This window comes from Pseudoalteromonas sp. Angola-30 (assembly GCF_028599215.1).
In the GTDB taxonomy this organism is placed as follows: Bacteria; Pseudomonadota; Gammaproteobacteria; order Enterobacterales; family Alteromonadaceae; genus Pseudoalteromonas; species Pseudoalteromonas atlantica.
The window spans coordinates 57,672-115,342 of the sequence record NZ_JAQREI010000003.1; the positions used below are offsets into that span (position 1 = coordinate 57,672).

The 57,671-nt window shown below is 41.8% G+C and carries 47 protein-coding genes and 2 pseudogenes (2 of these 49 cut by a window edge); 31 read left to right on the forward strand and 18 right to left on the reverse strand.

Annotation, left to right across the window (positions count from 1 at the left end):
- Positions 1 to 751, forward strand: the 3' portion of a protein-coding gene (gene cyoE, locus PSH54_RS05585; RefSeq protein ID WP_273605663.1) for a heme o synthase. Its footprint begins 134 nt before the window's first position; the window shows 751 of its 885 coding nt (coding positions 135-885); its start codon lies off the left edge, out of view; it ends in the stop codon at positions 749 to 751.
- Between the two features lie 66 nt (positions 752 to 817).
- On the opposite strand, the gene PSH54_RS05590 is transcribed toward cyoE, so the two are convergent.
- The 4 genes from PSH54_RS05590 to PSH54_RS05605 form a co-directional block, all read right to left on the reverse strand.
- Positions 818 to 1,483: a hypothetical protein gene (locus PSH54_RS05590; RefSeq protein WP_273605664.1), complete on the reverse strand. Its 666-nt coding sequence runs from the start codon at positions 1,481 to 1,483 to the stop codon at positions 818 to 820.
- Between the two features lie 133 nt (positions 1,484 to 1,616).
- Positions 1,617 to 3,575, reverse strand: coding sequence for a phytase (locus tag PSH54_RS05595; RefSeq protein ID WP_273605665.1), 1,959 nt, complete (start codon positions 3,573 to 3,575; stop codon positions 1,617 to 1,619).
- Between the two features lie 11 nt (positions 3,576 to 3,586).
- Entirely contained in the window at positions 3,587 to 4,561 is a 975-nt protein-coding gene (locus tag PSH54_RS05600; RefSeq protein ID WP_273605666.1) for a metallophosphoesterase, read from the reverse strand.
- Positions 4,562 to 4,625: 64 nt separating this feature from the next.
- Positions 4,626 to 6,920: a TonB-dependent receptor plug domain-containing protein gene (locus tag PSH54_RS05605; protein ID WP_273605667.1), complete on the reverse strand. Its 2,295-nt coding sequence runs from the start codon at positions 6,918 to 6,920 to the stop codon at positions 4,626 to 4,628.
- Positions 6,921 to 7,259: 339 nt separating this feature from the next.
- Here PSH54_RS05605 and PSH54_RS05610 point away from each other — a divergent pair, with 339 nt between their 5' ends.
- Entirely contained in the window at positions 7,260 to 8,123 is an 864-nt protein-coding gene (locus tag PSH54_RS05610) for a GGDEF domain-containing protein (protein ID WP_273605668.1), read from the forward strand.
- Positions 8,107 to 9,105: a helix-turn-helix domain-containing protein gene (locus PSH54_RS05615; RefSeq protein ID WP_273605669.1), complete on the forward strand. Its 999-nt coding sequence runs from the start codon at positions 8,107 to 8,109 to the stop codon at positions 9,103 to 9,105. Before PSH54_RS05610 ends, PSH54_RS05615 begins: the two co-directional genes overlap by 17 nt.
- 22 nt (positions 9,106 to 9,127) lie before the next feature.
- Here the strand turns inward: PSH54_RS05615 and PSH54_RS05620 are convergent, their stop codons facing one another.
- The 3 genes from PSH54_RS05620 to ettA all read right to left on the reverse strand — a co-directional run bounded on the left by PSH54_RS05620 (position 9,128) and on the right by ettA (position 12,246).
- Positions 9,128 to 10,036: a histone deacetylase family protein gene (locus PSH54_RS05620; protein ID WP_273605670.1), complete on the reverse strand. Its 909-nt coding sequence runs from the start codon at positions 10,034 to 10,036 to the stop codon at positions 9,128 to 9,130.
- Positions 10,037 to 10,098: 62 nt separating this feature from the next.
- Entirely contained in the window at positions 10,099 to 10,455 is a 357-nt protein-coding gene (locus tag PSH54_RS05625) for a PilZ domain-containing protein (RefSeq protein WP_029773844.1), read from the reverse strand.
- 117 nt (positions 10,456 to 10,572) lie between these two features.
- The gene (gene ettA / locus PSH54_RS05630; protein WP_029773845.1) at positions 10,573 to 12,246 is read right to left on the reverse strand and encodes an energy-dependent translational throttle protein EttA; all 1,674 of its coding nucleotides are present in this window, start codon (positions 12,244 to 12,246) and stop codon (positions 10,573 to 10,575) included.
- A gap of 231 nt (positions 12,247 to 12,477) precedes the next feature.
- Between ettA and metA the strand changes: the two genes are divergently transcribed.
- From metA to PSH54_RS05665, 7 genes are all read left to right on the forward strand, one after another.
- Entirely contained in the window at positions 12,478 to 13,425 is a 948-nt protein-coding gene (gene metA, locus PSH54_RS05635) for a homoserine O-acetyltransferase MetA (protein ID WP_004587433.1), read from the forward strand.
- Positions 13,415 to 14,488 carry a homocysteine S-methyltransferase family protein gene (locus tag PSH54_RS05640; protein ID WP_273605671.1) on the forward strand — a complete coding sequence of 358 codons (1,074 nt, stop codon included), beginning with the start codon at positions 13,415 to 13,417 and terminating at the stop codon, positions 14,486 to 14,488. Before metA ends, PSH54_RS05640 begins: the two co-directional genes overlap by 11 nt.
- An 8-nt stretch (positions 14,489 to 14,496) precedes the next feature.
- A complete protein-coding gene (gene metH / locus PSH54_RS05645) occupies positions 14,497 to 17,127 on the forward strand; it encodes a methionine synthase (protein WP_273605672.1) in 2,631 nt (876 codons plus the stop codon).
- A 208-nt stretch (positions 17,128 to 17,335) separates the two neighbouring features.
- The gene (locus PSH54_RS05650) at positions 17,336 to 17,962 is read left to right on the forward strand and encodes a DUF2971 domain-containing protein (RefSeq protein WP_273605673.1); all 627 of its coding nucleotides are present in this window, start codon (positions 17,336 to 17,338) and stop codon (positions 17,960 to 17,962) included.
- 10 nt (positions 17,963 to 17,972) lie between these two features.
- Positions 17,973 to 18,728 (forward strand): hypothetical protein, encoded by a 756-nt coding sequence (locus PSH54_RS05655; RefSeq protein ID WP_273605674.1) that lies wholly within the window; start codon positions 17,973 to 17,975, stop codon positions 18,726 to 18,728.
- A gap of 185 nt (positions 18,729 to 18,913) precedes the next feature.
- On the forward strand, positions 18,914 to 19,411 hold the full coding sequence (locus PSH54_RS05660) for a (2Fe-2S)-binding protein (RefSeq protein ID WP_024034278.1): 498 nt from the start codon (positions 18,914 to 18,916) through the stop codon (positions 19,409 to 19,411).
- Positions 19,408 to 21,669, forward strand: a complete 2,262-nt coding sequence (locus PSH54_RS05665) for a xanthine dehydrogenase family protein molybdopterin-binding subunit (RefSeq protein WP_273605675.1) — start codon at positions 19,408 to 19,410, stop codon at positions 21,667 to 21,669. The genes PSH54_RS05660 and PSH54_RS05665 overlap by 4 nt, the downstream gene beginning before the upstream one ends.
- A 66-nt stretch (positions 21,670 to 21,735) precedes the next feature.
- On the opposite strand, the gene PSH54_RS05670 is transcribed toward PSH54_RS05665, so the two are convergent.
- A complete protein-coding gene (locus tag PSH54_RS05670; RefSeq protein WP_054983219.1) occupies positions 21,736 to 21,933 on the reverse strand; it encodes a CsbD family protein in 198 nt (65 codons plus the stop codon).
- Between the two features lie 274 nt (positions 21,934 to 22,207).
- Between PSH54_RS05670 and hrpB the strand changes: the two genes are divergently transcribed.
- The gene (gene hrpB, locus PSH54_RS05675) at positions 22,208 to 24,634 is read left to right on the forward strand and encodes an ATP-dependent helicase HrpB (protein WP_273605676.1); all 2,427 of its coding nucleotides are present in this window, start codon (positions 22,208 to 22,210) and stop codon (positions 24,632 to 24,634) included.
- Positions 24,635 to 24,727: 93 nt separating this feature from the next.
- A complete protein-coding gene (locus PSH54_RS05680) occupies positions 24,728 to 25,192 on the forward strand; it encodes a nuclear transport factor 2 family protein (protein WP_273605677.1) in 465 nt (154 codons plus the stop codon).
- 82 nt (positions 25,193 to 25,274) lie between these two features.
- Here the strand turns inward: PSH54_RS05680 and PSH54_RS05685 are convergent, their stop codons facing one another.
- On the reverse strand, positions 25,275 to 25,490 hold the full coding sequence (locus tag PSH54_RS05685; protein WP_004587424.1) for a hypothetical protein: 216 nt from the start codon (positions 25,488 to 25,490) through the stop codon (positions 25,275 to 25,277).
- A gap of 875 nt (positions 25,491 to 26,365) precedes the next feature.
- Between PSH54_RS05685 and PSH54_RS05690 the strand changes: the two genes are divergently transcribed.
- From PSH54_RS05690 to PSH54_RS05725, 8 genes are all read left to right on the forward strand, one after another.
- Positions 26,366 to 28,093 (forward strand): DUF4856 domain-containing protein, encoded by a 1,728-nt coding sequence (locus tag PSH54_RS05690; protein WP_273605678.1) that lies wholly within the window; start codon positions 26,366 to 26,368, stop codon positions 28,091 to 28,093.
- An 85-nt stretch (positions 28,094 to 28,178) separates the two neighbouring features.
- Positions 28,179 to 29,453, forward strand: a complete 1,275-nt coding sequence (locus PSH54_RS05695) for an imelysin family protein (protein ID WP_273605679.1) — start codon at positions 28,179 to 28,181, stop codon at positions 29,451 to 29,453.
- 8 nt (positions 29,454 to 29,461) lie between these two features.
- Entirely contained in the window at positions 29,462 to 31,696 is a 2,235-nt protein-coding gene (locus PSH54_RS05700; protein ID WP_273605680.1) for a TonB-dependent receptor family protein, read from the forward strand.
- Between the two features lie 10 nt (positions 31,697 to 31,706).
- Positions 31,707 to 32,747, forward strand: coding sequence for a sterol desaturase family protein (locus PSH54_RS05705; protein WP_096739979.1), 1,041 nt, complete (start codon positions 31,707 to 31,709; stop codon positions 32,745 to 32,747).
- Positions 32,748 to 32,857: 110 nt separating this feature from the next.
- On the forward strand, positions 32,858 to 34,765 hold the full coding sequence (locus tag PSH54_RS05710; RefSeq protein WP_273605681.1) for a DUF1800 domain-containing protein: 1,908 nt from the start codon (positions 32,858 to 32,860) through the stop codon (positions 34,763 to 34,765).
- A gap of 9 nt (positions 34,766 to 34,774) precedes the next feature.
- Complete coding sequence (locus PSH54_RS05715; protein WP_273605682.1) at positions 34,775 to 36,115, forward strand: DUF1501 domain-containing protein; 1,341 nt, start codon at positions 34,775 to 34,777, stop codon at positions 36,113 to 36,115.
- Positions 36,116 to 36,371: 256 nt separating this feature from the next.
- Entirely contained in the window at positions 36,372 to 37,085 is a 714-nt protein-coding gene (locus PSH54_RS05720; RefSeq protein ID WP_273605683.1) for a DUF1499 domain-containing protein, read from the forward strand.
- A gap of 203 nt (positions 37,086 to 37,288) precedes the next feature.
- Complete coding sequence (locus PSH54_RS05725) at positions 37,289 to 38,338, forward strand: NAD(P)-dependent alcohol dehydrogenase (protein ID WP_273605684.1); 1,050 nt, start codon at positions 37,289 to 37,291, stop codon at positions 38,336 to 38,338.
- 69 nt (positions 38,339 to 38,407) lie between these two features.
- On the opposite strand, the gene PSH54_RS05730 is transcribed toward PSH54_RS05725, so the two are convergent.
- Positions 38,408 to 39,610: an MFS transporter gene (locus PSH54_RS05730; protein ID WP_004587418.1), complete on the reverse strand. Its 1,203-nt coding sequence runs from the start codon at positions 39,608 to 39,610 to the stop codon at positions 38,408 to 38,410.
- Between the two features lie 370 nt (positions 39,611 to 39,980).
- On the opposite strand from PSH54_RS05730, the pseudogene PSH54_RS20820 reads away from it, so the two are divergent.
- From PSH54_RS20820 to PSH54_RS05740, 3 genes and pseudogenes are all read left to right on the forward strand, one after another.
- Positions 39,981 to 40,751 (forward strand): annotated as a pseudogene (locus tag PSH54_RS20820) (PAS domain-containing protein); the annotation flags it as partial.
- A 108-nt stretch (positions 40,752 to 40,859) separates the two neighbouring features.
- A pseudogene (locus PSH54_RS20825) lies at positions 40,860 to 41,282 on the forward strand (methyl-accepting chemotaxis protein); the annotation flags it as partial.
- 98 nt (positions 41,283 to 41,380) lie between these two features.
- Positions 41,381 to 43,516 (forward strand): TonB-dependent receptor, encoded by a 2,136-nt coding sequence (locus PSH54_RS05740; protein ID WP_273605686.1) that lies wholly within the window; start codon positions 41,381 to 41,383, stop codon positions 43,514 to 43,516.
- A gap of 42 nt (positions 43,517 to 43,558) precedes the next feature.
- Here the strand turns inward: PSH54_RS05740 and PSH54_RS05745 are convergent, their stop codons facing one another.
- Positions 43,559 to 43,732, reverse strand: coding sequence for a DUF2986 domain-containing protein (locus tag PSH54_RS05745; protein WP_004587415.1), 174 nt, complete (start codon positions 43,730 to 43,732; stop codon positions 43,559 to 43,561).
- A gap of 215 nt (positions 43,733 to 43,947) precedes the next feature.
- Between PSH54_RS05745 and PSH54_RS05750 the strand changes: the two genes are divergently transcribed.
- Positions 43,948 to 45,435, forward strand: coding sequence for a dipeptidase (locus PSH54_RS05750; protein ID WP_273605687.1), 1,488 nt, complete (start codon positions 43,948 to 43,950; stop codon positions 45,433 to 45,435).
- 74 nt (positions 45,436 to 45,509) lie between these two features.
- Here the strand turns inward: PSH54_RS05750 and PSH54_RS05755 are convergent, their stop codons facing one another.
- The gene (locus PSH54_RS05755) at positions 45,510 to 46,295 is read right to left on the reverse strand and encodes a putative porin (RefSeq protein WP_273605688.1); all 786 of its coding nucleotides are present in this window, start codon (positions 46,293 to 46,295) and stop codon (positions 45,510 to 45,512) included.
- A gap of 239 nt (positions 46,296 to 46,534) precedes the next feature.
- Between PSH54_RS05755 and PSH54_RS05760 the strand changes: the two genes are divergently transcribed.
- Positions 46,535 to 46,723 carry a 2TM domain-containing protein gene (locus tag PSH54_RS05760; RefSeq protein ID WP_004587412.1) on the forward strand — a complete coding sequence of 63 codons (189 nt, stop codon included), beginning with the start codon at positions 46,535 to 46,537 and terminating at the stop codon, positions 46,721 to 46,723.
- Between the two features lie 58 nt (positions 46,724 to 46,781).
- Here the strand turns inward: PSH54_RS05760 and PSH54_RS05765 are convergent, their stop codons facing one another.
- The 3 genes from PSH54_RS05765 to PSH54_RS05775 form a co-directional block, all read right to left on the reverse strand.
- The gene (locus PSH54_RS05765; RefSeq protein WP_273605794.1) at positions 46,782 to 47,219 is read right to left on the reverse strand and encodes an OsmC family protein; all 438 of its coding nucleotides are present in this window, start codon (positions 47,217 to 47,219) and stop codon (positions 46,782 to 46,784) included.
- 147 nt (positions 47,220 to 47,366) lie between these two features.
- Positions 47,367 to 47,504 (reverse strand): DUF2256 domain-containing protein, encoded by a 138-nt coding sequence (locus tag PSH54_RS05770; RefSeq protein ID WP_273605689.1) that lies wholly within the window; start codon positions 47,502 to 47,504, stop codon positions 47,367 to 47,369.
- Between the two features lies 1 nt (position 47,505).
- Entirely contained in the window at positions 47,506 to 49,008 is a 1,503-nt protein-coding gene (locus PSH54_RS05775; protein WP_273605690.1) for a cryptochrome/deoxyribodipyrimidine photo-lyase family protein, read from the reverse strand.
- An 84-nt stretch (positions 49,009 to 49,092) separates the two neighbouring features.
- On the opposite strand from PSH54_RS05775, the gene PSH54_RS05780 reads away from it, so the two are divergent.
- The 4 genes from PSH54_RS05780 to PSH54_RS05795 all read left to right on the forward strand — a co-directional run bounded on the left by PSH54_RS05780 (position 49,093) and on the right by PSH54_RS05795 (position 54,102).
- Positions 49,093 to 49,701: a flavin reductase family protein gene (locus PSH54_RS05780; RefSeq protein WP_273605691.1), complete on the forward strand. Its 609-nt coding sequence runs from the start codon at positions 49,093 to 49,095 to the stop codon at positions 49,699 to 49,701.
- 71 nt (positions 49,702 to 49,772) lie between these two features.
- Positions 49,773 to 51,701: a S9 family peptidase gene (locus PSH54_RS05785; RefSeq protein ID WP_273605692.1), complete on the forward strand. Its 1,929-nt coding sequence runs from the start codon at positions 49,773 to 49,775 to the stop codon at positions 51,699 to 51,701.
- A gap of 262 nt (positions 51,702 to 51,963) precedes the next feature.
- Complete coding sequence (locus PSH54_RS05790) at positions 51,964 to 53,418, forward strand: ATP-binding protein (protein ID WP_273605693.1); 1,455 nt, start codon at positions 51,964 to 51,966, stop codon at positions 53,416 to 53,418.
- A gap of 9 nt (positions 53,419 to 53,427) precedes the next feature.
- Positions 53,428 to 54,102 (forward strand): response regulator, encoded by a 675-nt coding sequence (locus PSH54_RS05795; RefSeq protein WP_121637146.1) that lies wholly within the window; start codon positions 53,428 to 53,430, stop codon positions 54,100 to 54,102.
- 18 nt (positions 54,103 to 54,120) lie between these two features.
- Here the strand turns inward: PSH54_RS05795 and PSH54_RS05800 are convergent, their stop codons facing one another.
- Entirely contained in the window at positions 54,121 to 54,975 is an 855-nt protein-coding gene (locus tag PSH54_RS05800) for a PA4780 family RIO1-like protein kinase (RefSeq protein ID WP_024034251.1), read from the reverse strand.
- 254 nt (positions 54,976 to 55,229) lie between these two features.
- Here PSH54_RS05800 and PSH54_RS05805 point away from each other — a divergent pair, with 254 nt between their 5' ends.
- Together PSH54_RS05805 and PSH54_RS05810 are read left to right on the forward strand one after the other, a co-directional pair.
- On the forward strand, positions 55,230 to 55,505 hold the full coding sequence (locus PSH54_RS05805) for an EF-hand domain-containing protein (RefSeq protein WP_004587403.1): 276 nt from the start codon (positions 55,230 to 55,232) through the stop codon (positions 55,503 to 55,505).
- 11 nt (positions 55,506 to 55,516) lie between these two features.
- Entirely contained in the window at positions 55,517 to 55,969 is a 453-nt protein-coding gene (locus PSH54_RS05810) for a hypothetical protein (protein ID WP_273605694.1), read from the forward strand.
- 128 nt (positions 55,970 to 56,097) lie between these two features.
- On the opposite strand, the gene PSH54_RS05815 is transcribed toward PSH54_RS05810, so the two are convergent.
- Positions 56,098 to 57,399, reverse strand: a complete 1,302-nt coding sequence (locus PSH54_RS05815; protein ID WP_096739964.1) for an MFS transporter — start codon at positions 57,397 to 57,399, stop codon at positions 56,098 to 56,100.
- 4 nt (positions 57,400 to 57,403) lie between these two features.
- Positions 57,404 to 57,671: the 3' portion of a putative bifunctional diguanylate cyclase/phosphodiesterase gene (locus tag PSH54_RS05820; RefSeq protein ID WP_273605695.1), read on the reverse strand. The gene runs 1,673 nt beyond the window's last position; the window shows 268 of its 1,941 coding nt (coding positions 1,674-1,941); the start codon falls outside the window, past its right edge — the gene reads right to left on this strand; the stop codon is at positions 57,404 to 57,406.

A 57,671-nucleotide genomic window follows, 5' to 3' on the forward strand; every position in this document is an offset into this window, starting at 1 on the left:
GTCACTTGTGGTTGCATCGGGCTGTGCTATCAACAATGTAATTGATAGAGACATAGATGTAGCCATGGCACGTACTCGTACGCGGGTTACAGTAACAGGCGAAATGTCGGCCTTTGCTGCACTGAATCACGGGCTTTTATTGGGGGTTGTAGGGTTTGGTTTACTCATTGCTTACACCACACAAGCCGCGGTATTTTTTGCAGCGTTTGGCTATGTCATTTATGTTGGGGTTTATAGCCTTTACATGAAGCGCAACTCAGTTTATGGCACGTTTGTAGGTAGCCTTTCTGGCGCAGTGCCCCCTGTTGTAGGTTACTGCGCTGTAACCGGGCAGTTCGATATAGGTGCATTAATACTATTAGTTATGTTTAGTCTGTGGCAAATGCCGCATTCATATGCCATTGCTATTTTTCGCTTTAAAGATTACCAAGCCGCAGGTATCCCCGTATTACCCGTAGCGCAAGGGATTGATAAAGCGAAGCGCCATATTGTACTTTATATTGCAGTGTACGCTTTAGTCGTCATGCTATTACCAATAAGTGGCTACACTGGCACCGCCTTTATGGCAGTGGCGTGTATTACCAGTTTTTGGTGGTTACTTATGGCCCTGCGTGGCTATCGCCGTAATGTTAATTTAACGAGCTGGGCACGCCAAGTGTTTGCTTTTTCTATTATAAATATTACAGCACTCAGTATAGCTATGGCCGTTGACTACCACAGCGCAGCGCCACAACTGCTTACACTGATATAATTTTTAAAACTTTATATTTCCAAAGTTAATCCAAAGGCTCGAAAGGGCCTTTTTTCATGTTTGAAACTATTTATTTAAACTTTCTGCTTCGTAAAATAAAGGTTTTAGGGTGCCGCAGTTTATAAATTTATACGTTAACTCATTCTGGCTAGGAAGGAGGGTTGAGGTTCTAAATTTTTGCATACAGGCATTTACTAAATCTACAAAAATTAAGTGGCTGAAACTAGGTGCTTGGCTAATTTTATGAATGTAAATTCGCTCTGTGCTACCCAGGTCTATCATGTCGTATTCTTGCCACTGGCTAGGTTTAGCTAAATCTTTTAATTGGCGAGCATATAGCTGTTTACTCATTTCTATTGTTCTGTTTGTGTAAATTAGGCTGCCTGCTTTTTTGTAATTGCCTTCGTACACATCTGCGGTAATGGTTATTTCTTCACCGCGCATTAAGCGTTGAATATTAAATGGTTTGGACTTTAGCGTTATAAGCTCTGCGTTGCGCACAATATCTAAAAAAGCCACATCGGGGTTTTTAATCCTATACACCACTTGTACATCGTGCGGTAATTTATAGCCGGGTAAGTTAAACGCATAAATTCCTGAACCTTTATTCACCAGTGCTATTGCATGCTCAGCATTGTATTTAGGGTTGAGTGGTGGCAATTCTGCTGCCTCTTCCTCAGCAAAAGCGTATCCGCTTATAGTAATGAGCAACAATGTAAGAAGTAAACGCATAATAATCTCAATTAATTTATGAGCTTAAAGTGTAGTATATAGCTTTAATAACTCTAAATTTACTAGGTTTATTTTAAATACACATAGTAAAAAGGCTCGTAAGAGCCTTATTACGTTTAAATATGGTAGGTTTTTACTTAATCGCTTTTTTTACTTCACGCCAGTCAATAATTTTAAAATTTTGTGGTTGTAGTGGCATACGGTTGTAGCCGTCTTGCACTATAAGCATGCCTTCAGGATAGCCTGGTAAAGCTTTAGCTGTAACGGTTAAGCCGTCTGTTTCACCTGCGCCGTCAATGCCTTTATCTAGGTTAGCAATCACATTAAATTTACCTGCAAAGCTTAGGCTAGGCTGTGTATTATCTGATATTTTATAAAGCACATAGCTATTATCGCCTTGGCTTGATACCACTAAATAACGAGCATCATCAGCGTGATAAATTTCCATGCCTTCAACATCTGCCACAAGTTGCTCATTTACACTTTGTAGCATGACCGCTTTGTTGCCAGAAGTTGGCTCTGCACCGATATACCAAATGCCTTGATCTTCTTCGCCGGCAAATAATTGGCCTAGTTTATCATCGGCACTACAGCCTTCTGGTTGGCTTGGTAGGGTAAACTCTCTAACCAGTTCACCGCTTAAGTTACCTTGCTCACCGGTGAGTTTATATTGTTGGAACAAACCTGATTTATCATTAACAAATACGTATTGACCAGATTCAGACGAATACATACACATACCGTAAATCTCGGCTAGGTTTGTGGCTACTTCTGTTACATGGTTTACTTTGTTCTCGCTATCGACAGTAAACACGCTAATACTGTTAAGCGTGCGGTTGCTGGCTGTGATCCAAGTCTGGGTTTCGTTGTTTATATCCTGATGCTGGCGTACATCAACATTATTTAAACGCCCAACATTAAGCGATTGCACTTTGTTGCCAGCAAGATCATAAACCATCAAGCCGCGGCGTTTATCTGTGCCTAAAATTAAGCTGCTTTTAGCGTCTTGTTCATTTATCCAAATTGCCGGATCATCTGCAGCATCACCAAATGCTGCAACTGGCGTTGTTTGTGCGCTGGCATGAAGGTGAGTCATCGCGACTTGGTTTTGTGAAGTAACTGTTTGCGCAGTGTAGTTAACATTTGCTTGAATGTAGGCACCTGTTTCATCATCAATTAAAACTAGCTGCGCTTGATTGTTATTGATCAAACTCGCTGTAACAGATTCAATGGTGTGATCGCCAGAAAGTGACCACTGACTTAGTTTTTCAGTATTTTCGTGGTAAGCATAGATCATATTGCCATCAGTGGCAGTAAGCCATAAAGTACCATCTTGTGATACTGATAATACCCCAATTTCACTGTTTAATTCACCATATGGTTGTACTAAAGCCACAGGTTGTTTGTTGGCATCTGATTCCGCATCAGCATTAATGGCCCACACACCTAGCTCTGCTTCGCCCACATACAAGGTTTTTGTTTCATCATTAACAGCACAGCCTGAAGCTTCAGTGACTGCAGAGAACTCACGTACTGCAATATTTTTAGCTTGTTTAGTGGCTAAATCATAAATAATGGTTTCGCTGATCAAGCCTCGAACATCCGGCACAAATGCTGAAACAGTCTCGTTATCAGTGTTTTTAAATAAACACACGGCATCAGGCTGAGCTTGGGGCGGGGTAATACGAGAGAGTTCATTTATCTGCCAAGTTTGACCATTTTTTTCAAGTTCAAAGATGACTACGTTATCTTGGCTTTTATCAATGCTTGCCAATAAAAATTGTTGCTCTGTGATTTTCTTTAGTGAGATAGATTCAAAGTTACCCGCTAATAACACACTGCTTTGGTCTTTATCTGCCACTAATAAGCCCTGGCTTTCGCTGGCAATCAACCATTGGTTATTACCCAGCGTTGCTGCCTGTGAGCCTTGCATATTTTGTTGAGGGCCAAATTTTTCCACAGCTATTGCTGCTTTTACCATAGCTGCGTTGCTTTGGCTGCTAGGTTCCTCATTACTTGTACAACCGCTTATTGCAGTTATTAGGAGTGCACTGCCAAGCACCGCTGAAATTGTATTTAGTTTAAAGTTCATTATTTTATCCTTTACTTATCTATGTGCTTTTCAGTGCTAAAACGTACTTCACCAAGGTGATTAATCGCACTTACACTGAATGTTTCGCCATTGATAGATACACTTAAAAAACCAGGTGTTGCTTCTGCGTAGCGGGTAAATTCACGTTGTTTTACAAACCGTGCTTCACTGCCTCCACCAGAGACAAAGTGAGCCACTTTGCTATTTTTTGGTTGGTTGTATTGCAAGTCGTGCTCGTGTCCAGCGATATAAGCATGCACGTTATGACGCTCCAAAATAGGCTCTAAAATGTCGCGAAGCCCTTGGTTACGGCCAAAGCGTTTACCACTTGAATAAAGCGGGTGATGACCGACCACAATCTTCCACTTTGCTTTACTGCCGGCAAGTTGGGTTTCAAGCCAAGTAAGCTGGGTTTTATAGCCTTGCCCTTGGGTAGAACGGTATTTATCACGGTCTTTATATTCAGGCTGAATCGGGTTGGTATCTAAAAAAACCATTAACACTTGCTCGTTGTTTTCAAGCGCAAATGTTTTACTGTAGTACCTAGCGGGTAACTGCCAGCGCTGGCTTTTTTCTGTGTAGTCAATTTGTGCTTGAGCATTACCCAAGTAATCGTGATTACCTAACACAACATACCAATCTTCAAATGTATGTGGGCCATGATAGATATCTTCGTAAGCGGATTGCCATAAAGGGTCGTTGACGCTTGCTACCCCATTCGGGTAAAAGTTATCACCAGTTGAGACGATAAAGTCAGCATCAGTTTGGTACATGGCTATTTCTAATTGGTGAGCCACTTCTTTTTGATAAAAGTGGCCGTTGTGTCCCCAATCACCAATTACCATAAAGTTAAGGCTATCAGGTAGCGTATTTAACTTAGCTATTTTTTGCTGTTGATAAAGCTCATCTTTATAAATAACAGGCTCGACAGCACTGAGCGCTGATGAGCTCAGTAGGGCGGCCATTATGAAAGACAATTTAAACATGTTTTAACTCCAAAAAAGCACGTAATGGCTTGCCAATACGTGCCTAAAATGATGATGCCTGCTATTAAAATGCGTAACGCAACATTAGTTGAACCACAGGACCTGCTTCTTCAGATTCAAGCTCGTACTCATCAAAGTCACGGCTGTTTTGATCATCAAGTGAGTCAAATTTGTTGAAAACTTCATCTTTACTGGCATCAAGTAGGTTTGAACCAACTAGGCGAAGGGTTACGTCATCCCAGCGCTTTTCAACGAAAAGCTCTAAATCAGCACCGTAAGAGGTGGTAACTTCTTCCCCTACAAAGCGTCCGTATGCATCACCTTGGTTACGGTAAGTTGCACCAAATGATGCACGCAGTATTGGTAAATCTTGGATAAAGCCAATGTTATAAACATAATCTGATTGGTCATTAAACTTACGTTTACCAAAGCTGTCTTCAACTTCACTATCAAGCCAAGAGTAATTTAAGAAGATACCTGTATTAGGCATGTTCAAGGCGCTAAGCGGGGTTGATAAATCAAACTCAATACCTTGAACTGACCCATCGCCAGTATTTTGTGGTTGCAATACAAATGTACCTTCACCTTCTGAGCCTTCAACACCTGTGCTGGCAATTTCGATTAAATCGCTTACGTCACGGTAAAATACGTTTACACCGACAACGCCACTTTTACCTAAACGGTATTCGTAACCTAAATCAATACCCCAAGAAGATTCTGGCTTTAGATTTGGGTTACCTAAAAAGTCATTATCAGCGAGCTCTTCTTCAAGTAGGGCGGGTGTTATGTAGTCAAAGTCAGGGCGGCGTAAGCTACGAGCAACAGAGGCGCTGACTCGGCCGTTATCGCTGACACTGTAACGAAAGTGAGCTGAAGGTAAGAAAAAGTCATAGTCATTTTTTGCAGTAACGCCTTCATTGGTATCGGTAATGTTTGAGTCAGTTGACTCCCAACGTACACCCATCTCCCATGAGAACACATCAGCTTCGTGTTTGATTAATGCAAATAAGTCAAAACGGTCTTCTTCAAGCGTATTAACGCCTCCGTCTACTGCTTCAAATTCGTTATTAAATACAGCTAAAGACATAGGTGTTTGGCTAAATTGATCCCAGCCAGTAAGTGTTTGCTCACTTTCATCTTCAGCTTCAAAAATTGCTGTGTCGCGCTCTTTTCCTTGAACAAAAGCACCAAACTGGACTTCTTTTGAGTCACCTAGCAGTAAGCTATGTTGCCATTGTAATGACCATTCTTTATCGTCAATCTCAACAGTTTCTTCAGCTTCTTCAAAAACCATTGGGAGCTCAGATGTATCAAGCTCAACTTCTTGCTCGTAAACTGACTCTTCAAAGCTGGCATAGCCTACTTTAAACTTGCTGGTACCGCCTAATAACGGTAATTCATAACCTGAGTTTATGTTGTAGTTGGTTTGGTCAATGTAGGAAACATTTGCGTTGTCTGAAAGCAAGTTACCGCCTTCAACCACAGAGTTAGACGTGGCCGTCGCGTCGTCATATTCAAAAGAACGCTCGTCTTCGGTACGGTCTGTATCAACCCACATTGCGCTAATATCAAATTTACCGCCGTTATCAAATACCTTTTCAAAGCTGGCATTTAATGATGTGTCATCGCCATCACGAGTATCAGATTGATCTTCACGGTTATCAAAATCATCAGTTGCATAATTAGGGTTATTTTCAGGGCTATCACCATAACGTATGCTTGATTTTTGTTTTGGGTTATAACGACCTTGAAAATTAGCGCCTAGTAGTAAACGTCCACCTGCAAACTCAGTACCGTAAACGCCCGCAAAGCTTTCTTTTAGTTCACCATCATCATAGCGTAATCCTCCTGCGCGAATATAACCGCCGTCTAAGCTGTAGCCATCTCGAAGTACAATGTTAAGGGTGCCCGCAATTGCATCGGCAGAGCGGTTGGCACTTGATGAACGAATTATTTCTACACGCTCGATTAATTCGGCAGGAATACGGTCAACAAAAAATGAGCGATCAGCACCAGCGCCTGGAACTTCTTCGCCATTGATCAGTACTTTTGTGTAAGCAGGGCTCAAACCGCGCATACGTGCGCCGTCAGACTCAAGCACATCTGATAAAAACGTCACACTCGGTACACGCTTTAGTGCATCACCTGCGGTGAGTGGTTCAAAACGCTGAAAGTATTCTTGAGAGTATTCAAGCGTTGGGGCTAGTTCTTGTGAGCGGTTGCGATAACCTATTTCGCCATAAACTACTAACTCTTCAGATATTTTTACATCAGTTGTGTGTTCTTCTTGTGCTGCATGTACTGCTAAATTGCAAAGTGATAGCGCTGTTACCAGTGCTTTAAGTTTAAAGTGTGCCATGTAATTTGCTCCTGTTGCTGCTTGGTTTGAAAGCAAACTAATTAAATTAAATGACGCAAATGTGACAACACCCTATTTAGATCAGCAGGTTATTAAGGTTTTAAAAGCTTTACCTTGGCGTGTGAGCTAATCGCACTCCCAAGCAATATAGCGTTAATGGGCTATGTGCAGGTTATAAGTAAGTGCATATCATTTAGCTGTCACATCATTGAGCTAATATGACCCTGCTACAAAAAATGCACTTCGGGTAGCATAAATACATACGCAATTTAAATAAGACAAACTATGCGATTTAATCCCTTTATTAGCCATCGGCTTTTAACAAACAGTATTATAGCTATGGCGTTATTAGCCATATTTTTATGTGCCTATTTAGGGGAGCTCAAAGAGCTACAACACATACAATGGCTCGATATTATTGGTGAGGGCGGCATAGTGATTATGACCCTAACTTGGATTGTTGCCTTACTTATTTCGCGCCCGCCGGGCAAAGTTACTCGTTATTTGGTGCTTGGGCTTGGTTTATTTATGTTCTCGGCCACGCTCGATTTGCTCGATGAGTGGTTAATGCAACCTGCGCAGCAGTGGCTAAGCTGGATAGAGTCACTGCCAGCCCCCGTTGGGATGCTACTAACCAGTTTAGGTTTATACCATTGGCACCAAGAACAATATGTTTTAAATAAACAGCTAAGGCGCCGTGAAGCACATTTACGTGAACACGACAAAGTATGCCCCGTTACCGGCGTTTATACAGCCGAATACTTACAAAGCGTTTTAAACACGCAGCTTAAGGCGCCGCAGCCAGTTTTATTAGCCGCTATTGATATACGCGACTTCGCTAGTTTTAATAATGAGTTTGGTTTTAGCGAAGGGGATCGACTGCTACGCGAAATAAGCGAGCTTATACTAATGAACTGTCGGTTAAGCGATGTGGTATGTCGTTATGCGGGAGACTGTTTTATGGTGCTAATGCCAGCCACATCAAAGCAGCAAGGCCAAGAGCTTCTTAGGCAAATAACAGCCGCATTAAAACATTGTGCTTTTAAAGTAGAAGGCTCTGGGCTTGCTAAGTTTCAGTGTGTAACTACCCACATCATACAAGCGCAAAAAAGTGATACAGCTCACGTGCTAATGCAACAATTGCACAGCGGCCTACAACTACAAAAACAACAAAGAGCCACCAGCAGTGAACAGTTATGTTAGCTTAACTGACAAGTATTTAACCGCACAGGGGCTTATAACTGCCGTTGTAGAGCTTGCGCAAAGTAGGGGGGTTGCCCTACATAAGTTGTTACGCGGCACCGGGATTTTTGAGCAAGATTTACTCAGCGTTGAGCATTGCTTTAGTTTAGAGCAGCAAGTTAAATTACTAAGTCAATTTAAACGCCTAATGAATACCCCCGACAGTGGTTTTTTACTGGGGAGTCAATTAGTTAACGATTCAAGTAGCTCAGCACAAAGTGTATTGTACAGCGCTAAAGTAGGGGCGGCACTGTTACAAATACAGCGAGCGCGTTTACAGCTTTGCCCTTTGTTTTTTAGTCAGCACTATGTAAGTAATCAGCAATTTTATATTTTTTTAAATGCTGCTACAGGGCTTGATGACGATCTACATAACTACATTTTAGAAATTTACAGTGCTGCGTTTTATAGTTTCTTAAAGCGTTTAAGCCCGCACTATCCGCAGTGTGAGTTCGACTTTAGTTTTAAGCGACCGCGTCATATTCATCAGTACGAGCAACATTTAGGTTTAAAGCTGCGTTTTGAGCAGCCAACGACTCGTTGGGTAATTAGCAAAACATTGCTTCGCCAAGCTAACCCGTACGCCAGCGAATTACGCTTTATGCAAGCACGCGCTCAATTGGCTGTAAAATCACACGAAAAATACACCTTTATAGAGGCTGTTTGGCGCTATCTACACACTTATAACGAGGCAAGTTTAGAGCAAACCGCCCAGTATTTTGCCATGAGCCCAGCCACGTTTAAACGAAAACTAAAATGCCATAATATGCGCTTTTCGAGCTTAGTTGATGAGCAAAATAAACATAAAGCCATTTATTTACTTACCTTGCGCGCTAAGTGCAATGAGCATGTTGCTGAGCGTTTGGCATTTTACGATATTCCTAACTTTAGGCGGGCATTTAAACGTTGGACAGGGCTAACCCCAAGCCAGTTAAAAGTATAAAGCGCACAGGTTAATACTTATTTTAAAAACCAGCAGCCTGCTCAATTACTATTGCATGGCGCTGCGCTAAACGCGTATGGTCTCTGTCGTAGCCGCCACCAATAACACTAGCAATAGCGGTGTTATGTTCAAGGCAGCGCTTAAACACTAAATGGTCACGCTGTTTAATGCCGTCCCAGCTTATATCTAGTTTGCCTAAGCCATCGTCTTGCCAAATATCTACACCCGCATCGTATAGGACTAAATCGGGGTTGAGTTCTTTTAGTAAAAACTGCAGCGTATCATCCACAACGCCTAAGTATTCTGCGTCTTGCATATTGTTAGCAAGGCCTATGTCTAAATCGCTGGGGGATTTTCTAAACGGGAAGTTTTTTTCGCAGTGTATAGAGCATGTATACGCATACGGTTGATGCGCAAGCATTGCAGCTGTGCCATCGCCTTGGTGTACGTCTAAATCAAAAATGAGCACGTTGGTCACTTCACCGCTTTGTATTAATGTTTGCGCGGTAAAGGCTAAGTCGTTCACCATACAAAAACCTGAGCCAAAATCAGTGTGTGCATGGTGCGTACCGCCTGCTAAATGACAGGCTAAGCCATGCTTTAATGCTAAGCGTGCAGTTTGTAACGTGCCTTGTGGGGCGGTGAATGTGCGGTCCATTAGCGGTTGCGACCAAGGTAAGCCAATGCGGCGCATGGCTTTTTCGTCTAGACGGTTATGCCATAAATCGTGAATGTAGTTTTCGCAGTGTACCAGTTCAAGTGGTTCAGGGGAGCCCCAAATAGGCTCTACTAAATTATTACCTGCAATGCCTAAACCTTTAACCTGCTCATATAAATGAGCAAATTTACTCATTACAAATCGGTGCTTAGGGTCAAAGCTAAACGAATAATTACTGTGATAGACCAAAGGTAAGTGAGGGTTTAGGCGCATAACCGTATCAATAATAAAGTTTGCGCTATGGTAATAAACTTAACTAACGGAGTCTATTGCCGCTATTCAATCAATGAGGCAAGCTCGCGATGAAGTAATTGTTCATCGGCTAAATTAAGTTCAACTAACCGTTTTAAATAGGTAATGCTGTTTATATCTATATGGTGGCAATTAAGGCCGATGTGTTTATCTTCTATGTGGCAAATAAACACCTCCATTTTTATTTCTATATCGCTTTGTGGCAAGGTAAAGCGCAAGGTGGCTTCGCTATTTTTTGTGCCACTAAACGCCGCGCATTTAGTAATGAGTGCGCCATGTAAAGATACATCGAGTAATTTGCATGGGTAGCTCTCTCCTGCAAATTCTAATTGAGCCGCGGTTGAAAAAAGAATACGCGAGAACTGACGTCGATTTTCCATAAAACGAGTGCCTTTATTGTAATATTTAAATCAAGCATAGCGGGAAATAGCCCATAGCGATAAAAAATGGCATAAAAAACCCCGCATAAATGCAGGGTTTGTTATATCAGTTAACAATTAACCAATTTTTTTATACTTAATACGCTTAGGTTGTGCAGCTTCTGCGCCTAAGGTCTTTTTAAGCCACTCTTCGTATTCAGTGTAGTTACCATCGAAGAAGTTAATTTGGCCTTCGTCGCGGTAATCTAAAATGTGTGTTGCAATACGGTCAAGGAACCAACGGTCATGCGATATACACATTACACAGCCTGGGAACTCTAAAATAGCGTTCTCAAGGGCGCGTAGTGTTTCAACATCAAGGTCATTGGTTGGCTCATCCAGTAGTACTACGTTACCACCCGCTTTTAAAAGCTTAGCAAGGTGTAAACGGTTACGCTCACCACCTGATAAGTCTTTTACAAACTTTTGCTGATCGTTACCTTTAAAGTTAAAGCGGCTAACGTATGCACGGCTTGGGAACTCAAAGTTACCAATTTTTAGCACGTCTTGTCCGTCAGATATTTCTTGGAATACGGTTTTGCTTTCGTCCATGTTGCCACGGAACTGATCAACCGTTGCAAGCTCTACAGTTTCACCTACGCTAATGCTGCCGCTATCTGGTTGCTCTTCGCCGCTTAGCATTTTAAATAGGGTTGATTTACCCGCGCCATTGGCACCAATAATGCCCACAATCGCGCCTTTTGGCATACTAAAGCTTAAATCGTCGATTAAAACGCGGTCGCCAAAACTCTTACGTAAGTTATTAACTTCAAGCACTTGGTCGCCCAAACGCGGGCCAGGTGGAATAAATAGCTCGTTAGTTTCGTTACGCTTTTGGTAATCAGATTGCTGTAGCTCGCTAAACTGCGCCATACGGGCTTTAGACTTAGCTTGTCGACCTTTAGGGTTTGAACGTACCCACTCAAGCTCTTGAGCAATTGATTTTTGACGTGCTTTTTCAGATTTTTGCTCTTGTTGTAAGCGCGCATCTTTTTGCTCAAGCCAAGAAGAGTAGTTACCTTCCCACGGAATACCTTCACCGCGGTCAAGCTCTAGTATCCAGCCAGCTACATTATCAAGGAAGTAACGGTCATGCGTTACCGCCACAACAGTGCCTTCGTAATCATGTAAGAAGCGCTCAAGCCAAGCAACCGACTCAGCATCTAAGTGGTTAGTAGGCTCATCGAGAATAAGCATATCTGGCTTTTCGAGTAATAAACGACAAATAGCAACACGGCGGCGCTCACCACCTGAAAGGTGCTCAATTTTAGCATCCCATTCAGGTAAGCGAAGTGCATCGGCTGCGCGTTCTAAAACGTTATCGATGTTGTGACCATCGTGCGCTTGAATAATCGCTTCAAGCTCACCTTGCTCTTTTGCTAGGGCGTCAAAGTCAGCGTCTTCCATTGCGTACTCGTTGTACACTTCGTCAAGGCGATTAAGGGCATGTTTTACTTCGCCAACAGCTTCTTCAACTATTTCGCGTACTGTTTTGCTTTCATCCAGTACTGGCTCTTGCGGTAAGTAACCAATTTTAGTACCAGGTTGAGGGCGAGCTTCACCTTCAAAGTCTTGATCAACACCGGCCATAATGCGAAGTAATGTAGATTTACCAGCACCATTTAAACCTAGCACACCAATTTTAGCGCCAGGGAAAAAGTGCAACGAAATATCTTTTAAAATTGTGCGCTTAGGTGGCACAACTTTAGATACTCGACTCATCGAGAATATAAACTTATCAGGTAAAACCATGGAGGAAAGCCTTCAAATAATAAAAATTTCAATGTTGTATTGTAGTGGCTCACGGGTGAAACAGTCAACGAATGGCGGGTTTTAAAGCGCTAATGGCTGCAGGTTGATAAAGTATAAAATCATGAATAAATTTCATTTAGACATCTATACATCTAGAGGTTGATATTTTTAGCATACTGTTCATAATGAGAGCGTATAAATTCTCGGTTTTTATGAGTAGGAGTAAAAAATATGCCAATTACAGTGAAAGACGAGCTACCGGCTATTGCCCGTTTACGTGAAGAAAACGTGTTTGTAATGCCAAAAAGTCGCGCAAAAACGCAAGAAATTCGTCCTATGCGTTTGGCTATTTTAAATTTAATGCCTAATAAAGTAGAAACCGAAGTGCAGTTTATTCGTTTGCTTGCCAATTCTCCTTTGCAAGTAAATGTAGAGCTATTACGCCTAGATACACACCGTAGCAGTAGCAACTCAGAAGAGCACCTAGATACCTTTTATCGTTATTTTTCAGAAGTGAAAGACAATAACTACGATGCGTTAATTGTTACCGGCGCGCCACTCGCACACCTTGAATACGACGATGTTGCGTACTGGGATGAGCTAAAAGTGATTATTGATTGGGCAGAGCAGCACGTTACCTCTACGCTGTTTTCATGCTGGGCGGCGCATGCCGCGTTGTATCATCGTTACAATTTAAAACGCGATTTAAAAGAAGATAAACTTTGTGGTGTGTTTACTCACCAGTGTTACTTTGATCACGGAGCACTTACTCGTGGCTTTGACGATACCTTTTTAGTGCCTCACTCACGTTATGGCCACATAGATATAAATAAAATTAATGCCTGCGACGATATAGTCGTGCTAGCTGGCTCTGAAAAAGTAGGCGCTTACTTAATGAAAAATAAGTCGGGCAGCCAAGTGTTTATAACCGGCCACCCAGAATATGATGCCGACACATTAAAAGCAGAGTACGAGCGCGATTTACAAAAAAGTCCTGATGCGCCAAAACCCGAAAACTATTTTCCAGATAACGATGCAAGTAAAAAGCCGTCAAAAACGTGGCAAAGCCATGCTTTTTTGCTGTTTTCGAACTGGTTAAATTACTACGTGTACCAAACGACCCCTTATGATATTAATTTAGTTAGCCAAGATGTGAGGACTAACAACTATGCCGAATAACGTGCAAAACAATAATAAACACAGCGAATTAAGCGCTGCATTAAAAGAGCGTATTTTAATTTTAGATGGCGCCATGGGCACCATGATCCAAACTCACAAGCTTGAAGAAGAAGACTACCGAGGCGAGCGCTTTAAAGACTGGCACGTACTAATTAAAGGCAATAACGATTTATTAAGCCTTACAAAACCTGAGTTAATTGCCAATATACACCGCAGTTTTTTAGCCGCCGGTGCAGACATTATTGAAACCAATACCTTTAACTCAACCACCATTTCGATGGAAGATTACGACATGGCAAGCATAAGCCGTGAAGTAAACCTAGAGTCGGCCAAACTCGCACGCGCAATATGTGACGAGTTCACCGCTAAAACTCCAGAAAAACCCCGCTACGTAGCCGGTGTGTTAGGGCCAACATCTAAAACCTGCTCAATTTCGCCAGATGTAAACGACCCAGGTTATCGCAATATTACCTTTGATAAGCTGGTTACTGCCTATGTTGAGTCTACCCTTGCATTAATGGAAGGCGGCGCTGATTTAATACTTATCGAAACCATATTCGACACGCTAAATGCAAAAGCTGCCTCATTCGCAGTAGAAGAAGCGTTTGAGCAAGCAGGGCGCACATTACCAGTAATGATCTCAGGCACAATTACCGATGCCTCTGGGCGTACGCTTTCGGGGCAAACAACTGAAGCATTTTATAATTCTATTCGCCATATTAAGCCGCTTTCTATAGGCCTTAACTGCGCCCTAGGCCCCGATTTACTTCGCCAATACGTAGAAGAGCTTTCGCGCGTGTGCGAAACCTTTACCTCAGTACACCCAAATGCCGGTTTACCAAATGAGTTTGGTGAGTACGACCTAGAAGCAGAGGACATGGCGAAAGAGATTATAGACTGGGGAAAATCGGGCTTTATAAATATTGTTGGTGGTTGCTGCGGCACAACGCCTACGCATATTCGTGCGTTTGCTAAAGGGCTTGAAGGGGTAAAACCTCGTGCATTACCTGAGCTTGATGTTCGCATGCGTTTATCAGGCCTTGAAGCCTGTAACTTAAACTAGGAGCCAACATGACCCAGCAAATTGCAGTATTTACCAATGTTGGCGAGCGTACCAACGTAACCGGCTCTGCCATGTTTAAACGCTTAATCATGGAAGAAGATTACGAGACCGCCCTGAATGTTGCCCGCGAGCAAGTAGAAAACGGCGCCCAAGTTATTGATATAAACATGGACGAAGCCATGTTGGACTCAAAAGCGGCCATGGTTAAGTTTTTAAACTTAATTGCCTCAGAGCCCGATATTTCTAAAGTGCCCATTATGGTCGACTCCTCTAAATGGGAAGTAATAGAAGCAGGCCTTAAATGTATTCAAGGCAAGGCTATTGTTAACTCAATATCGCTTAAAGAAGGGGAGGAGCCGTTTAAACGCCAAGCTAAAATTATTAAACGCTTTGGCGCAGCTGCTGTTGTAATGGCGTTTGATACCGACGGCCAAGCCGACACCGCAGACCGCAAATACGAAATCTGTGAACGCAGCTACAAAATATTAGTCGAAGAGATTGGTTTTCCGCCGGAAGATATAATATTCGATCCTAATATATTTGCCGTAGCCACCGGTATAGAAGAGCACGACAATTACGCAGTAGAATTTATTGAAGGTACACGCCGCATTAAACAAAACTTACCACACTGTAAAGTGTCGGGCGGGGTGTCTAATGTCTCGTTTTCGTTTAGGGGCAATAACCCCGTACGTGAAGCCATTCACTCGGTGTTTTTATACCACGCGATAAAAGCGGGTATGGATATGGGTATTGTAAACGCAGGGCAACTTGCGGTTTACGACGACATCCCCGAGGAACTTCGCAAAGCCGTAGAAGATGTAATTCTTAACACCGACCCAGGTGCGGGTGAGCGCTTAGTAGAAATAGCCCCCAAGTTTTCGGGTATGGCACAAGCCGAACGCGTAGAAGATTTAGAGTGGCGCACATGGCCTGTTGAAAAACGCCTAGAGCACGCCCTTGTAAAAGGCATAACTACCTTTATAGATGAAGACACCGAAGAATGCCGAGCTGCCGCCGATAAACCTATTCACGTAATTGAAGGGCCATTAATGGATGGCATGAACGTGGTAGGGGATTTATTTGGCGCAGGTAAAATGTTTTTACCGCAAGTTGTTAAATCGGCCCGCGTAATGAAGCGAGCAGTGGCTTACCTAGACCCATACATAGAAGCTGAAAAAGAAGAAGGCGCCACTAACGGTAAAGTGGTTATGGCCACCGTAAAAGGCGACGTGCACGACATAGGTAAAAACATTGTAGGCGTAGTACTGCAATGTAATAACTACGAAGTAATCGACTTAGGCGTAATGGTACCTGCCGAAAAAATACTGCAAACCGCGATTGACGAAAAAGCCGACATAATCGGCCTTTCGGGTTTAATTACCCCATCGCTTGATGAAATGGTACACGTAGCCAAAGAAATGACCCGCCGAGGCTTTGAGCTCCCACTTATGATTGGCGGCGCTACGACCTCTAAAGCGCATACTGCCGTTAAAATTGAGCCGCAGTACGACAAAGGCGTAGTGTATGTAAATAACGCCAGCCGTGCAGTGGGCGTGGTATCGAGCTTATTATCTAAAGAGCTAAAACCGGCCTTTTTAGAAAAAACTAAAGCCGAATACGAAAAAGTACGCGAGCAACAAGCGCGCAAAAAGCCACGTTCAAAACCAGTTACCATACAGCGCGCCCGCGATAACGCCGCCAAGCTTGATTGGGATAACTACACGCCACCAGTGCCTAAAAAGCTGGGCGTAACCGAATTTAAAAATGTATCAATTGCGACTTTACGTAAATACATAGATTGGACCCCGTACTTTATGACGTGGTCAATCGCTGGTAAATACCCGCGCATAATGGATGACGAAGTAGTGGGCGAGCAAGCACGCAGCTTATTTAAAGACGCTAACGACATGCTCGACGACCTTGAAAAGTCAGGTGCTTTGCAACCTTTAGGTGTAATTGGTTTATTCCCTGCAAACCGCGAGGGTGATGACATAGAAATTTACACCGACGAAACCCGCAAAGAGCTGTTAACTACCTCATGCCATTTACGCCAGCAAACCGAAAAAAACGACTTTGCTAACTATTGTTTAGCCGACTACATTGCGCCAAAAGGCAAACCTGATTACTTTGGCGCGTTTGCAGTAACGGGCGGTTTAGAAGAAGACGACCTAGCCGACGCGTTCGATGCCAAGCAAGACGACTACAATAAAATAATGGTTAAAGCGGTTGCCGACAGGCTCGCAGAAGCCTTTGCCGAATACCTGCACGAACAAGTGCGTAAAGAGTATTGGGGTTATGCAGCCGATGAAAACTTAAGTAACGATGAGCTAATTCGCGAAAACTACCAAGGTATTCGCCCAGCGCCTGGTTACCCAGCGTGCCCAGAGCACACCGAGAAAAAGAAAATTTGGCAGTTACTCGATACCGAAAAACGCATTGGCATGCAGCTCACCAGCTCATACGCCATGTGGCCAGGGGCTGCGGTTTCGGGCTGGTATTTCTCACACCCAGAGGCAAAATATTATGCCGTAGCATCTATTCAAAAGGATCAGGTAGAAGATTACGCCAAGCGAACTAATATGACGCTCACAGAGGCCGAAAGGTGGCTGTCGCCTAACTTGGGGTATGAGCCAGAGTAAAAGAGCAGCGGTCAGTTTTTAGCTGTCAGCTATCAGTAAAAGAAAAACGAGCCTAATTTGGCTCGTTTTTTTATATTAAAGAAAAGAAGTAAAAATTGGTTCATATGTATTCAGTGTTTATTTAGTATAAGTAGTAATAAAAAGCTGAGTAACTTGATTTTTACTCAGGAAAATATTCTTTTCTAAAAATAATAGGATTTTAGATTAAATGAAGCTTTATCATTACATGGATGAGGTGTTTGGCTTAAAAAATTTATCAAATAGGAGGATTAAGGCTTCAACTTTTGACAATTTGAATGACCCTTTTGAGTTATTAGGTATCGAAACTAGCACACCTTATATACGTGCAAGCTTAAATAGGATGAAACTAGGTGTTTCAAGAGAATTTGGAAAATTGTGCTTTAGTAAAATTTGGTCTAACCCTGTTCAGTGGGCTCATTATGCTAATAACCACAAGGGCATATGTGTGGAACTTGAGCTATCTAATAAAGAGGATGCTCAAGAAGTAAAATATTATTCTGAAAGATTTAAAAGTAATTTAATAGATGATCAAAGCTTCCCACTAAAGTTATTACTTTCTAAATTCAAACATTGGGAATATGAAAAAGAATATAGAACAATTCGGGACCTTAATAACTTTGAAAAAGAAAATGGTCTTTATTTTCAGCCATTCAATGAGGACATGAAACTATCTAAAATAATTATTGGATGCCAATCGAAGTTAACTAGAAGCGAGCTAGAGAAGTCCCTCTGCATTCAGGATAGAGGTGTTGAAATTATATATGCTAGAGCAGCTTTCAAGTCATTTAAGATTGTTAAGTATCAGAATAAATAAAGGACTATTAATGAAGTATCTACATTATATATTGCTTTGCCTATCCCTATTTTTCACATCGAACACATTTGCGCTTGAGCAGAAGTATCACGAGAGTGTTTTACCTGTTATTGCTGCTTTTAAAACGCAGGATAAAACTGCGATTGCTGCGCATATTCGCTACCCTCTAAAAAGGCAATATCCATTGCCCGGCATTAAAAATGAAGCTGAGTTTGTTAACCGCTTTGATGAAGTGTTCGACGAGGAGCTTGTTACTATTATTGGCAGCTCTAATATTAATACCGATTGGGATAAAGTTGGTTGGCGCGGCATTATGCTAAATAACGGCGTGGTATGGGTTAATACTGACGGTAAAATTATCGGTATAAATAGCCACACAGCTAAAGAGCAGGCATTTGCTAAACGCTTAATTGAACAAGATAAGCAATCACTTCATTCAAGTATTAATACATTTGAAGAGCCAGTGCTGGATTGGAAAACGGCTAGCTACCATATTCGCGTTGATGATTTAGGTGATAGAAATTACCGTTATGCAGTGTGGAGTAGTGATAAAAGGCCAAAGGACAAGCCTGATATGGTTTTATTTAACGGTGATATTACCTTTGAGGGTAGCGGCGGCAATCACCACTATACGTTTATAAACGGACGCTATAGTTACATATTACATGTTACTATTATTGGCTGCGATACATCGCCACCTGGTTGGCTTGAAGTATATAAAAATGATGAGCAGTTATTAAATGAGTCAGTTATAAGTACTAAGTAAAATCAGTAAACCCTTCTTATCTCTATCTAATAAAGCTGCCACTTAATAACAGCTATAGGTTGGCGGTTCGCCGATAAAAATTTCAATAAACCAATCCTAAGTGGTAGGCTAAAAAAGTAGCAAGTATTCAAACCGTTCTCGCGCAACAAGGCATTCCTTTAAAGCGCTTTGCCAAGGAGTTAAATATGATCACGCTTACCGTTAATGGTAATAAACATGAGTTTACAGGCGATCCGTCAACGCCGGTGCTTTGGTATCTTCGAGATGAATTAAATTTAACCGGGCCTAAGTTTGGCTGTGGTATGGCGCAATGTGGTGCGTGCACCATACATATTGATGGCGTAGCGCAGCGCTCGTGCATATTACCGGTGTCGGCTGTGGCAGGGCGTGCTATTACCTCTATTGAAGGGTTAAGCGAGCAAGGCGACCACCCCGTGCAAAAAGCCTGGGTTGAGCATAAAGTGCCGCAATGTGGGTTTTGTCAGTGCGGGCAAATAATGCAAGCGGCAAGCTTATTAGCCGCTAACCCAAATCCCACTGATGATGAAATAGTGAGTAATATGTCGGGCAATATTTGTCGTTGTGGCACGTATCCGCGTATTCATAAAGCAATTAAGTCGGCGGCTAAAACCATTGCGGGCGTTGAGTATTTTGACCCAAATGAACAAGGGGAAGAGGTATGAAAAACGACAATACATACTTTGACCTAAACCGCCGCCAATTTTTAAAAACCAGCGCAATAGGCGCATTAGTATTAGGCACTTATTTTGTAGGCAGTGCACCAAAAGCGTTTGCAGGCGTGTTAGAGCAGCCCTCTGAGCAAGCAAAACGTGCTAACTTATTTATAGCGCTGCGCCCCGATGGCATGGTTGAAATAACCTGTCATCGCTCTGAAATGGGCCAGCAAATCCGTACAGCCATTGCTCAAATTGTGGCAGACGAAATGGAAGCTGCATGGGATAAAGTAGTGGTTATTCAAGGTAAGGGCGACCCTAAATACGGGGATCAAAATACCGATGGATCGCGCAGTATTCGCTACAACATGCAGCGCCTACGCGAAATGGGTGCAAGTGTACGCTACATGATGCAGCACGCAGCTGCTAAATATTGGAACGTTGAGCCGCAAACCTGTACAGCTAATCAGCACGTGGTTACCCACAGCTCGGGTAAAACGCTTGCCTATAAAGACTTAATCGACCTCGCACTTGGTATTACCCCGCCAAAGCCTGACAAGTTAACACTTAAAACACGCAAAGAATGGCGTTATATAAATACCGGTATGGCGCATATAGATTTAACCGATTTAGTAACCGGTAAAGCCACATTTGCTGCTGATGTTCGCGAGCCAAAAGCGCTGGTGGCTATGATTGAGCGCCCGCCGGTAGTAGGTGGTGTGGTTAAATCGTTTGATGCCAGCGCCGCTAAAGCAATTAATGGCGTAGTTGATGTTATTGAAATGCCTGTACCAAAAGGCGCGCCGCAATTTCAGCCAAAAGGCGGCATTGCTATTGTTGCTAAAAATACCTGGGCAGCATGGCAGGCGCGTAAAGCACTAAAGGTGGTGTGGGATGATGGTAAAAACGGCGATTATAATTCAAAAGAATTTAAAAAGTCGTTATTACAAACCGTTAATGAGCCGCAAGCGCATGTACGTGAAATAGGCGATACCATGGGCGTGTTGGCTAAATCGAGCAATAAGTTAGTAGCTGACTACTATGCGCCGCACTTAGCTCAAGCACCCATGGAGCCACCTTGTGCTACGGCGATGTATCATAAAGACCGCGTTGATATTTGGGCTGCAACACAAAACCCACAAGCTGATATGAAAACCGTAGCTGCGTTACTTGGTATGGAAGAGAGCCAAATTAACGTGCATGTCACCATGTTAGGTGGCGGGTTTGGGCGTAAATCAAAACCTGATTTTTCAGCAGAAGCTGCTTACATTTCAATGAAAGTAGGTCAGCCTATTCGCGTACAGTGGACGCGAGAGGATGATATTCAGCACAGTTTTTATCATGCGGTATCGGCTCAACATATTGAAGCTTCACTCAATGAAAAAGGTAATATTGAGGCTTACTTACATCGTACGGCGTTTTCGCCAATTATGTCGACCTTTCAAGAAGGGGCAACGTCGCCTGCAGGTTTTGAGCTGCGCTTGGGCTTTACCGATAACCCCATAAACTCACCTAACTTAAAGTTAGAAAACGGCGAAGCACCCGCTAAAACAAGGGTAGGTTGGATGCGTTCGGTATCAAATATTTTTCATGCTTTTGCTATTCAGTCATTTATTGCTGAAGCGGCGCACAAAGCAGGGCGCGACCAAAAAGACTATTTACTTGAAACCATAGGCCCTGATCGCATTTTAGATGTAACCGAGCAAAATGCCTCGTACGATAACTATGGCGCCGATAAAGACGTTTATCCATTAGATATTGGTAAATTACGCCATGTTATTGAAAAAGTGGCTGAGATAAGTAAATGGGGCCGAAAGCTGCCAAAAGGTCGCGGGTTAGGCATTGCTGCGCACCGCAGCTTTTTAACGTATGTGGCTACTGTGGTTGAGGTAGAGGTATCGGATGCTGGTGATTTAAACGTGATTAAATCGTGGGTCGCTATTGATGCGGGTACGGTTGTAAACACCGATACCGTAAAAAATCAAACGCAAGGTGGCTCTATTTACGGTATTACAACCGCAATTAGCGACGGTATTACTTTTGATAAAGGCCGAGTACAGCAAAGTAACTTTCATGATTATCGCGTACCGCGTATGAGCGACTCACCACTAGAGGTAGAAGTAGAAATAATACAAAGCGATGCGCCACCAGCTGGTGTAGGCGAGCCCGCAACGCCGGTTTACGCCCCAGCGCTATGTAACGCTATTTTTGCTGCCTGTGGGAAACGCATTAGGCAACTGCCTATAGGTAACCAATTAAAAGCGTAAATAACGTCCTTTTTTAGCCGTTAAACAAAAAAACCGCCAAATGGCGGTTTTTTTAGAAGTTAGCGATTAGTGAGTTTTTTCAAACTCGTCTACTTCGCGCTCTGCTTCTTCTTTAGATTTACCATACTGCTGCTGGATTTTACCCACTAGCTCTGTACGGCTACCTTCAATTTTGTCTAAATCGTCGTCAGTAAGATCGCCCCATTTTTGTTGCGCCTTACCTTTAAGTTCGTTCCAATTACCTTTCATACGATCGTTGTTCATAAGTATCTCCTTACTTAGCTTTAATTAACGTTCAGTATAAAAGGAGCAAAGCGTGTACCAATCAGTTAAACTTTTTATTTTGTGTTTATAATCATTGATTTATATGTTTAAGCGAGGCGTTACTTTTATTGCAACGCGTATGTTCTTAAAAAATGTACAGAGCGGTTTGTAATTATTTCTGATTATGATGCTTTTTATAACCACTCAGCTTTAGCGGCGCGTTTATTTTTGGTTTTTGTTACAATGCACACAAAGCAATTTTGGGTAAATAGCAGTGCTGCCGGTTCAAAACATATATCAACAACTTTTAACTACATTACAAAGTAACCCCATAACGTTATTACAAGCACCGCCTGGTGCAGGTAAATCAACCTGGTTGCCGCTTCAGCTTATGCGCGACGGCCATTTTAAACGTATTGTAATGCTTGAGCCGCGCCGCTTAGCAGCACGTAATATTGCCAATTACTTAGCACAGTGCCAAAACGAAAATGTGGGGCAAAGTGTTGGCCTGCGTGTACGCGGCGAGAGTAAAGTAAGTAGTAATACGCGCCTTGAAATAGTCACCGAGGGTATGCTTACCCGCATGCTACAAAACGACCCCGAATTAAGCGATATAGATTTACTGATATTTGATGAATTTCATGAACGCTCAATTGCAGCCGACACTTCACTGGCCTTTGCTTTAGAGACCCAAAGTGCGCTGCGCGACGATTTAACCATACTGCTTATGTCGGCCACCCTTGATACCGAGCGCTATACGCAATTTTTTGACTGCCCGGTTATACAATCAAGCGGGCGTAGTTACCCCATTAACGAAGTATACATACCAATAAAAGATGAGAGCCGCTGGTTAGATGCTATTCCCTCTTTAATAAAACAAGCACTAAACGAGCAAAGCGGTAGTGCGTTGGTGTTTTTGCCTGGGCAATTTGAAATAGTACGCGTACAACAGGCCCTTAATGATTTACCAAGTAACTGCTTAGTTGCCACATTATTTGGCGAGCAAGATAAAGCCAATCAGCAAGCGGCGATTGCCCCTGCGCCTAAAGGTATGCGCAAAATAGTGCTTACCACCAATGTAGCCGAAACCAGTTTAACCATTGAAGGCATTCGCATTGTTATTGATAGCGGCAAACGCCGCGCAGCGAGCTATAACTTAAAAACAGGCGTAACTGAGCTTACAACACAAAGTATATCGCGCTCCTCTGCTGTGCAGCGAGCAGGGCGTGCAGGGCGAATAGAGCCAGGGGTCGTTTACAGGCTTGGCTCAAAGCAAACATTTGAGCGACGTAATAGCCACGATAGCCCAGAAATACTCACCTCAGACATAAGCCAACTTATGCTGGAGGCAAAACAGTGGGGCGCAAATATCAGCGAACTCACCTTACTTGATACGCCAACAGCGCAGCAATGCACGCAAGCGGCAAGCTTACTAACGATGCTTGAAGCCATCGACTCTAAAGGTAAGCTCACTAAATTGGGTAGTAAAATGCTGGGTTTTGGGGCGGATATTCGCTTAGCGCATATGCTTTTAAAAGCGCAAGCGCTTGAGGCAGAACTCCCTGGTATTTATCGCTTAGCACTTTATTTAGTGGCGCTGCTTGAGAGCCGAATAAACAGCGCCAACGAGCTAAGCTTGGCGCTACATAGCCAACAACAAAGGCCACACCCAGTATTTAAGCAGCAGTTAAAATACTGGCAAAGCCGTTTAAAAGTAACCGACAGTAACAGTGAGCTAAACACAGAGTATTTAGGTTTGCTGGTGGCATTAGCTTACCCCGATCGCATTGCAAAAAAACGCGGCAATGGCTACTTACTTGCCAATGGTGCGGGCGCTGATTTAAACACCGATTACTGGCATAACGATGACTACCTTGCTATTGCAAGCATGGGCGGTCATAAAGGCACGCGTATTTTTGCAGCCACCGCACTTAGCCCATTTGAGCTACAAGATTACTTACCGCATTTGTTTACTACGCTTACCCGCTGTGAGTTTGATGAAAAAACCGCGCGCTTTATCCATCAAGACGAAGTAAAGCTCGGCGCCATTACGCTTACAAGCCAACCAAGTAAGCAAAAGCTTGATAAAACCGAGCGTGCCAAAGCGTGGCTTAATTTATTTACCAAACATGGTTTTGCATTATTTAATGAACAACCCGATGCGCAGCAATTATTAATACGCATGAGTTTAGCCAGTCAGTTTATGCCAGATACGTTCCCGGCAATAAGCGAGCAGCAACTTATCGAAACAGCTGATGATTGGTTAGGCGTATATTTACAGGATATAAAAACGCTGGAGCAGCTTAAAAAGTTTAACTACTTTGAAGCACTGCAAAATTGTTTTGACTGGACACAGCAAACAGCCCTAAAAAAACTGTTACCGCTTAGGTTAACGGTACCGAGTGGCTCAAATATAAAAATTAATTACCAGCTAGATGGCCCCGCAAAACTTAGCGTGCGCATGCAAGAAGTGTATGGCTTAACAAGTACGCCAATGCTTGCAAATGGCAAGCTGCCTCTGCTTATGGAATTACTCTCGCCAGGTAAGCGTTCATTACAGCTTACGCAAGATCTTGCGCACTTTTGGGCTAGTAGTTATCGCGATGTACAAAAAGAAATGAAAGGACGTTACCCCAAGCATTTTTGGCCCGACGATCCAGCCAACAGCGTGGCAACCAATAGAGTAAAAAGCAAAATGTAGGTTTATTAACTTAAAATGTTTGTTTTATTTTTGAACATATGAATATAGTGTACCTATAAATAAATCAATACTTTTAACTACAAGGAAGAAGAGATGAAACGACTATTTACATTAGGTTTGCTATTAGTGAGTACCTTTTCGGTTGATGCTGAAGAGGCGCTGGACTTAAACAAATTTGCACAGCATTACTACAACACAATGACCGCCACGCAAGCGCCTAACGCAAGTGAAAAAGAGCTTGAAGCCTACCTTAATTTATTAACAGACGATGTAGGCAGTCAGCACATACCGTATCAAGTAGATGACTCTCGCACTGCAGAGGGTAAAAAACTAATGCGTAAGGGCATGCGTTTTTATTTAGGCGCTCACACCTTATACGAAAGCGAGCTGCTTAATACCTTTGTATTTAACGATAGCGGCTTTGCGATTCGTTATAAAAACCACGCTAAGGGCATTCATCCGCAAAGTAAGCAGCCAATCGAGTACACATCAGTAATGATGGAAGTAATAGAAGTTGAAAACGGTAAAGTGGCGATGATCCGTAAATATCACGAATAAAACGTAAAGTGATAAAACGCGCTAGCCATTAAAGCAAAGTTAATGGCTAATCGGGCTGTAATAGCTTTTTGTTGTTAAGTGCTTAAACTTCTTTACCACCGTGTTGCTCTGCTAAATCATCTAGCTCGGCAGAGGTGTAATCAAATCCGCTTTCATCATACTCGTAAGTGACTTTTACACTGTCGCCGCCATTAAATAGGCGAGTTTTAACTTGGTTTACGGGCCAATCTTTTAGTACATGCACAAAGCGGTTAGCAACTTGCGAGGTTTCAAAGCGGTAGCGAATTTCTGTTTTCATAAAAAGGCTCTGTTATTGTATGGCTTAGCTAAAAGTGAGTAGTAAAATGACACTATTTAATGCATTACCACCTCTCATATTCTCTTGGGTGTGTTGATTTTTAATGGTTGAATTTGCAGCCGTATGTTTGATCTTTAGGCAAGGCAGAGCCTATGTAACTTGGTTATTCCCCATAAATAGGCGATAACGCAGCATAAAAGCCAAACATGGGCCGCCCATTGGGTTCTTTCTAGGGTGATAAACTCTTATTTATTGGTTTTACTTATTCTTACATGGATGTAAGTCATTAAAATAACGCAGAAGCCGTTATCGAGCCTACTAAGTTACAAACCACGCGCCGCGATTTAATCGCCCCTAGATTGAACAAATTTCTATTCGCCAAGGTCAACACGCCCTAGTATACCTTTAATCAATACGCCGATATAAGCCTCTAAAACAGTAAGTGAAGCAAAAAACCACACTTAAACGCTATAAGTGATGCGTTTTTAAAATAAATAATAATTATTACAAATAGCTTTTATATCTAAAAAGTTAATGTGATTTTATTTCTACGTAATGTTCGCACTTAGCTTTAAGGCGCAGTGTTCCTTTCTAAAAATACTTATCTAGTACAAATAAAGCATTGTTATAAGTTTCTGATAGTAAATTACTTTAATGAGTAGATTTACTTTGTATAGCTAATGCTTTGCTAAGCAATTTACGCACAGTTTAGCTATGTTAAATAGTATTTTTGCCGATCTCCCTTTGTTCTAAAAACTAAAACTATTTTAAAAATAAAACAAAAAAGCAACATTTAGGTTGATTGTTAGGTATTTGTAATTAGAATAGTCGCTATTACAAATAAGAATGATTCACATACAATATTAGGATTCAACATGAATTTGCGTAAATCTCTCCTTGCTAGTGCAGTAATTACTGCAACTATGGGTTTAACTGCGTGTGGCGGCTCAAGCTCTAGCGATAGCAACGAAACACCAACCACTCCAACAGTGACTAATTCGGCACCTACCGCTATTAGCTTATCAACAGCGGCTGTAACAGAAGATGTAGTAGGCGCAGTAGTCGGTACTTTAAGTGCAACCGATGACGATGCAACAGGCATGGTATTTACACTTTCTGATGATGAACAGTATTTTGAAATTAATGACAGCAATGAGCTAACGCTTAAAAGCACGTTAGCGCTTAATGCTGAGCAAGTAGAAACAATTGATGTAACAGTTACTGCAACCGATGCTGGCGATTTAAGTTTTACACAAACACTGAGCGTATCTGTAACTGATATTGAAGCGCAAGATGGCGTAAACGTTTACGAATTTGCCTCAACAGTTAATGCTAGTAATTCTGCGGTAAGTTACACAGGCCAAGTGGCTCGCCATGCACTTTCGGCGCAAATTAAAGCTTACATAAGCTTATTAAGTGTTGATTACATTGAAAGCGAAGGCTTAACAGGCGATGCCGTTAAAGCGCAGTTAATGGCTTATTGGAGCGAATACGAAGCCGTAAAAGATAACAGCTTTTTGTTTATTGATGGCGCAACTACGTTGCAGCAGTCGTTTGCAGAAATTTCGAATTCAGGCAAAACCTTAACAGGTAAAATTGCCGGTAACGATGCGTCTAAAATGGAAGAAGACTGGCTAACAGAAGGCACATTTGAAGGCTGGAGCGACTTTGGCACTCAAGCAAAAACGCCAGAAGGGCTTATTTTTCATTACTTTGATTTACTTGCCGCGAATGTAGATGCAATTGCAAGCGGTACGCAGTCTGAGGATGTAAACGGTAATGACATTACTGCGGCATACATCACAACAAGTGGCCTTGATTTAAACCAGCTTATTCAAAAGCACACGCTAGGTGCGTTAATGTTCTCGCAAGGCACTGACGATTACCTAGACGAAGGGCTTGATGAAGATAACACCGATGCAGCAGCCGATGGTACTTACAGTACTTTAGAGCATCAATACGATGAAGGTTTTGGTTACTTTGGCGCAGCACGTCATTATTTAGAATTTAGTGACGAGGCTATTTCAGATGGTAGCGCAAGCGCTGATATTGATGGCGATGGCAAAATTGACTTAGCGAGTGAATACAACTGGGGTAACTCTACCAATGCAGCTAAACGTGATAAAGGCGCGGTAATAGCAACTGACTTTAGCAGCGCAGCAATGACGGCGTTTATTGCGGGTCGTAAAATTATTAACGATGCTGCACCAAGTGCATTAACTGATGATCAAAAAACGCAGTTATTAGCACAACGTGATATTGCTGTAGCCAATTGGGAAAACGCAATTGCAGCCACCGTTGTACATTACATCAACGACACATTAGCCGACATTGATACAGTACAAGGTACAGAGGCAAGTGCTGACGATTTTGCTAATTTAGCTAAACACTTTAGTGAAATGAAAGGCTTTGCACTGAACTTTCAATTTAACCCATTTTCACCTTTTTACAGCGACGATAACGCAGGTAAATTTGCCGAGCTACATACATTACTCGGTGAAGCGCCACTGCTAACAGATGCATACAAAGCGCAGTTAGTAGAGGCACGTGATTTGATGCAGGAAGTTTACGGCTTTGATGCTCAAAACGTTGAAAACTGGTAATAACCACCCGTTTTAGCACCAAGGAAGGTCAGCCCATGGGCTGGCCTTTTGCCGTTTAATTTTCAAAGTTTTTAGGGTTGAAATAATGATCAATTATGCAAAAAAAGGGGTTGTGGTTGCAGCTACTGTACTAACCCTTAGTGGGTGTGGTGAAAGTAGCTCAAGTAGCACAGGCAGTGATTTTCAAAGTAGTGATAGTGGGCAAACTACGACGCCTGCGGTTACAGAGTTTGATGAAGCACAACTCGTTGCTAACTTAGCCGATAATGTAATAACACCTACGTTTGTTTTGTTTAATCAACAAGCACAAACACAAACACAGGCCGTTGCAAATTACTGCCAAGCTGAAATACAAAGCGTACAAGAAAGCTCAGAAGAGGCCATTGCGCTGCGTGCTCAAGCACAACAAGCCTGGCTAGATACCATGGCGGGTTGGCAACAAGCCGAAATGATGCAAATGGGGCCGCTTCTTGATAACGCAGGGCAGTTACGTAACCAAATATATTCATGGCCTACCTTTAGCCGCTGTGGGATAGACCAAGACGTGGTGTATAACCAAGACGGTGTTATTAACCAAGATCAAAATCGCCCGTATGCCATTAGCGAAAGAACAGCAACACGCCGTGGCTTATTTGCAATTGGGCATGTGTTGTTTAACGAGCAATTAGCGCATCATTGTAGTGTGGCAAATGATGCCCTTGCAGATTGGAATAACCGTACAGATTTAGCGCGTCGTCAGGCTCGTTGCGAGTTTGCTGTGGTGGCAAGTGAAGATGTTTTAAGTTCGTCAGCGCAGTTATTACAAGCTTGGCAAGGGGATAATGGTTTTGCTAACGAATTAAAAAATACCGGCCAAAGTGGCTCTCGTTTTAGCACAACTCACGAAGCACTTAATCATATTAGCGATGCACTGTTTTATATCGACACAATAGTAAAAGATAAAAAATTAGCAGAGCCGATTGGTATTTTTTCAAATTCGTGTGGCGCATCGGCGTGCCCTGAAGATGTAGAAAGCCTAGATGCGAAAAGCTCTTTAGATAATATTCGTAATAACTTAGCGGCGTTTGAAGCGTTAATTATGGGTAATTTAGACGCTGAGCAAGCAGGCACTGGCTTTGATGACTTTTTAGATGCAGAGCAAGCACAGGCTACTAAAACACGTTTAGTTGAAGGAATAGCAGCTCTTAAAGCCACTTTAAATAGCATAGATAGCTCGCTGGCCGATTTGCTAATTGATAACGAGCAACAGGTACGTGATGTACATGGGCAAGTGAAAGTGCTGACCGATGAGCTAAAAAATGACTTTATTAATGAGCTAGCACTTGAGCTACCCACCACCTCTGCAGGCGACAACGACTAAGGGCGACAATGAAATACAATAAACTTACAATTGCATTGCTTATGGCCGTAAGTTGCCAAGCAGTGGCAGAGCAAAAAAACGAATTAGAACATATTCAAATTATTAGCCATAACGATAAATTGCGCACCGAAGCAGGCTCGGCAACTTTAATTGGCGAAGCGCAACTTGAACAATTTGAGTTTGATGATATTCATCGTATTTTATCGCAGGTGCCTGGGGTAAACATACGCGAAGAAGATGGCTTTGGGCTAAGGCCTAACATTGGTTTTAGGGGCGTAACCCCTGAGCGTAGTAAAAAAATAACCATTTTAGAAGACGGTGTTTTAATTGGCCCTGCGCCGTATTCGGCACCGGCGGCTTATTATTTTCCGCTTACTACACGCATGACCGCAGTTGAAGTGTTTAAAGGCCCAGCAGCCATACATTATGGCCCGCAAACGGTGGCGGGTACGCTTAATTTAGTGTCGCGCCAAGTGCCTGATGACGCCAGCGGTATGCTTGATATTTCAGCAGGCTCTGATGGCTATAAAAAAGCGCACGCGTATTATGGTAATCGCGAAGGACAGTTTGGCTTTTTAGTTGAAGGCGTTCACCTAGAAAGTGACGGTTTTAAAGAGCTTGATGGCGGGCAAGATACAGGTTTTGAAAAAGACGATTTATTAGTTAAATTAGATTACACACTTAATAGCGAGCAGTTTAAGCAACGCTTTGAGTTAAAGCTGGCCTATTCAGATGAGCTTTCTAACGAAACCTACCTTGGGTTAACCGAAGAAGATTACCAGCAAACACCGTATCGCCGTTATGCCGCCAGCGGCCCTGCAAATATGGACACTAAGCATACGCAAGTGATGTTTACCCACCAGCTTAGCAGCGACAATTTTGCCCTTACAACCCGCGCCTATCGCAACGATTTTGAACGTGCGTGGCTTAAACTCAACGCGGTTACTAACAGCAGTGGTAGTTTGTCGGATATTTTGGCAGACCCAACACGCTTTGAGCGTGAATACAGCGTTATTAGTGGCCAAGCCGATTCGGTTCAAAGTGGTGAAAGCAATGTATTTTTAACCATGGGAACTAACGACAGAGCCTTTTTCTCGCAGGGCATACAGTTTGATGGTGATTGGCAAGTAGCTGCGTTTGGGCTAGAGCACTCACTCTCATTTGGGGTGCGTTTTCATCAAGATGAAATAGAGCGCGATCATTTTGAAGACACCTACGCCATGGTTAACGCGGTTAACACCCGTACAGACACCGCGAGTGTATTTACCACACAAAATACCGAATCTACCGATGCGTGGTCGTTATATATTGAAGACAAAGTAACCTTAGATAAGCTAACACTTGGTTTAGGCGTGCGTGGCGAGTTAATGGATATGTCGTATCAAAATGACGGCCCTGGACAAGCAAACGATTGGCAAGATAAATCGAGCCGTATCTGGTTACCTGGTTTAAGTGGCTTTTACCAATTATCGGCCAATGCAGGGTTACTTTTTGGTGTACACCAAGGGTTTGTGCCCTCAAGCCCATCTAGCCCTGTACGTGAAGGAGATGAAGAGTTTGAAAAAAGCGTAAACTATGAATTTGGTGGCCGTTACAACAACGGTAACAGCCAAGTGGAAGTCGTGAGCTTTTTTAATGATTATTCAAACTTAGTAGAAAGCTGTGGCCAGTCAAACTGTGGAATCGAAAACGAAATTGACCGCGAGTTTAGTGGTGGGGAAGTGGATGTATGGGGCGTTGAGTCTCAATTTGCACACACTTACGCATTAAATAAGCACATTGATGTGCCGGTACGCTTAACTTATACCTACACGCAAAGTGAGTTTAAAGAAGAGCTATTTAGCGAATTTACGCAGTGGGGACATATTCGCCCGGGCGATCATTTACCGTACTTGCCTAACCATCAAGCTGCGCTGAGCTTAGGCCTTGCACATAACGATTGGTCGGTTGATGTATTAATAAAATACACCTCAGAAATGCCAGAGGCCGCTGGCGTAGCTTATACCGCTGGCGAGCTTGGTAACACCACAGGGAATGATTTTTCATTACCGTTGGCAGGTGTCGAGGTACCCGCTACAACCGTTGTAGATATTGCTGCGCGCTACGAGCTTGATCAATATGGGCATATTTACGCTAAGGTAGATAATCTGTTTGACCAAGATAACATTGTTAGTCGTCGCCCATATGGCGCGCGCCCGGGTAAACCGCGTAGCGTAGCCGTGGGCTACAAATATCAATTTTAAGAGGTAAGTTATGCTCGAGACTATATGGCAAACGCTTCTTCAAACGCCAAATTATTTGTTTGATGCCAATAAACGTATTTTTATTGGCTATAGCATTGCGGCGTTAGTGATTGCAATGTTGCTGTATTTCTCGGGCCGTGCGCAGCAAAAAAAGCGCACGTGGCGTGGGCTGGGGCGCTATTTATTTAGTAAGCGTATTTGGCTGAGTAAAAGTGCCAAGCTCGACTACCAATTATTAATTATAAACCGCTTACTTAAAGCCGCGCTGTGGGTGCCTATAGTGTTAACTATGGTGCCTGTTGCTATTGGCGTAAGTGATGCCCTGCAATGGCTTTTTGGTGAGCGCGCAGTATGGCAGCTGCCAAGTACTGTGGTGTTAGTTATTTTTACCGTTTTATTGTTTATATTTGATGATTTAACACGGTTTTTATTACATTTAGCACTGCATAAAGTGCCGTTTTTGTGGCATTTTCATAAGGTACATCATAGTGCGTTAGTGCTCACCCCAATGACCATTTATCGCAGCCACCCGTTTGAAAGCTATTTATATGCCTGTCGAATGGCGTTAGCCCAAGGTTTTGTGGTGGGCGTTTGTGTGTATTGCTTTGGCCGAAATTTATCAATGTTAGATATTTTGGGGGCTAATGTATTTGTATTTGCCTTTAATGCTTTAGGCGCTAATTTACGCCACTCACATGTGTGGTGGAGCTTTGGTAAAAAAATAGAAAATTGGTTAATTAGCCCAGCTCAGCACCAAATTCATCACAGCGATAACCCAAAACATTTTGACCGTAACTTAGGCTCAGCGTTAGCCATTTGGGATAGAGCCTGTGGCACACTGATAAAAGCGCATCAAGTAGGTAAAATTACTGTAGGCGTTGGCAATAACGACCGGGGGCACAACAGTGTAATGGATGCGTATTGGCGGCCAATTTACGAGAACCTACAAACGCCTTGGCAACGTGTGGCTAAAGCCGCTAATAAGGTGAATGTTTTTAATAAAAAAAAGCCCATTATTGAGGTTAATATTAACGACAAAACAGTTAAATAGCGCTCGGTTACAAAAAATAAAAGGTTAAATTGTAAATTTTGTGTTTCAATAATCGTATCAAACTCGGTACATACACGCGTACCTTCTTTAATTTACGATGACGATTTAACATGCATTACAAATCAGTTTTATTAGCAAGTTGTGCTTTATTGCTAAGCGCCTGTGGTGGCTCAGGCGGCGATGACACGCCCACCGTTAATTCAAATAAAATTCCTACCTTATCGATTGCCGACATACCCAGCGAATTAACTAAAGGCCAAACCATTGAGCTAATTGCAACAGCAAGCGATGAAGACGGCACAATAAGCAGTGTGGTTTGGCAACAAACTGCGGGCACCACGTTATTGAATGAACCATTAGATGCGTTAAGTACCCGCCTTACTATACCCGCTGCGCAAAGTTATGAGCCTATAACGTATTCATTTAGCGTAACAGCCACCGATAATGAAGGGGCAACAAACACTCAAACCGTTACATTTGTAGCCAAAAACAGCATGGACATACACAGCGCCGCTAGGTTATTACACCAAGCTAGCATGGGGCCAACGCTTGCTGAAATAAACAGTGCTCAAGGTTTAAGTGAGCAACAATGGCTCGATAACCAAATAGCACTGCCAGTTAGCTACCATCGAAACTACTTGGTAAAACTTGAAGATGACGAAGACTTTAAATATATAAGCCGCATAGATGCATGGTGGAAAGCGGTGCTACAAAGTGACGATCAACTACGCCAACGCGTTGCATTTGCACTGAGTGAAATATTGGTTGTATCGGATGAAAATAGCGATTTGCGTGCACAACCAGAGGGCATGATCACTTACTACGATTTATTACTTAAACATGCGTTTGGCAATTTTAGAGAGTTACTCGAAGAAGTAACGCTTTCGCCAATTATGGGCACGTACCTAAGCCATTTAGGGAACGAAAAAGCTGATGAAGCACTTAATATTCGCCCAGATGAAAATTACGCCCGTGAGGTTATGCAATTATTTACCATTGGCCTAGATGAGTTAAACCTTGATGGCACCGCTAAACTAGATGCAAACGGTAATAGCATAGCAACTTACGGACAGGCTCAAATACAGGGGTTTGCGCGTGTATTTACAGGCTGGACATTTGCCGGCAGCGAAACCTTTAAACGCAAAAGCCGTGATTATATAAACCCTATGCAAGCTTACAGCGAATACCATTCGGATAAAGAAAAAGTCCTATTAAATAATGAGGTTATACCGCCTGGTTATGGGCCAGAGGAGTCGCTAAAAATAGCCCTCGATAATTTATTTAATCACGACAACGTTGCACCGTTTATTTCTAAGCAGCTTATTCAGCGGTTAATTACCTCAAACCCTACTGCGCAATATGTAGAGCGCGTTGCACGTGTATTTAACGATAATGGAAGTGGTGTGCGAGGCGATTTAGCCGCAGTTGTTAAAGCTATTTATTTAGATGACGAAGCACGCCATTTTGGCAGTGTACTTAGCTATCAAGGTAAAATTAAAGAACCACTTTTAAAAACTGTGCAGTTTTGGCGAAACCTTAATGCGAAGTCGCAGCAAGGTTATTATAAAACGTGGAACTTAGTCGATAGCTATGGGCAAGGCCCCATGCAGTCGGGCTCTGTATTTAACTTTTTTAGACCCGATTACCAAAGTGCGGCGTTACGCACCCAAGGTTTGGTAGCGCCTGAATTACAAATAGCCAACGATGCGACTTTAATAGGCACAATGAATGCCTTATTTGCAAGTTTGGTTTGGAGTACAGCCGAAGCGCATACCGAGTTAAACCCTGCAGGAATTTATGTTTATGTACAAAGCGATATGGATTACTTGACGCAAAATGGCATTAGCGCACTGATAGAGCAATATAATACCCTGTATTTTGCCGGCAATATGAGCGCTGACACTACACAAGCTTTTCTTGATTTAGATGCCTATTTTGATGAGGATCAGTACCGCGTGAGGGTTTCGTACTTGTTATACATGATTGCTATTTCACCTGAATTTAACGTGCAGTATTAGGAGCGCATAATGAGCCTAAATAGAAGAGACTTTTTGTCATTATGTTTAAAAGGCGGGGTATCGGCAGCCGCTTTAACCAGTTTGCAGCTACAAGCGTTAACGGGGGCAACTAATGCAATAGAACTCGGTGATTATAAAGCCCTAGTGTGTGTATTTTTATACGGCGGAAACGACTCACTTAATATGTTGCTACCCCTTGAGGGAGAGCAGCGTAGTTTATACGAGCAAAGCCGGCAAAACCTCGCAGTAGACAATCCGCTAGCGTTAAGTGTTTCTCAGCAGTTTGCAGGTGGCGTGGGTATTCATCCCTCACTTGCGCCTTTACAGAGCGTGTTTGAGTCGGATGATTTAGCCTTTGTTGGTGGCGTAGGCACTTTACTTACTCCCACCACATTAACAGATTACAAAAATAACGCGGTGCCTTTACCTAAGCATTTATTTTCGCATAACGATCAGCAAGCGTCATGGATGTACGGCCGAGAAAAAGCCTCTTTAAACAGTGGGTGGGGCGCACGTATGCTAGAGCGATTAGCTGTGGAGGATCAGTTTGCGGCAAATATCTCTCTCGATGGCACTAATTTATGGCAAACAGGCACAAATACCAGTGCCTTTGCGCTTAACAAAAGTGGCATAAGCACAATTAACGCCTTTGGTGGTTATCAGCCCCGCACTGAGCACGTTACTAACATAATGAACCGCTTGCTAGGCAATGCAAGCCATGTACTAGGGCGTGAATATGCGAATGGCTTAAATAGCGCAATTACCAACACGCAAACGATGAACAGTGCGCTTGAACAAGCCCCAGCGCCTACTACCACCTTTAGCGATACTAGCTTGAGTGAGCAATTAGCCGCGGTGGCCAAAGCTATTAGTGTGCAGTCGTCGTTAAGTACACAGCGCCAAGTATTTTTTGTCTCTATGGGGGGATTTGACACCCACGATGATCAGCTTACTGCGCACCCTGCATTATTAAATACGCTAGCTCAAGGGCTCAGCGAGTTTAACAGTGCCATGAAAGAGCTAAACATGAATGATAAAGTCACCACTTTTACTATGTCGGACTTTGGCCGCACGCTCACCTCAAACGGCGATGGCACCGACCATGGCTGGGCGGGTAATCAAATAGTAATGGGCGGCGCGGTAAAAGGCCGTTCTATTTATGGCCAGTTACTTACTCAGCAATTAGAGGGCGAATACGATACCGGAGGCGGGCGGTTAATTCCGCAAGTGGCTAACGAGCAATACTTTGCAACGTTAGCGCAGTGGTTTGGCGTGCCTGTTTCGGAGCTGGTTGATATTTTTCCTAATTTAAGTAACTTTAACAGCGCTACCTTAGACTTTTTTGTGTAATGATACTGACACGCCAGCCTAGGTACGTTAGTTTAAGGTTAAAGCGCCGCTGCTTGATAATAAAAATGCGTTATTTAGTTGTTTTAATTAGCTTATTTTAAGATTTTTGAACAAAGCTTATTATTTAAAGCACTTAAGTATCACTATACAGTGGCGTGAGCTGTTAATTGTAATCTAAACCCAGTGCTTGGCAGTATAATGTACTGGTTTCAAATACTTAAAATTAAAGATCACACATGATAAAGGAATCATAATAATGAAAATTTTAGTGAGCTTAGTAAGTTTAATCGCTTTTTTACTCGTTTTACTGCCAGGGCCTTTATATAAGTATGGCGTTGTTGAACTAAGTACTGCGTTTGCAGGGTTTAGATTTGGTGTGTATGTGGGTGGCGCTGCATTAGTGCTGCTTGTTATACAGGTTATTTTTATGCGTAAAACGCTTAGCATGGGCAGCACTTTAATGGCGTTGGGGTTTGCAGTCATCGCGATTGCAATGCCACTGAGCATGATGAGCAAGGCTAAAAGCGTACCCGCGATCCATGATATTTCGACCGATTTAATTAACCCGCCAAAATTTGTGGCAATTGTACCGCTGCGAGCGGATGCTAAAAACCCAGCTGAATACGCAGGAGAAGAAACAGCCACGCAGCAACGCAAAGCTTACCCTGAGCTAAAAACACTAAATTATGCACAATCAAAAACAGACTTATTGGCTGCTACCGAGCAAGCGGTTAAAAATTTAGGGTTTGAGCTTGTTAATGTTAATGCAGCTACGGGCATTGTAGAAGCAACGGATACCACCACATGGTTTGGTTTTAAAGACGATGTAGTTGTGCGTATCAATGATGAAGGCAGCCAGCGCTTTGTCGATATACGCAGTAAGTCACGCGTGGGGCGCAGCGATTTAGGAAAAAATGCTGAACGTATACATTCACTCATTGATGAGATAAATACGTTACTGGATAAGTAACCAACATTTAAGTTAAAAAAGCCCAACCTTGTTGGGCTTTTTTGGTCAGGGTGCATTCACAGCGCCGGCGTTAGTGTAAACCACATCAAAGTGCATACCGGTTTTATTTTTAGAGCTAGCCCTCATGGGATTAGTTTTAAAATAAAGCACTTAAATAAGCGAAAAGGTAGACGACTTAAATTTTTACAGACTATGGAGTTGTTATGAAAACAGTAGGATATGCAGCAAAAAGCGAAGGTGCGCAACTAGGTGAATATACTTTTGAGCGCCGCGATTTACGCGATAACGATGTAGAAATTGAAATTTTATATTGTGGCGTATGCCACTCTGATTTACATGCAGTGCGCAATGACTGGGGCGGAAGCCGTTACCCATTAGTCCCTGGGCACGAAATTGTAGGTAAAGTAAAAGCCATTGGTAGCGCTGTTAAAAACTATGAAAAAGGTGACACGGTAGCGGTAGGCTGCATGGTTGATTCATGCCAAAGCTGCAAACAGTGTGATAACGGCGAAGAGCAATTTTGCCAAGAAGGCATGGTAGGCACATACGCAGGTAAAGACAGAGTAACCGGCGAGATGACCCAAGGTGGCTATTCTAAACATATTGTTGTTCGTGAAGAATTTGTACTATCAGTCCCTGAAAGTCTAGAGCTTTCGCGCGTTGCCCCTTTATTATGTGCAGGTATCACTACTTACTCTCCATTACATAAGTGGGGCGTTACAAAAGGCAGCCGTGTTGCCGTTGTAGGGCTTGGTGGCTTAGGTCACATGGCTGTTAAAAATGCCGTAGCCATGGGCGCGAGTGTAACAGTGGTTGGGCGAAGTGAGTCTAAAAAAGATGACGCAGTAAAACTTGGCGCGCAGCATTATTTAGTGTCGACTGACGAAGGTGCAATGAAAGCGTCGCAGTCGGCTTTTGATATTATTATTGACACCGTACCTGTTAAGCACGATTTGTCTATTTACACACCCTTATTAGACATAGATGGGACGCTAGTTATTGTTGGGCAAGTTGGCCCCGTAGAAGAGCTAAACACTGTGCCTCTTTTAATGGGTCGTCGGCGCATCGCAGGCTCACTGATTGGTGGGATAGAAGAAACCCAACAGATGCTAGATTTTTGTGGCAAAAATAACGTATTGCCAGAGTGCGAAATGATTAATATTGACCAAATAAACACCGCGTATGAGCGAATGGAAAAATCAGACGTACGCTATCGTTTTGTTATTGATATGGCGTCGTTAGAGGCCCAGTAAGGTGGGTGATTAAATCCCCTTGTTAAAGTAAAAGAGCGGCTAATTGTATTAGCCGCTCTTTTTATATGCTTAACACGTTTGTGCTGCGGGCTGTTGTTTATTAAGTTGCAAGTAGCTTAAAAACCACATTACTAAGCCGCCTAAAAACAACGCCGCTGCGACATAACCTGTTTGGTTAGGCGCTGCACCTTGTGCAATAACAGCCCCGCCAACCCAAGGGCCGATAGCATTTGCGGTGTTAAATGCGCATTGTACTAATGCACCAATCATTGCATGGCCCTCTGGGGCTACATCCATTAATAAAGATTGAATAAGCGTTGCCAAACCCACACTGCAACCAATAAAAAATATAACCGCATAAAGCATCCAAATATTGTAACTTGCGCTAACGTAGGCAATTGCAAATACGATGGTGCACACCAGTGCAAGGCCTGTGGTTTTAATGGCCGATTTATCGGCCGCTTTGCCTAATATGTAATTACCTAACGTACAACCAATACCAAACATCACCATAGCGATAGAAATAGTGTAAGGGGCTGTTTTAGTTACATCTAAAATTGTATCGGCAATGTATGTATAAATACAAAACACGCCGCCAAAGCCAATAATAACAATACCTAAAATAGACCACACCAGTTTATTTTTAAGTACGCCAAACTCATTAAGTAAGTTAGATGGCTTAGCGTTATCAATATTTGGCACTACTTTGTATACAAATATAAACGCAATAAACGCTAAAACCGCAGCGCCACCTAAGCAATAACGCCAGCTTAGGTTTTGCCCCACCAAGGTAACAATAGGCACGCCAACGATGGTCGCAATGGTTAAGCCCATAAATACTTTTGACATAAAGCTCGCGCGTTTACCCGAAGGGGCAATATCGGAGGCAAGCAAAATAGCGGCACCAAAGTAAGCGCCGTGAGGTAAGCCACTTAAAAAGCGAAAAATAACGAGCTGCTCTAATGAGGTTGCTAATGCACTCAAACCATTAGAAATACACATTAGGCTTAAAAAAATCAGCAAAGCTTTGCGTTTTCGCATATTGGCCGTTGTAAGCATTAATACCGGCGCGCCTACTACAACACCAATAGCATAGGCGCTAATTGCATAGCCACTTTGCGAAGGGGTTGAGCCAAACGTTTCACTGATCAGCGGCAGCATAGGCATCATTGAAAATTCTGATAATCCTAAAATAAACGTACCTAGTGCTAACACTAATAAAATAGCAGCTTTATTTAACTGATTAGATGCCGACGCAACATCTGCACTCATAGAAGATCCTTTAACTTTGATTTTAAAAATAGTGAATAGCCACACATTAATTGCGTGGAGAGTAAACATATATTAGGTGTGGAGTGTGTCAGTGAGATGGCTATTTTAAGTTAAAAAGTGTACTGCGTCATGTATAAAAAATAGTATTTTTGGCTTGTTTTACTTTTGTTAACAGGCAAAAAGTGCTACTTATTAAATTAATTTATAAAAAGTTTTTACAAAGCAGCTCACTAGCAAGTGTTTAATTGCTAGCAGAAAAACTAAAAAACACCTATATTTACAAAGTTGTTACATTTATTGCTAGCTTACATATTATTTTTATATTTGTTTGTTATTGTCATCCTATTATTATTCCCTAAAGGTTTAACACATGTTTGGTCTACGAAAAGATAACGCCAAAGTTGAAGAATTGGAACGTCAACTCAATGAAAGTAAATCAGTACTATCCGCTATTTATAACCATGTAGCGTATATTGAATTTACACCCGAGGGAAAAATTTTAGACGCTAATGATCTTTTTTTAGATACCGTAGGCTACAAAAGAGAAGAGGTAATAGGCAAGCACCACCGGATGTTTTGCGATTCAGACTACGCTAAGTCGAGTGAGTACAGCCAATTTTGGCAAGCGCTGCAAGGGGCAAACTCAACAAGCGGTACCTTTATGCGCTTTAACGCTAATGGCGAAAAGCTATGGCTAGAGGCTACTTATTTTCCTGTTGAAGTAAACGGGGTGGTTACTAAGGTTATTAAAATAGCGTCGGATATTACAAAAAATTATGTACAGCGAAAATCTCAAGAAGCGCTCACCGAAGCGCTTGATAAGGCGCTAGCTACAATAGAATTTCACCCCGATGGCACCATAATTAAAGCAAATCATAACTTTTTATCTACGGTGGGTTATTCACTTGCAGAAATTGTTGGCAAGCATCACAAAATGTTTTGTACTGACTCTTTTTATCAAAATAACCCTCGGTTTTGGGAAGAGCTAAGCGATGGGCAGTTTAAGTCGGGTAAGTTTAAACGCATAACCTCTGATGGCTCGCAAATATGGCTAGAGGCAACTTATAACCCCATTTTAGATAATAAAGGCAAAGTGATAAAAATAGTGAAGTTTGCCTCTAATATTACCGATCGCATAAAAGACAACGAAGCCGTTAGTGAGGCCGCACAAATTGCGTATGAATCGGCGGTGTCGAGTGCGCAAACTGCAAAAACGGGCTCAGATATATTACATGATGCAATTGCAAACTCAGATGCAATTGTAAGCCAAGTACTTAAATCGGTTGATTTAATTAAAAACCTGAATGAGCAGTCAGCAGTTATCGGCTCTATTGTGTCGACCATAAGCAGTATTGCCGATCAAACTAATTTATTGGCGTTAAATGCAGCCATTGAAGCTGCCCGAGCGGGCGAGTACGGGCGAGGCTTTGCCGTGGTAGCTGATGAAGTTAGGCAGCTTGCAGCAAGCACCAGCAGTTCAACCAACGAAATAGCTACCGTAGTTAAAAACAACCAAGAGCTGACTAACGATATTTCAAAGCAAATCACCTCCGTCTCTGATTCGTCAGAGCAAGGCCGAGAGCTTATAGCGAAAGTCTCAGAAGTAATTCAAGAAATAGAACGCGGTGCAGATGCTGTTTCTGCAACAGTGTCTAAGCTTAACGCGAGTTAAGTGGCAGTAAGTTCTCAAAGTGCGACATTTTGTCGCGCTCTAAACTTGTAACTACATTATATAATTTATGCCATATATAACAGTGGCATAAATTATAAATGGCTCATATTCAACATATCCAACATTCTTATTTATTCTCTCCTTTAGCACTTTTATTAACTGGCCTTTTATCTCCTGCAGTATTTGCAGATGATAACACTTTAGAAATTATTGAAGTGCATGGGCAGGTATACAATAAGCACTTATCGCTTGGTTCGTCAGAGGCAATGCTTAGTCATTTAGGTGTTGATTTTTCGGCTGCGGGCGGGGTGTCTAACTTACTTATTTTAAATGGTTTAATGGGCGATAGAGTAAAAGTACTGGTTGATGGCGCAGAGGTTACTGCAGCGTGCGCTAATCAGATGAACCCGCCTCTTTCTTACGTATCAGCTAATCAAGTAATGGCTTACAAAGTAGTTGCTGGTGTCTCGCCAGTGAGTGCTGGTGGCGATAACATTGCAGGTGTAATAAGCGTTAACTCAATTTCACCACAATATAGCGAAAATAGTGAGCTTGCATGGAACTCAGGCTATGTCTCGGCTAAGTACAGCAGTGTTGATAACGGCCAAAAACTAGGTTTGGGAGCACGTTTAGCAAGCGATACTGTGAGCCTTAATTATCAAGGCTCGTTTAGCGATGCCAACAGCTACAAAGATGGAAAGGGGAATGTGGTACTTGATACATTATATCGGGCTCAAAACCACAGCTTAACTGGCGCGATACGTGACGATAAACAGCAAGTTGTGATAAAGCTTACGCATCAAAAAATACCGTATCAAGGTTTTGCTAACCAGTACATGGATATGACTGATAACACCAGTTATGGCGCTATTGCCCAATATAAGCGCAGTTTTGAAAACAGCGAGCTAGAAGGACAAGTTAATTGGCACAGCGTTAAACACGAAATGGGTTTTTTTAGTAAAGAAAAAACCGGCATGATGCCCATGAAAACAGATGCAAAAGACATAAGCACACAGCTTAAATGGCGCCTTACACTTGATCAAAATAGCTCATTACTACTTGGACAAGAATATTATAATTACCGCATTGATGATTGGTGGCCAGCGATTGAAGGCTCAACCATGATGGGGCCAAATGATTATATAAATATTAATAGCGGTAAGCGTGAGCGTATTGCCTTATTTGTAGAATATGAAAGCCAAATCAATAACAAGCTCTGGTTAAATACGGGTTTAAGGGTTGAGCGTGTTAATACACAGGTTGATGAAGTACAAGCCTATAACGATGGCATGAGTATGATGAATATGGGCAGTTTGAGTGCAATGACAACTGCCAATAATACGCTAGCTGCCAATAACTTTAACAATGCTGATAGAGACAAAACCGACACCTTAGTTGATGTAAATGTATTAGCTAATTATCAAATTACACTTTATGACGAGCTGCAATTAGGCCTGGCCCGCAAAAACCGAGCCCCTAATTTATATGAACGTTACAGTTGGGGTGTAAGTAATATGGCAAGCACTATGATTGGCTGGTACGGCGACGCTAATGGTTATATTGGTAACCCAAACCTCAAAGCCGAAACCGCTCATACCATCAGTGCAACGTATTCAAAAACAGCAAAAAATGATGCGTGGCGGGTAAGTGCTAATGTGTGGTACACCGATATAACTGACTACATTGATGCAGATATTGTACGTAGTTTTAATAGTTATGGATTAGCAAATACAACACGTAACATTTTAAGCTTTACTAATGTTGACGCCACACTTTATGGCGCAAAGCTTGATATAAGTAAGGCACTTTATCAATCAACACAGATTGGCGAATGGCAATTAAAAGCAAACATAACGAGCACTCGTGGTAAGCGCCGCGACACTAACCAGGCGCTTTATCAAATTAAGCCGTTACATACAGCGCTCTCATTAAGCCAGCAAATAGGGATATTTGAAAATGCATTGTTGTGGCAATGGGTGGATACAAAATCACGCGTTGATGTTAACCGCTTAGAAAACCAAACCGTTAGTTACAGCTTAGTTAATATAAGCTCTAAAGCTTCTTTTGATGCACTTACGCTGGGTATTGAGGTGGTAAACTTATTTGATACGTTTTATCAATTACCCCTAGGCGGGGTAAGTATTGCAGCGCTTAAGCAAGGTAGCAGCACGGGGTTTACTCAATTAGCTGGGCAAGGGCGCTCATTTAATATAAGTGCCAGTTACGCATTTTAAACCCATATAAAGCGTTGAGAATAGGTTGCTTGGCGCTTTAGTTTAATCTGATGTTGGCGTAACTTGCTCTGCGTTGGTTGTTTGCTGCGCCTCTAAAGCTAGTTTTTCACGCTCTGCTTTTGATACATACGCCGGTTTATTACTTTTATGCAATTTAGCATTAGCACGTTTATCTTTTTTCTGAAATTTGGTGACAATTTTTTTGCGGCGGTTCATTAGTACTAATACTCTGATTAATTAAGGTCGCGCATTATACAACCAATGCAATGTAAGCCGCTATCTAAATTTAAAGCGCGATTGTTGTAACCCTGCCGCAAAGCGCTATTTAATACTATTGCTTGGCGGTATAATTTAGCTTTAATACCAATTTAATTATTTAAGCGATTTATTATTGCGCATTGGTAGTAATGATTCATACAAAAGGATACGTTTTGAAAAAGTTAGCTTTGCTTTGCAGTGCTTTATTTGCTTTTAGCGCACATGCACAATTACATACAAATATTGATAGTGTTGCCGATTACGCTGTTAATACTTATCAACAATCACAAATTCATACGTTAACTAATTTCGTGGCTTTTCCTACGGTAAATAAAGAGTCGGTACCCGCGCCACAAAATCCTGACTTTATTAATTTTAAATCTGTATTAAAAATGAAAGCTGCAGAGCTTGGGTTTGATTACCAAGACCTAGGCTACACCGTGCTTATAGGCATGGGAGATCAAAGCGAAAAGGTTACCGTTGTAACCCACGGAGACGTACAACCTGCCAATGCCAGTAAGTGGAAGCAAAGCCCATTTATTATTGATACCTCAGAGCCTGGCAAATTAGTCGGGCGCGGCACAGAAGACGACAAAGGCGCAATAGCCACCGCACTATACGCCATGAAAGCGATTAAAGATAAAGGCATAGAGCTTGATAACCGCATAGAGCTGATGATTTACCTAGCTGAGGAATCTGACTGGGGCCCGCTTACAGAATTTATGAAAACCTACGAGCAGCCAAAATACGCCGTAACCATTGATGCATCATACCCAGTTGTAGTTGCCGAGAAAGGCTGGAGCTTAATTGCTCCTACTTTTAATGCTACCTCAAAACAAACCGGTATGTATGTGAGTGATTTAGCGGGCGGCGCGTTTAAAAGCCAAATACCAGAAGATGCAAGCTTAGTGCTGCATAACGCAAGCGCTGTCGTTATTAACTCATTAAAAGCTAAAGCTAAAACACTTAGTGACGTTGAGTTTAACTTTGAAGAGCTAGCTGAAGGCTTAAAAATAACTGTAAAAGGGGTGTCTGCGCACTCATCAGAGCCAGAGTCGGGCGTTAATGCTATTGCACACCTGAGCGAGCTATTTAAAAACGTAGCACTTGAAAATAATAGCGATGGCCAGCTTATAAAATTTGTAAATCAATTAATTGGCTTAGATATTCATGGTAAGCAATTTGGTAATATTGCCTACGAGCATGAATTCATGGGCCCAATGAGCGTAGCCCCAACCGTAATTGAACGCGATGGTAACGCACTAACGTTAGCCATTAACGCGCGCCGCCCAGTTGGTAAAAATGAAAACCTACTTAAAGCGCAAGTAAACAGCGCGATTAAGGAATGGGAAACAGCAAATAACGTAACGCTTACTAAAGTCGAGACCATTATTGGTACACCTATGCTGTTAGATAACGCACCGCACGCACAAAAGCTGCTTGATATTTTTAAACATTTTACAGGTGACGAAAAAGCTGACTTTGTATCAATAGGTGGCGGCACTAACGCAAAGCTATTTGATAATGCCGTATCGTTTGGCCCTTCAATGCCAGGCAAACGTTATACCGGCCACTCAGAGCATGAATTTATTACGCTTGAGCAATTAGCGCTTAATTTACGTATGTATACCGCAATGATGATAGAGCTAGGTAATATGTAAGCTATAGCTGTTTTAATATAAAAGCCGCCTTGTTTAACTGAAGTGACTCCAGCAAGGCGGTTTTTTTGTATTTACTAAAACTGAGCTACAAAACTGAGATTGTATATATCGTAGTCATCGTTATCGGTGTAATTAGCTGTAAAATAGTAGTTATCGTTAATAAAGTATTTACCTTCAACAACTAAATCTGAGTCATATAAACCAACGCCTACTGCAACATGCTTATTAAAGTAATAATTTGCCAACACATTAAAAATTGAATCATCGCCAGCATCGAGATAGTCAGCATTTATAGTAAAGTAGCGTTCATCGTAAAGGTGAGCAAAGTAACGTGATGATAAGTCCCACGACTCTATTTCATCATCCGTCTCAACAGTAAAACCAATGTAGTCGGTGTCATTAATTTGTTGATTATATTGAGCTTTAAACAAATAAACTGTGTCACCATATTCGTAATCTACCATGCGTGCAGATACTTTTAACGAATCAGCAAATAAGTAACCTATGCCAAGTGAATAGGTATCAGTATCGCCAATATTAGGCAGCTCTATGGTTGCAAAAGCATTACCGTAAAAGCCTTCTCCAAAGATCCCTTTTCTACTAAAACCATCTGAATTAAAGTAATTTAAGCCTATATTACTATCTGTATCTAGGTAGCCATAATCATCCCACACTCCCGAGCTTTGTTGCTCTTCAAAGTAATAATGCGTAGATAATCCGTACACATTATCGCTGTAATAGCGTGAATCAATTTTTGCGTAGTTAATTGTATTAAACCATTGCTTTGATGCTGATTGTTCGGCGTTTACTGACGGTGCACAGCTAAGTGCAAGCAAAGAGAGTGGTATTAAGTAGCGCATAAGTATCCTTTCTTATTAATTAAATAGGTGTATCTAGAAAAGGTATTATATTAAATACTCTTTAAAATACATTTAAATAATTGTAAGTAACTGTATGTTTGTATAAGTATTTGTAGAGATGCGCTTGAAGGGGCTGCTATAAATTTATGACTAATGTCATATTAACTGATGACAAATAGCACCTTTCAGGCTTAAAAATTAAGGCAATAATAACCTTACATTTTAAGAGGAGAGCAAACATGAATACACCAGCATTTTTTGATAATTTAAAACGTTACTTTGTGGCTTTGGTATTTTTGACCGCGATAAACTTAATTACATCGCCAAATTATTTATGGGTAGTGTGGCCTGCTTTAGGGATGGGTATAGCACTGCTAAATGAGTTATTAAACTCAAATAACTCAAAAAGGGTTAGGGATGAGTGTTAAGCCAAGTAACAGGTTACCTGGCTTAACGCGTAAAACCGTAAGGTTTAAAAATTACGTTTTATGCGGTTGAGTCGAGCGTTGCGTTTAGTGAGATTTCGGTATTAAGTAGCTTTGAAATAGGGCAGCTTTTTTTAGTTTGCTCACACAATGCTTGAAATTGTTCGTTAGCAATATCTTTAATACGTGCGTTTACTTCAAGCGCTATATGGGTGACTGCAAAGCCGTCATCAACCTCATCAAGGCTTACGGTGGCTTTAGTATCAATTTTATCGGCTTTAAAACCGGCATCACCAAGTGCAAGCGAAAGCGCCATACTAAAGCAGACACTGTGCGCAGCTCCCACTAATTCTTCTGGGTTAGAACCAGGCTCGTCTTCAAAGCGAGTATTAAAACCAAATGGTTGTTTATCAAGTGCGCCGCTTTGTGTAGAAATACTGCCTTTACCTGTTTTAATATCGCCTGACCAGGTTGAGTTTGCCGTTTTTTTAATCGTCATCATCTTCTCCTTGCGTTGCATGTAAGCTTTTCAGGTTGAGTAAGTGCTATTTACATAAAACACCTAAATACAGCCTTAAAAGCCGAGTTATTCATACCATTGCAAAATAGACGCCAGCTCACGTATAGCATAAAGGATTAATACCTTTTAATTTTTATTACGTTTACAGCGCTCTGAGCAGTAAATAACGTTATCCCAATCGCGCTGCCACTTTTTACGCCACGCAAAAGGCTTGTTGCAAACAGGGCACATTTTTTGTGGTAAGTGACTTTTTTTATGTGCCATATTAATTACTTTTTGCGGTGTTTTTGTGTGTACGAGTAAGCCCTACATGCTTTTTTAATATGTTAGGAATTGCACGTTTAACATCGGCGCGCTCGCGGTATTGCCATAAACGTTCGCGCGCTTGTTTGGAGGCTTGAGTTAAATCAAGCATTGGCTCTGGGTAGTCTTCACCAAGTTTAAAGTCGTTAAACAGCGCTTCCATTGGTGTTTGTTGCCAAGGCTCGTGTAAATATTCTATCGGTAGCTTTTCAAGTTCGGGGCACCATTTTTTAATAAAGGCGCCGGTTGGGTCTTGATCTTCAGACTGTTTAATCGGGTTGTAATGCCTAATGGTGTTAATACCCGTAACTGAGGCCTGCATTTGTATTTGTGGGTAATGAATGCCAGGTTCAAAGTCTAAAAAGTAATTTGCCAAAGGTAAGCTTGCCTGCTGCCAGCTTATATTTAAATGATGCGTAACGAAGCTAACCAACATAGCGCGCATTCTAAAATTAATATAGCCCGTGGTGTTTAAACAGCGCATACAGGCATCAATAATGGGTATACCCGTTTGGCCTTGTGCCCAGCGCTCAATATCGTGTTGTACGTTGTCATCGTTTCTATAAGGGAACTGATGATATCCCGCATTGAGCGCTTTAAACTCCATCGTACTCTCACTTTCAAATTTTTGCATAAAATGGCAGTGCCAATGCAAACGCGATACAAATGCAGCAAGCGGACGCTTCCAGCCTTTTTTGCTTGGGTGTTTTGCATGGTATGCATCAATAGCCATTTGGTACACCTGTTTAAGGCTAATATTACCCCACGCTAAATAAGGCGAAAGCCTAGAGCAATGAATACGGCTTAAGCTGGGGCTAGATATGCCTTTTTGATATCCCTTACCGCGCTCAGCAAAAAAGCTTTGCAATATTGTGTGCGCAGTTAAAGGCCCACCTACTTGAAAGTTGTCATCATTTTGCGTGTAGCTGTCGGGTAATTTAGGTGTTTGGTAGTTATTAAGTGTAATGGTTTTTATGTTTTTCCAATTAGGAATAGCAATAGGAGCCTGCATTGTTTGTTGCCAGCGTGCGTTCCAATCTTTACGGTTTTTTTTGCCACGAATAACGCCGCCCGTTTGTGACTCAAGCCAGTTAACTTTGTTAGCTTTACACCATATAGCCACGGCTTTATCGCGCTCAAAAGTATTGTTTAAGCCAATTTCTTGATGGCTAAATATGTTTGCTATTTGGTATGTTTGATTAAGCGTGTTTAACAGTGTCAGCATGTCTTGGTTAAAAATATACAGCGTTGCTTTGTAGCGAGTTAGCTGCTGATTTATTTCGCCTATTGATTGATAAACAAAACGCCAATGGCGCGCATTATAATGTGCATCCTCAAGCATTAGTGGCTCAAAGTTGTATAGCAGTAACGTGGGTAAATCATCACTAAATGCATTTTTAAGTGGTTGATGGTCACTAAGGCGTAAATCGCGTTTAAACCACACTATGTTTATTTTTTTGCGCATATTTAAAAAAGTGGCTGCAGTTATGAAATACTGTACGCAATACAGCGCTTTTACGATTTGCAGTACGACGTATAAAGGAAAATTATGTTTTTAGATTTAACGCAAAGCACGCAGCACAATGTTTACTCGTATTTAGTGGGGGGTATTAGCCCACGGCCTATTGCTTGGGTAAGCACACTTAGTAAGGAGGGGATTGCTAATATTGCCCCTTACTCTTTTTTTACAGTGGCCAGCTGTAACCCGCCAGTGCTGAGCGTGACCCAAGTAAACCCACGCGACAAAGCCAATAAAGACACGCTTTTAAACCTTCAAGCCACTAACAACTGCGTGGTTAATATTGTTAGTGAAGAGCTAGTAGAAAAAATGAATCAAAGCTGCGCTAATTATCCACATAATGTAAGTGAATTTGAGGCGGCAAATATTGAAACAATCGCCAGTACACACGTAACATCCCTAGGCGCCGCAGCGGCTAAAGTAAGATACGAGTGCACCTTAAGAGACGTTATTCAGATAAGCGACGAACCAGGTGGCGGCAAAGTTATGCTACTCAACGTGGTGGGGATTTATATTGACGATAACGTGTTAGTGAATGGCTATATAGACCCCTCGCGTTTAAACAGCGTAGGTAAAATGGGTGGAGACTACTTTAGCTCTACTAAAGATAAATTTGTACTAAAGCGGCCACAATTGTAAAATAACAGATTAACTTTATACACTTACTGTTAACTCATTAAGCGTTACTTATAAAAACAAATGGATATTGAATGTCTAAACTTTACCTCACTTTAGTATTTGCCCTACTTAGTTTTAGCTGCCTATCAGCCTCTGATAAAAAGCTACCCATAGAAGCGTTTGCAGGCTTAAAAAGCATAAGCCAAGTTAAGCTCTCACCAGATGGAAATAACATTGCGTATGTTAGAAACCTTGATGGCGATTTAGTTTTAATGGTGCAAAGCCTTACAACAGGTAAGGGCAAGCCGATTATTAAATCTGATAACCACACTGTATTTTTTGACTGGTTTAGTTGGGCAAATAATGATGTGTTGTTATTGGGCGCACGATACATTAAATATCAATTTGGTGGGGTTAAGTATGCGTCTACATTAATGTATTCGTATAATCTAAGTGATGATAAAGGAATAAAACTGGCGTTTAGAGCAAACAACACGCGTGATGAAAAGCAGCCTCAGTTTTCTGACCGAATTATTAGCTTTTTACCGGAGCAAGAAAATAAAATACTCGTGCAGGGCGATTTTAAAATAGCCAATACCCCTGCGGTGTATGAACTTGACCTAACTACCTTACGCAAAAAACAAATACAACGTGCTCGTGCAGATGTAACCAGTTGGTTTGCTGATAGACAAGGCAAGGTTCGTATTGCTAAAAAAATGGATGAAACACAATTTACTTACGAGCTGTACAACGAGCAAAATGAGTCGTGGCAAACACTATTTAGCTACGAAGTATTTAGTGAGCAAAGCATTTCGATACTTGGCTTTGATAAAGACCCTAACTTTTTATACATCACTGCGCTACATGAAGGGCGTGATGCATTATTTAAGCTTAATCTAACAACTAACAAACGTGAGCTCATTTTTAGCGACGACAAGTACGATGTAGATGGCGATATTTTTTACTCCCGTAAAACTGGCGAAGTGGCAGGCTTTACGCATTCGCAGTTAGAAGATGGTATTGCGTATTGGGATGAAGACTTAGACAAGCTACATCGCTCTTTACGAGCATCACTACCTAAAGATTCATTTGAAATGGATATTGTTAGCACCAGCGACGATCAGCAAAAATATGTACTTTATGTCAGCTCAGATAAAACATCAGGCGCCTACATGTTAGGTGACAGAAAGCGAGGTGATTTAACATTTTTTGCAGACGTTTACCCACACATTAACGAAAGCGTATACGCCGGTAAAGAGCACATTAGCTATAAAGCACGTGACGGGCTTATTATAGAAGGCTACTTAACGCTGCCTGTTGGCTATGAGAAAGGCGATAAGTTACCCACTATTATATTTCCACATGGTGGACCTATGGCGCGAGACTATGCAGGCTTTGACTATTGGACTGCGCTACTGGCATATAATGGTTATGCCGTGTTACAGCCTAACTTTCGTGGCTCAAGTGGTTATGGTTATGACTTTTTAATGCAGTCGATCCAAGGTTTTGGTTTAGCCATGCAAGATGACTTACAAGATGGAGCTAACTGGTTAATAGACCAAGGGATTGCTCAGCCAGATAAAATTTGTATTGGTGGCGCAAGCTATGGTGGATACGCCGCCTTAATGGCTGTTATTAAACACCCTGAAACATTTAAATGTGCGGCAAGTTTTGCAGGGGTAACTGACCTTGAGCATATTGTGAGTAAAGCCCGACACTTTACAAACAAAGACATTGTACGAAAACAGTTTGGAACAAATAGCGATAAGTTAGAGGCCAATTCGCCGGTTAATTTTGCTAAATCAATTAACAAACCTGTTTTACTTGTGCATGGTAGCGATGACAGTGTTGTCCCTATTTACCATAGTAGAGAAATGGAAGATGAACTAGATGACGAAGATAAAGATGTTACTTACATTGAGCTAGAAGATGGCGATCATTACTTGTCTTATCAGCCGCATAGAATTAAAACGTTACAAGCGTTTCTCGATTTTTTTGATAAGCATTTAAAAAACGATTAATAACAAAGGCGACTTAGGTCGCCTTTTTTGAGCGTAATTTTTCATATAATGCACATTGTTTGCACTTTTACTTGTTAACGTTATACGTTGTTATTAAAGGCGCTATTTATAAGTCGCTATAATAGAACACGCAATTAATACAATTGTTATTACAGGCTATTCTTAAAAGTGCTTAGAGCTTTTAATAATACGTTTTAGCAGTAAAAAAATACGCAATAAATAACAGCTCAAATGCTTTTAGAGTCAGGTTTATAAAAAATAAATGAAAATTCACAACAAACTTTTTTTAATATTATTTAGCTTCACCTTTAGCATTATTGCGGGGCTTGTTGTGCTTATTCAGTACAGTATTGGCCAAGGTATTATTGATTTTGTAAACGCCAAAGAAGTAAAAGCATTAGAGCCATTAGCAGTACAGCTGGCTAATAAATACGCGCAAACTCCCTCGTGGGATAAAATTATAGGTAACGATCAGCGCTTTTTAAGGTTTGTTGAATCGCAATTGCAATCAAGCCAGTTTTTACCTAGTTTACGCGATATGCCACAGCGCCCAGAAATTCGCGGCGAACGCAGACCCAGACCCCCACAGCATATGGCGCAACGAGATCGACGTCCACCGCCCGAGCATGCCGCGCACTATGCACTACTGGATGAAAACCAGCAGCGTATTTTTGGTAAATTATTTGAGGATTTAAAGTACATTAAAACGCCCATAGAGCTTGAAGGTAAAACAATTGCTTACCTTGCTGTTTCAAAAAGAAAAAGCCTAGCAGATGGGTACGAGCTGGATTTTTTAAAGCAACAAACTAACTATTTATGGCTTATTGCGTTAACCGCAGGGCTACTTACCTTAATGTTGTCTTTTTTACTGGCAAGGCATTTAGTTGGCCCTGTAAAGCAAATAGCCAGTGGTATGCATAAGCTAACCAAAGGGCAGTACAGCACCAAACTTTTATTAGATAGAAAAGACGAGCTGGGCCAGCTTAGTGAAGATTTTAACACTTTGGCCTTTACGCTCGCTAAAGATGAGCAAGTACGTAAACGCTGGTTAGCTAATATTTCTCATGAACTAAGAACGCCCATGAGCATTTTACTCGGTGAGCTCGAAGCTATGTTGCTTGGGATACGTGAACCAAACAATAAAAATATTAGTTCTGCTAACGATGAAGCGCTGCATTTAAAGCGTTTGATTGACGACCTACACATGCTAAACAGCGCAGAGCTAGGCGGCATGCATTACACCATGCAACCTACCGACGTAGGCTTTTTACTTAACTCCATAGAGCAAAAGTATCACGTTATTTTTGAGCAGCACGCTATTAATTTTTACCTTCTTAATGGTGCTAACAACACCACAGTAAACGCAGATAAAACACGTATACTGCAATTGCTAGATAATATATTAATGAATGCGGTGCATTACGCCCAGTGCTCAACTATTTCTTTAAGTGCCAATAACGTAAATATTAAAGGCCAAGCCTATTTAGAGCTTATAATAGAGGATAACGGGATAGGCGTTGAGCAAACGCATTTATCGCACTTGTTTGAATATTTATACCGTGTAGACAGCTCTCGCAATCGCCAAGAGGGTGGCTCTGGTTTAGGTTTGTCTATTTGTCAGCATATTGTTAAAGGTCATAATGGCGAAATATCAGCCGAAAAAGCCAGTATTGGCGGGCTTGGCATTGTTATTAAATTACCCTTATTAGTTCAGTAGAGGATAAGTATGAGTGAGCAAATACTCATTGTTGAAGATGAAATAAAACTTGCCAATTTAATGAGCGACTTTTTAACAAGTCATCATTATCAAACGCACCTTATTCATCATGGTGATGAAGTACTTAGCTGGCTTGAAAGTAATAAGCCAAGTGTTATTTTATTAGATATTATGTTGCCAGGGCAAAGCGGTATAGAGCTGTGCAAAGCGATAAGAAAGTTCTCTAATGTGCCCATTATTATGGTTTCGGCAAAGGTGGAGGAGATTGACCGGTTACTCGGACTTGAACTGGGCGCCGATGACTATATTTGTAAACCGTTTAGTTATGCTGAGCTGGTGGCGCGAGTAAAAGCAATTTTAAGGCGTGTTAATACCACAAAAGAACCGATAAATAATGCCATGACACTGGATGAAAGTACTTACAGTGTAAACTATAAAAATAGCAGTATAGAACTAACTAATTTTGAATTTCAGCTATTTAAGCCCTTGTATTCTAACCCTAACAGAATCTATTCACGCGATAGCTTAATGGACACCATGTACGCAGACCAACGTATAGTTAGCCACCGTACTATAGACAGCCACATAAAAAAGTTACGTAAAAAGCTTGATGAAGTAACGCAAACCGACAGCGTTATTCAGTCGGTTTACGGTGTGGGCTATCGGTTTGTTCATCCTCAATAGCTAAACGTGAGCGTAGTTTTACTCATCGTCAGCGTTTTTAATACGCTCTAAACGGTCGAACTCTTCGTATTCGGCCGCTTGTATTTCATCGAGTACCGCATCTACGTCTGCAGATTCGTTACTGTCTTCAAATTCTCCGCTGAGCACAGTGTTTGGCGTTAAGCTAGCCTCTTCAAACAGTGCCCACATTTCTTTAGCGTAATGGGTGTTTAATAGGCTAGGTGCAAACTGCGCATAATAACGGCGTATGTTGTTTACATCGCGCGTAAACATTGCTTGCGCACTGTTATTGGCTGCGGCGTTTACAGCTTGTGGAAGGTCAATAATTACAGGCCCTTTACTATCAACAAGTACGTTAAATTCCGATAAGTCACCGTGGATAATACCAGCGCACAGCATTAATTTAATATAATGAACCATCATACTGTACTGCTCAATAGCGTCTTGCTGTGTAAGGGTCACATGCCCTAACTGTGGAGCAACATCACCGTCTTCATCACATACAAGCTCCATTAACAACACACCATCAATACAGTAATAAGTATCAGGAACTCTGACGCCAGCGCGTGATAAACGTGAAAGCGCGTCTACTTCTGCATTTTGCCAAATTTCTTCTTCTAGTTGCCGTCCATAACTAGAGCGTTTACCCATGGCGCGGGCTTGGCGTCCGCCTCTTACTTTTCGGCCTTCTTGATACTGAGCTGCCTTTTTAAAGCTGCGTTTAACGGCATCTTTGTAGACTTTAGCACAGCGAATTTCGCCACCGCTGCGCACCACAAATACATCCGCTTCTTTACCGCTCATTAAGCGGCTTATCACTTCATCAATTAGGCCATCATCAACGAGTGGCTGGAGGCGTTTAGGTATTTTCACTGCGATACAACTAGAAAAATTGGAAGATTAAACATGTATGTTAATAAGTCCTTAGTATGTTAGCTCTCAAAACAGGTGTTGAAAGTGGTTTTAAGTAATTAGTTATCACAATAACCGAAATACCGAATAAGGTAAAAATAACATGATAAAAATCGGATTTATTTTTATTTCCTTATTGTTTGCACAATGTTTGCGTTTTTTAAGCGTACTTTATATTCATACCCTTTATTAATATTTAACCCAAGGTGACCACGATGAAGCATTTTTCTACTTTTGCCGTTGCTGCATTATTATCAATGGCTTTTTCAGCCAATGTTGCAGCCAGAGGCGGTGATAACCCACCACCTAAACCTGACTTTTCAAGCATAGATGCAGATGGTGACGGTGTGATTAGCCTTGCAGAATTTAGCGAAAGTGCGCCACCGCAAGGCGATGCGCAAACTATTTTTGACGAAATAGATGCCGATGGGAATGGCGAAATTAGCGAACAAGAGTTAAGTGAACACAAGCCACCACGCCGCGCACGTTAAGGGAGAAAAATATGATCAACAGTATTGGTAGCTCAACGAGTTTTATGACTCAACAATCTAGCCAAGTAAGCGCTTTAACTTCAGAGCAAACTGAGTTTGTTAAAGAAACACTTGCAGAATTTGATGCACAAAACCTCAGCACGGAAGATGCGCAAAGTATTCAAGCTGCATTTGAAGAGCAGGGGATCTCACCTACAAAAGAGTTAGCTGATTTAATGAGCGAACTTGATTTTGACGCTAAAAGTATTGGCTATGCAGGACGCCCTGAAGGGCAGCGCCCGCCACCGCCGCCGCAAAACTCGCTAGAATCTGTTGATACTGACGAAGTGGTTAGCTACTTAGATGAGTTATTAACTGAGTATTCAAGCCAGCTATCTGATGAAGATAAAGAATCAATTCTTTCATCGGTACAAGAAAAATTTGGTTTAAGTGAAGGTGATTCACTGCTAAATGTAACTGCTTAGGTGTTATAACTTGAGGTAAAGCTGACTGTTTATCCTTAGGTCTTAAGTCCAAAGCCCGGCAATTATTTTGTTGGGCTTTTTTAATATACCAATTCGCTTAATTGATCACGTATTATTGCGCATTGGTATTACTCCGCTTGAGGCAAAAAAATCGCGCTAATAGCACCTAACAAACCGAGCAGGCTATACAACAAAATAAGCTGTGCGGTTGATAAAAATGCTTCTAAAAGCCCTATACTCCCTAACATTAAAAGCAAAATGCCAATTACAGTATTACTAACCGACACATAATCAGTGCGTTTATTGCCTTGTGCCATATCTACTAAATAGGTTTTACGCCCGAGCCGTACGCCTTGATGAGCAATGCAAAGCAAAAAATAAAAACCAGGTATTACCCAAGCATATTCAAACAGCTGGCTATACCATGTAGCTATTACAAACACGCTCACGCCGTTTATGGTGACAAGCAACGCACTGATCACAAGCACCTTTTGGCTAGAAAAATCGCTGAGTCTTCCCCATATTGGCCCAGAAATTAAACTTGCTAAGCCAGACACGGCTAAAAATACTGCCAATAATGAAAATTCAAACTGCTGAGAGCTTGCTAAAATAATATAAAAAGGCGCGCTTAGGGCTGAGCAAAGTAAAAAGGCGCGGGTAATTACAAAGTGTGCAAATTGTTTATCTTGATAAAGCAGCTTTAATTTACTTAGCGCATTTAAAAAGCCATTTTTACCGCCTTGTGTCGCGCCTTTGTATTCGTTTATGCGGCTATAAAAAAGTGCAGCAACAACCCACAAAACGGCGCCTAAACACAGCGCAATTAATACCGTATTTTGCTCTTTTTGCCCCGAAAAAAACCACATCATTAAACCAAAAGTGAGTGTTGCAAAGCCAGCAATACTTGCCGCTAGGCCACTAATATTGCCCCGCTTTTTTTTAGGAATAACTTTACCTAATACATCTTTAGCGGCAATAGAATTAAACCCGCGGGCGAGACTAAAGAGCACCAGCAGAGCTAAAATTGCATAGCCAGCCTGAGCGCCTTCTAGCAAAAATGAAACACCAACCATGGCGCCAATACATACAGCTTGGGCAAATGCACCGCAAACCCATACCCACTTTCTTACTGAGAGTTTACGGATAATATTGGCTATCGCTAATTGTGGTAATAAAGAGCCCGATTCTCTTATAGGCACCAGCCACGCTATAAACGCGCTTGGCACGTTTAAGCTTTGCATTAACCAAGGCAGAGTGACTTTAGGGTTGAGGAGGGCATCGGCAAACTTACTAAAAAGCTGGCTTGTTAATAAAAGAATAAAGTTACCGGCCACTTCTTTGCAGTCATCTTCGTTTATGTCTTTACAGGCGCGTGCGTCTTCATCGTTGTTAAGGCGTTTATAGACTTGCTCTTTAGTGAGTTTTTTCATACTGCTAGCTACACAATTTGTTTTGCTCTTTGAGGTACGAATCTACAAAGTGTTGTTCCATAGGTTTAGAAAAGTAATAACCTTGTAGGTGAGACACACCAATTTCTTTTAGCATGTTGGCTTGCTCTAGAGTTTCTACACCTTCAGCGACTACTATAAAATCTAGTGTTGAGGCCATTTGCACAATCGCATGAATTATACTTAAGCCTCGCTTATCCATGTTTTGAATGAAACTTTTATCTATTTTTACTATGTCTACACCAATATCTAAC

Bases quoted from the DNA above. Each gene is read 5' to 3' on its own strand.
- PSH54_RS05590 (WP_273605664.1), bottom strand. From the start codon at position 1,483: ATGCGTTTACTTCTTACATTGTTGCTCATTACTATAAGCGGATACGCT.
- PSH54_RS05595 (WP_273605665.1), bottom strand. From the start codon at position 3,575: ATGAACTTTAAACTAAATACAATTTCAGCGGTGCTTGGCAGTGCACTC.
- PSH54_RS05600 (WP_273605666.1), bottom strand. From the start codon at position 4,561: ATGTTTAAATTGTCTTTCATAATGGCCGCCCTACTGAGCTCATCAGCG.
- PSH54_RS05605 (WP_273605667.1), bottom strand. From the start codon at position 6,920: ATGGCACACTTTAAACTTAAAGCACTGGTAACAGCGCTATCACTTTGC.
- PSH54_RS05610 (WP_273605668.1), top strand. From the start codon at position 7,260: ATGGCGTTATTAGCCATATTTTTATGTGCCTATTTAGGGGAGCTCAAA.
- PSH54_RS05620 (WP_273605670.1), bottom strand. From the start codon at position 10,036: ATGCGCCTAAACCCTCACTTACCTTTGGTCTATCACAGTAATTATTCG.
- PSH54_RS05625 (WP_029773844.1), bottom strand. From the start codon at position 10,455: ATGGAAAATCGACGTCAGTTCTCGCGTATTCTTTTTTCAACCGCGGCT.
- ettA (WP_029773845.1), bottom strand. From the start codon at position 12,246: ATGGTTTTACCTGATAAGTTTATATTCTCGATGAGTCGAGTATCTAAA.
- metA (WP_004587433.1), top strand. From the start codon at position 12,478: ATGCCAATTACAGTGAAAGACGAGCTACCGGCTATTGCCCGTTTACGT.
- PSH54_RS05640 (WP_273605671.1), top strand. From the start codon at position 13,415: ATGCCGAATAACGTGCAAAACAATAATAAACACAGCGAATTAAGCGCT.
- metH (WP_273605672.1), top strand. From the start codon at position 14,497: ATGACCCAGCAAATTGCAGTATTTACCAATGTTGGCGAGCGTACCAAC.
- PSH54_RS05650 (WP_273605673.1), top strand. From the start codon at position 17,336: ATGAAGCTTTATCATTACATGGATGAGGTGTTTGGCTTAAAAAATTTA.
- PSH54_RS05655 (WP_273605674.1), top strand. From the start codon at position 17,973: ATGAAGTATCTACATTATATATTGCTTTGCCTATCCCTATTTTTCACA.
- PSH54_RS05660 (WP_024034278.1), top strand. From the start codon at position 18,914: ATGATCACGCTTACCGTTAATGGTAATAAACATGAGTTTACAGGCGAT.
- PSH54_RS05665 (WP_273605675.1), top strand. From the start codon at position 19,408: ATGAAAAACGACAATACATACTTTGACCTAAACCGCCGCCAATTTTTA.
- PSH54_RS05670 (WP_054983219.1), bottom strand. From the start codon at position 21,933: ATGAACAACGATCGTATGAAAGGTAATTGGAACGAACTTAAAGGTAAG.
- PSH54_RS05680 (WP_273605677.1), top strand. From the start codon at position 24,728: ATGAAACGACTATTTACATTAGGTTTGCTATTAGTGAGTACCTTTTCG.
- PSH54_RS05685 (WP_004587424.1), bottom strand. From the start codon at position 25,490: ATGAAAACAGAAATTCGCTACCGCTTTGAAACCTCGCAAGTTGCTAAC.
- PSH54_RS05690 (WP_273605678.1), top strand. From the start codon at position 26,366: ATGAATTTGCGTAAATCTCTCCTTGCTAGTGCAGTAATTACTGCAACT.
- PSH54_RS05695 (WP_273605679.1), top strand. From the start codon at position 28,179: ATGATCAATTATGCAAAAAAAGGGGTTGTGGTTGCAGCTACTGTACTA.
- PSH54_RS05700 (WP_273605680.1), top strand. From the start codon at position 29,462: ATGAAATACAATAAACTTACAATTGCATTGCTTATGGCCGTAAGTTGC.
- PSH54_RS05705 (WP_096739979.1), top strand. From the start codon at position 31,707: ATGCTCGAGACTATATGGCAAACGCTTCTTCAAACGCCAAATTATTTG.
- PSH54_RS05710 (WP_273605681.1), top strand. From the start codon at position 32,858: ATGCATTACAAATCAGTTTTATTAGCAAGTTGTGCTTTATTGCTAAGC.
- PSH54_RS05715 (WP_273605682.1), top strand. From the start codon at position 34,775: ATGAGCCTAAATAGAAGAGACTTTTTGTCATTATGTTTAAAAGGCGGG.
- PSH54_RS05720 (WP_273605683.1), top strand. From the start codon at position 36,372: ATGAAAATTTTAGTGAGCTTAGTAAGTTTAATCGCTTTTTTACTCGTT.
- PSH54_RS05725 (WP_273605684.1), top strand. From the start codon at position 37,289: ATGAAAACAGTAGGATATGCAGCAAAAAGCGAAGGTGCGCAACTAGGT.
- PSH54_RS05730 (WP_004587418.1), bottom strand. From the start codon at position 39,610: ATGAGTGCAGATGTTGCGTCGGCATCTAATCAGTTAAATAAAGCTGCT.
- PSH54_RS05740 (WP_273605686.1), top strand. From the start codon at position 41,381: ATGGCTCATATTCAACATATCCAACATTCTTATTTATTCTCTCCTTTA.
- PSH54_RS05745 (WP_004587415.1), bottom strand. From the start codon at position 43,732: ATGAACCGCCGCAAAAAAATTGTCACCAAATTTCAGAAAAAAGATAAA.
- PSH54_RS05755 (WP_273605688.1), bottom strand. From the start codon at position 46,295: ATGCGCTACTTAATACCACTCTCTTTGCTTGCACTTAGCTGTGCACCG.
- PSH54_RS05760 (WP_004587412.1), top strand. From the start codon at position 46,535: ATGAATACACCAGCATTTTTTGATAATTTAAAACGTTACTTTGTGGCT.
- PSH54_RS05765 (WP_273605794.1), bottom strand. From the start codon at position 47,219: ATGACGATTAAAAAAACGGCAAACTCAACCTGGTCAGGCGATATTAAA.
- PSH54_RS05770 (WP_273605689.1), bottom strand. From the start codon at position 47,504: ATGGCACATAAAAAAAGTCACTTACCACAAAAAATGTGCCCTGTTTGC.
- PSH54_RS05775 (WP_273605690.1), bottom strand. From the start codon at position 49,008: ATGCGCAAAAAAATAAACATAGTGTGGTTTAAACGCGATTTACGCCTT.
- PSH54_RS05780 (WP_273605691.1), top strand. From the start codon at position 49,093: ATGTTTTTAGATTTAACGCAAAGCACGCAGCACAATGTTTACTCGTAT.
- PSH54_RS05785 (WP_273605692.1), top strand. From the start codon at position 49,773: ATGTCTAAACTTTACCTCACTTTAGTATTTGCCCTACTTAGTTTTAGC.
- PSH54_RS05790 (WP_273605693.1), top strand. From the start codon at position 51,964: ATGAAAATTCACAACAAACTTTTTTTAATATTATTTAGCTTCACCTTT.
- PSH54_RS05795 (WP_121637146.1), top strand. From the start codon at position 53,428: ATGAGTGAGCAAATACTCATTGTTGAAGATGAAATAAAACTTGCCAAT.
- PSH54_RS05805 (WP_004587403.1), top strand. From the start codon at position 55,230: ATGAAGCATTTTTCTACTTTTGCCGTTGCTGCATTATTATCAATGGCT.
- PSH54_RS05810 (WP_273605694.1), top strand. From the start codon at position 55,517: ATGATCAACAGTATTGGTAGCTCAACGAGTTTTATGACTCAACAATCT.
- PSH54_RS05815 (WP_096739964.1), bottom strand. From the start codon at position 57,399: ATGAAAAAACTCACTAAAGAGCAAGTCTATAAACGCCTTAACAACGAT.